45 protein-coding genes and 3 pseudogenes are annotated in these 48868 nt (G+C 40.8%); 41 read left to right on the top strand and 7 right to left on the bottom strand.

Going from position 1 to position 48868, the window contains the following annotated elements; genetic code table 11:
* Positions 1-99: 99 nt before the first annotated feature.
* Positions 100-1551 carry an IS4 family transposase gene (locus EXN75_RS10835; RefSeq protein ID WP_134843798.1) on the bottom strand — a complete coding sequence of 484 codons (1452 nt, stop codon included), beginning with the start codon at positions 1549-1551 and terminating at the stop codon, positions 100-102.
* A 117-nt stretch (positions 1552-1668) separates the two neighbouring features.
* Between EXN75_RS10835 and EXN75_RS10830 the strand changes: the two are divergent.
* The 6 genes and pseudogenes from EXN75_RS10830 to EXN75_RS17720 all read left to right on the top strand — a co-directional run.
* Positions 1669-2784 (top strand): annotated as a pseudogene (locus tag EXN75_RS10830) (alpha-L-fucosidase); the annotation flags it as partial.
* A gap of 42 nt (positions 2785-2826) precedes the next feature.
* Positions 2827-2955: a hypothetical protein gene (locus EXN75_RS18510; protein ID WP_255415320.1), complete on the top strand. Its 129-nt coding sequence runs from the start codon at positions 2827-2829 to the stop codon at positions 2953-2955.
* 190 nt (positions 2956-3145) lie between these two features.
* The gene (locus EXN75_RS10825) at positions 3146-3625 is read left to right on the top strand and encodes a helix-turn-helix domain-containing protein (protein ID WP_118117224.1); all 480 of its coding nucleotides are present in this window, start codon (positions 3146-3148) and stop codon (positions 3623-3625) included.
* Positions 3622-3965: pseudogene (locus EXN75_RS10820) on the top strand (DUF3990 domain-containing protein). The gene EXN75_RS10825 and the pseudogene EXN75_RS10820 overlap by 4 nt, the downstream one beginning before the upstream one ends.
* A 150-nt stretch (positions 3966-4115) precedes the next feature.
* Positions 4116-4319, top strand: coding sequence for a hypothetical protein (locus tag EXN75_RS10810; RefSeq protein WP_118117227.1), 204 nt, complete (start codon positions 4116-4118; stop codon positions 4317-4319).
* 84 nt (positions 4320-4403) lie between these two features.
* Positions 4404-4694, top strand: coding sequence for a hypothetical protein (locus tag EXN75_RS17720; RefSeq protein WP_167639499.1), 291 nt, complete (start codon positions 4404-4406; stop codon positions 4692-4694).
* Positions 4695-4855: 161 nt separating this feature from the next.
* On the opposite strand, the gene EXN75_RS10805 is transcribed toward EXN75_RS17720, so the two are convergent.
* Complete coding sequence (locus EXN75_RS10805) at positions 4856-5989, bottom strand: AAA family ATPase (protein ID WP_134843825.1); 1134 nt, start codon at positions 5987-5989, stop codon at positions 4856-4858.
* Between the two features lie 523 nt (positions 5990-6512).
* Between EXN75_RS10805 and EXN75_RS10800 the strand changes: the two genes are divergently transcribed.
* The 5 genes from EXN75_RS10800 to nhaD all read left to right on the top strand — a co-directional run bounded on the left by EXN75_RS10800 (position 6513) and on the right by nhaD (position 15791).
* Positions 6513-9704 (top strand): SusC/RagA family TonB-linked outer membrane protein, encoded by a 3192-nt coding sequence (locus tag EXN75_RS10800; RefSeq protein ID WP_134843824.1) that lies wholly within the window; start codon positions 6513-6515, stop codon positions 9702-9704.
* Positions 9705-9725: 21 nt separating this feature from the next.
* Positions 9726-11462, top strand: a complete 1737-nt coding sequence (locus EXN75_RS10795) for a RagB/SusD family nutrient uptake outer membrane protein (protein WP_134843823.1) — start codon at positions 9726-9728, stop codon at positions 11460-11462.
* 38 nt (positions 11463-11500) lie between these two features.
* Positions 11501-12400, top strand: coding sequence for a hypothetical protein (locus EXN75_RS10790; RefSeq protein ID WP_134843822.1), 900 nt, complete (start codon positions 11501-11503; stop codon positions 12398-12400).
* Between the two features lie 96 nt (positions 12401-12496).
* The gene (locus EXN75_RS10785) at positions 12497-14227 is read left to right on the top strand and encodes a C10 family peptidase (RefSeq protein WP_134843821.1); all 1731 of its coding nucleotides are present in this window, start codon (positions 12497-12499) and stop codon (positions 14225-14227) included.
* A gap of 193 nt (positions 14228-14420) precedes the next feature.
* Positions 14421-15791 carry a sodium:proton antiporter NhaD gene (nhaD, locus tag EXN75_RS10780; protein ID WP_134843820.1) on the top strand — a complete coding sequence of 457 codons (1371 nt, stop codon included), beginning with the start codon at positions 14421-14423 and terminating at the stop codon, positions 15789-15791.
* A 588-nt stretch (positions 15792-16379) separates the two neighbouring features.
* Here the strand turns inward: nhaD and EXN75_RS17715 are convergent.
* The gene (locus EXN75_RS17715; RefSeq protein ID WP_167639498.1) at positions 16380-16547 is read right to left on the bottom strand and encodes a hypothetical protein; all 168 of its coding nucleotides are present in this window, start codon (positions 16545-16547) and stop codon (positions 16380-16382) included.
* 1109 nt (positions 16548-17656) lie between these two features.
* On the opposite strand from EXN75_RS17715, the gene EXN75_RS10775 reads away from it, so the two are divergent.
* The 28 genes and pseudogenes from EXN75_RS10775 to EXN75_RS10645 all read left to right on the top strand — a co-directional run bounded on the left by EXN75_RS10775 (position 17657) and on the right by EXN75_RS10645 (position 41594).
* The gene (locus EXN75_RS10775) at positions 17657-19051 is read left to right on the top strand and encodes a hypothetical protein (protein ID WP_134843819.1); all 1395 of its coding nucleotides are present in this window, start codon (positions 17657-17659) and stop codon (positions 19049-19051) included.
* Positions 19052-19183: 132 nt separating this feature from the next.
* Positions 19184-19756 (top strand): TerD family protein, encoded by a 573-nt coding sequence (locus EXN75_RS10770; protein ID WP_089543821.1) that lies wholly within the window; start codon positions 19184-19186, stop codon positions 19754-19756.
* A gap of 6 nt (positions 19757-19762) precedes the next feature.
* The gene (locus tag EXN75_RS10765; protein ID WP_134843818.1) at positions 19763-20443 is read left to right on the top strand and encodes a TerD family protein; all 681 of its coding nucleotides are present in this window, start codon (positions 19763-19765) and stop codon (positions 20441-20443) included.
* 2 nt (positions 20444-20445) lie between these two features.
* On the top strand, positions 20446-21087 hold the full coding sequence (locus EXN75_RS10760; protein ID WP_134843817.1) for a stress protein: 642 nt from the start codon (positions 20446-20448) through the stop codon (positions 21085-21087).
* Positions 21088-21106: 19 nt separating this feature from the next.
* Positions 21107-21772 carry a TerD family protein gene (locus tag EXN75_RS10755; protein ID WP_089543856.1) on the top strand — a complete coding sequence of 222 codons (666 nt, stop codon included), beginning with the start codon at positions 21107-21109 and terminating at the stop codon, positions 21770-21772.
* Between the two features lie 12 nt (positions 21773-21784).
* A complete protein-coding gene (locus EXN75_RS10750) occupies positions 21785-22423 on the top strand; it encodes a vWA domain-containing protein (RefSeq protein ID WP_089543818.1) in 639 nt (212 codons plus the stop codon).
* Positions 22424-22486: 63 nt separating this feature from the next.
* Positions 22487-23125 (top strand): vWA domain-containing protein, encoded by a 639-nt coding sequence (locus tag EXN75_RS10745; RefSeq protein ID WP_134843816.1) that lies wholly within the window; start codon positions 22487-22489, stop codon positions 23123-23125.
* 6 nt (positions 23126-23131) lie between these two features.
* Positions 23132-23797, top strand: coding sequence for an AIM24 family protein (locus EXN75_RS10740; RefSeq protein WP_134843815.1), 666 nt, complete (start codon positions 23132-23134; stop codon positions 23795-23797).
* 13 nt (positions 23798-23810) lie between these two features.
* Positions 23811-24863 (top strand): TerY-C metal binding domain-containing protein, encoded by a 1053-nt coding sequence (locus EXN75_RS10735; protein WP_134843814.1) that lies wholly within the window; start codon positions 23811-23813, stop codon positions 24861-24863.
* Positions 24864-24867: 4 nt separating this feature from the next.
* Positions 24868-26304: a PP2C family serine/threonine-protein phosphatase gene (locus tag EXN75_RS10730; RefSeq protein WP_134843813.1), complete on the top strand. Its 1437-nt coding sequence runs from the start codon at positions 24868-24870 to the stop codon at positions 26302-26304.
* An 11-nt stretch (positions 26305-26315) separates the two neighbouring features.
* Entirely contained in the window at positions 26316-27791 is a 1476-nt protein-coding gene (locus EXN75_RS10725) for a helix-hairpin-helix domain-containing protein (RefSeq protein WP_089543813.1), read from the top strand.
* A gap of 4 nt (positions 27792-27795) precedes the next feature.
* Positions 27796-28239 carry a hypothetical protein gene (locus EXN75_RS10720; protein WP_134843812.1) on the top strand — a complete coding sequence of 148 codons (444 nt, stop codon included), beginning with the start codon at positions 27796-27798 and terminating at the stop codon, positions 28237-28239.
* 6 nt (positions 28240-28245) lie between these two features.
* Entirely contained in the window at positions 28246-29277 is a 1032-nt protein-coding gene (locus EXN75_RS10715) for a PrsW family glutamic-type intramembrane protease (RefSeq protein ID WP_118191583.1), read from the top strand.
* 144 nt (positions 29278-29421) lie between these two features.
* The gene (locus EXN75_RS10710; RefSeq protein ID WP_117662003.1) at positions 29422-30048 is read left to right on the top strand and encodes a hypothetical protein; all 627 of its coding nucleotides are present in this window, start codon (positions 29422-29424) and stop codon (positions 30046-30048) included.
* Between the two features lie 30 nt (positions 30049-30078).
* Entirely contained in the window at positions 30079-31047 is a 969-nt protein-coding gene (locus EXN75_RS10705) for a DUF4407 domain-containing protein (RefSeq protein ID WP_117662004.1), read from the top strand.
* 188 nt (positions 31048-31235) lie between these two features.
* Positions 31236-31592, top strand: coding sequence for a hypothetical protein (locus EXN75_RS10700; RefSeq protein ID WP_187349088.1), 357 nt, complete (start codon positions 31236-31238; stop codon positions 31590-31592).
* A gap of 52 nt (positions 31593-31644) precedes the next feature.
* Positions 31645-32436 carry a hypothetical protein gene (locus EXN75_RS10695; protein WP_134843811.1) on the top strand — a complete coding sequence of 264 codons (792 nt, stop codon included), beginning with the start codon at positions 31645-31647 and terminating at the stop codon, positions 32434-32436.
* A 12-nt stretch (positions 32437-32448) separates the two neighbouring features.
* Positions 32449-33156, top strand: coding sequence for a hypothetical protein (locus EXN75_RS10690; protein ID WP_134843810.1), 708 nt, complete (start codon positions 32449-32451; stop codon positions 33154-33156).
* A gap of 103 nt (positions 33157-33259) precedes the next feature.
* Positions 33260-33424, top strand: a pseudogene (locus tag EXN75_RS10685) (cation-transporting P-type ATPase); the annotation flags it as partial.
* 149 nt (positions 33425-33573) lie between these two features.
* Positions 33574-34716 carry a DUF2569 family protein gene (locus EXN75_RS10680; RefSeq protein WP_134843808.1) on the top strand — a complete coding sequence of 381 codons (1143 nt, stop codon included), beginning with the start codon at positions 33574-33576 and terminating at the stop codon, positions 34714-34716.
* A gap of 29 nt (positions 34717-34745) precedes the next feature.
* Complete coding sequence (locus EXN75_RS10675; RefSeq protein ID WP_167639502.1) at positions 34746-36785, top strand: tetratricopeptide repeat protein; 2040 nt, start codon at positions 34746-34748, stop codon at positions 36783-36785.
* 13 nt (positions 36786-36798) lie between these two features.
* Positions 36799-39648 carry a cation-translocating P-type ATPase gene (locus EXN75_RS10670; protein ID WP_134843806.1) on the top strand — a complete coding sequence of 950 codons (2850 nt, stop codon included), beginning with the start codon at positions 36799-36801 and terminating at the stop codon, positions 39646-39648.
* Between the two features lie 80 nt (positions 39649-39728).
* Positions 39729-39893 carry a hypothetical protein gene (locus tag EXN75_RS17710; RefSeq protein WP_167639501.1) on the top strand — a complete coding sequence of 55 codons (165 nt, stop codon included), beginning with the start codon at positions 39729-39731 and terminating at the stop codon, positions 39891-39893.
* A 1-nt stretch (position 39894) separates the two neighbouring features.
* A complete protein-coding gene (locus EXN75_RS10665; RefSeq protein ID WP_134843805.1) occupies positions 39895-40443 on the top strand; it encodes a phosphatidylglycerophosphatase A family protein in 549 nt (182 codons plus the stop codon).
* Entirely contained in the window at positions 40424-40708 is a 285-nt protein-coding gene (locus EXN75_RS10660; RefSeq protein ID WP_187349087.1) for an ADP-ribosylglycohydrolase family protein, read from the top strand. Before EXN75_RS10665 ends, EXN75_RS10660 begins: the two co-directional genes overlap by 20 nt.
* 173 nt (positions 40709-40881) lie before the next feature.
* On the top strand, positions 40882-40983 hold the full coding sequence (locus EXN75_RS18670) for a hypothetical protein (protein ID WP_408005952.1): 102 nt from the start codon (positions 40882-40884) through the stop codon (positions 40981-40983).
* A 52-nt stretch (positions 40984-41035) separates the two neighbouring features.
* The gene (locus EXN75_RS18665) at positions 41036-41206 is read left to right on the top strand and encodes an ADP-ribosylglycohydrolase family protein (protein ID WP_134843828.1); all 171 of its coding nucleotides are present in this window, start codon (positions 41036-41038) and stop codon (positions 41204-41206) included.
* Positions 41207-41354: 148 nt separating this feature from the next.
* Positions 41355-41594 carry a hypothetical protein gene (locus EXN75_RS10645; RefSeq protein WP_134843804.1) on the top strand — a complete coding sequence of 80 codons (240 nt, stop codon included), beginning with the start codon at positions 41355-41357 and terminating at the stop codon, positions 41592-41594.
* Between the two features lie 136 nt (positions 41595-41730).
* Here the strand turns inward: EXN75_RS10645 and EXN75_RS10640 are convergent, their stop codons facing one another.
* The 3 genes from EXN75_RS10640 to EXN75_RS10630 all read right to left on the bottom strand — a co-directional run bounded on the left by EXN75_RS10640 (position 41731) and on the right by EXN75_RS10630 (position 43713).
* A complete protein-coding gene (locus tag EXN75_RS10640; protein WP_134843803.1) occupies positions 41731-42072 on the bottom strand; it encodes an ATP-binding protein in 342 nt (113 codons plus the stop codon).
* A 142-nt stretch (positions 42073-42214) separates the two neighbouring features.
* The gene (locus EXN75_RS10635; protein WP_134843802.1) at positions 42215-42709 is read right to left on the bottom strand and encodes a 3'-5' exonuclease; all 495 of its coding nucleotides are present in this window, start codon (positions 42707-42709) and stop codon (positions 42215-42217) included.
* Positions 42706-43713 (bottom strand): helix-turn-helix transcriptional regulator, encoded by a 1008-nt coding sequence (locus tag EXN75_RS10630; protein WP_134843801.1) that lies wholly within the window; start codon positions 43711-43713, stop codon positions 42706-42708. Before EXN75_RS10630 ends, EXN75_RS10635 begins: the two co-directional genes overlap by 4 nt.
* A 259-nt stretch (positions 43714-43972) precedes the next feature.
* On the opposite strand from EXN75_RS10630, the gene EXN75_RS10625 reads away from it, so the two are divergent.
* Positions 43973-45280: a carcinine hydrolase/isopenicillin-N N-acyltransferase family protein gene (locus EXN75_RS10625; protein WP_134843800.1), complete on the top strand. Its 1308-nt coding sequence runs from the start codon at positions 43973-43975 to the stop codon at positions 45278-45280.
* 81 nt (positions 45281-45361) lie between these two features.
* The gene (locus tag EXN75_RS10620; RefSeq protein ID WP_134843799.1) at positions 45362-46873 is read left to right on the top strand and encodes a hypothetical protein; all 1512 of its coding nucleotides are present in this window, start codon (positions 45362-45364) and stop codon (positions 46871-46873) included.
* Positions 46874-47304: 431 nt separating this feature from the next.
* On the opposite strand, the gene EXN75_RS10615 is transcribed toward EXN75_RS10620, so the two are convergent.
* Positions 47305-48756 (bottom strand): IS4 family transposase, encoded by a 1452-nt coding sequence (locus EXN75_RS10615; protein WP_134843798.1) that lies wholly within the window; start codon positions 48754-48756, stop codon positions 47305-47307.
* Positions 48757-48868 lie beyond the last annotated feature (112 nt).

Genomic DNA, 48868 nt, shown 5'->3' with positions numbered 1-48868 from the left:
ACTAAAGTTTCCCACCCTTGTTTATAGGGCATTTTTGAGTCCTTAATGTTCCATCAATCCCTATAAACAGGGCATTTTAACGGTTACCTAAAAAGTGTTTCATGCCACTTCTTTCCCATTTTCCCTATTTTCTAGAGCTTTAGCCATGACGAGATAAGCAGATGCAGCTTCTTCGTCGTTGATAAGAGACTCTGTCATTTCATCAACTGTCACGCCAAGATGCTCACCAAGCACCTCCAAAAGTCTCTTGATGCATGTTAGTACTCTCTTCCATAAGGTCAATGCCATGAGGTCTTCCTCCATGTCTGTGAAAAGTTCTCCCATGGTCTCATATTCAGAGAATCGTTTCTCCAAAGCCATGGTTATATATGTGAGAAAGCAGAGGGTGCAGTCGGCAATCTGCTCGTCAAAATCTCTTCCAAGGCATTTGCCTAGTCCGAGATACTGTTTACATTCTTTGTTCAAGACTTCTATGTTCCAACGGATTTGGTAAACTTCGAAAGCTTTCACAAAAGTCATAGACAAATCTGTGCTTATCAAAACGTTCCATCTTTGGTTCCTTCCATATCGAATCAGGAATATGCGTAAAGGTTGCTCCCCCAGCTTACCTTGCAAAGATATATAATGGCATTTATATTGGCGACAGTTATGAGAACGCTCTCTTTCATATAGAGCTATCAATTCCAAGGCATTGTGTAATTTGCCATGAACAAGATACTTGGCATTTCCCATTTTCGCCAATCCTACAAGATGCAAGGCTCCTTTGCCAAGCTTTCTAACTTCGCCGATGAGATATTCACAAGTAAACCAGCTGTCACAAAGAACATACTTGGCTCGCAGGCACTTATGACTCCAGGCTCTCTTTATCATATCAACGGCAACCTTCAGTTTCGATTCCGTAGACTCATTAAAGCGGATGGCGTTTGGATTCTCGGCATTACGCTGTTTGGCAAAACGCTTTTTTCGTTGCTTGGAGGTTAGTCCAAAGTCCTTCTTCTTTCCTTTTTCACAGTGCAGCGAAAGGTCTATAGGAATAGTACTCTTCCCATCAAAAAATGCACAAACCAACAGTTTGTACCCCAACACACATTTGCCTTGGACATGGTCGAATACTCTACTGATCTGTTCCATGCTGAAACCTGTCTTTTCCAAGGTGGTATCGTCCAGGATATAGCTCTCCATTCCAGTGGAGACTTCTGCATGCTCTTTGCGGATGATAGCTAGAAAGCGGAGGGACATACCAAGGAGGAGCTTACGCCAATCCATGGAAGCTCTCGTCATCATTCGATAATAGCAGTTCTTGCCAGTACTCAACAAGTCGTAATATGATTTCTTGTACATAGAGTGAATACTTTCACTTGCTATGCGAAACAGACACAAAGACAGGATTAGTTGAACGGCAGGAATACCAGCTTCTTTCTCCAATGATAGCTTGCAGAGGAGATGACCTAGACCAAAACGGGTAAAAAGCGCCATTAAATTGGTTCGCAATGAACTTTTAACACTTAATATGTTTGATAACTCAGAAAAATTGCTTAATTTTGCATTCATAACAGTTACTCTTTAAATCGTTGTTTTTTTGTTCTTTAGCGATTACAAAGATACAACTTTTTATCGAGAAACTGTTATTTTTACCCTACTATTTTGGGGTGGGAAACTTTAGAATATAATCTTCCTTTTGGAATTAGCTTCCATGCAGATCATGCCTGGACCTGGTATGAACCATCACAACGTTATGATAGAAACGGTGACAAGATGGGGGTAAGCTATGATGGTACATTGACCAAAGCTGACGGCAAGGGAAAATGGTGGGAAGGATATGATCCTCAGGATTTATATGCACAGAATCACCCTATGAGTAAAGGAAGTTGGGCAGATGGTATGATCCATCGTCAATGGGCATGGGGGAATGGTGCCGCAATTCCTTCTCAGAAATTCTGTACCAATTTTTACAATAGAACTGTTGATGCTATCAACAGGTATAATCCTGATTTGATTTACTTTGATGTAACAGCGGTACCTTTTTATCCTGTTAGTGATGCTGGTCTGAAGATTGCTGCTCATTTCTATAATCACAATATGGCTACTCATAAAGGCAAGCTGGAAGCTGTGATGTTTGGTAAGATTTTGGATGAAAATCAACGCAAGGGACTGGTTTGGGATGTAGAACGAGGTGCTCCGAATAAGATACAGGAAACTCCATGGCAATCATGTTCTTGCATTGGCGGATGGCATTACAATACATCAATCTATGAGAACAATGGCTATAAGTCGGCTGCTTCAGTAGTCAAGCTACTGGTAGATATTGTTAGCAAGAATGGAAATTTATTGCTCAGTGTTCCTCTTAAGGCAGATGGCAGCTTTGATGAGAAAGAAGAAAAGATCTTGAATGAGTTTGGTGCATGGATGGACATCAACAAAGAAGCTATCTATGAGACGCAACCTTGGAAGGTCTTTGGAGAAGGTCCTATCGCAGAGTCTGACATAAAAATTAATGCACAGGGTTTCAATGAAGGTTCTTATACCCATGCTACTTCAGAGGAAAAACGTTTCACGCAAACTTCCAAGGCTCTGTATGTAACTATGCTGGCATGGCCTTCAGAGCAAAAGGTTATCGTCAAGTCATTGGCTCTGAATAGTAATCTTTTTCCAAAAAAGATTAATAGGGTAGAGTTGTTGGGCTATGGCAAAATACCTTTTACCCGTACTGTAGAAGGACTTATCTTAACTCTTCCTTCCAAAAGGTTGAACGATATAGCTCCTGTCATCAGAATCAAGAAGTGATGATTCAAATCATATTATTGAGTTAATCTGTAATAGATATCTATGCCTGCTTTCTTCCGCATGGCATTCTCCAAGGGCTACAAACAGCTCTACTGCATCGCCTTGGGATACCCAGATGAATCGCCGGAGGCAAAGCCACGACGCCAGGACATGCTTAAGTTCATGGATTAAGATCATAAGATAAATGGAGGTTGACGTCCTAAAACAGGACGTCAACGTCTGAAGATAGATATGCATCTTTTTGAAACATATAGGCAAAATATGAAATATCTTCTTCAAGTTCTTTTTTATACAACTTTAAGTTAAAAAAAAGTTGCTTGTTTGAGAAACTTTGGCTATTTTTGCTCAAAAAAGGACAGATATGAAAAAGAAATTCGATAATACGGATAATATTCTGGGTGGCATAGTGAAAAAAGTTCGTCAGGAAAAAGGGCTATCGCAAGAGGCTCTTGGAAAATATGTGGGGTTGGGCAAAAGCAGCATCAGTAAGATTGAGAGTGGCAAGACCAATATTTCTATAGATGATGCTTCCGTCCTCCTGGAAGCTATGGGTGAGAAACTGAGTGTACATATAGACAGTCAGTATCCGTCAGCAGAGACTATGATGAAGACAACAATCTTTGTCACAGTTGCAGCTTGCTGGTTTGCAGAGGACAAGAAAATTACCAAACAGAAAGCTTTCAATTTCCTCCAAAAGAATCAAGGCATCAGATTTTTGGAGGAGAATTGGGAAATAGAGCAGACTCTGCCAAGGGAACAGATCATAGAGGATTTGACTCGTATTTGCAATAACCATATTGCAAAAGCTAAGAAAAAGGAAAGGAGGATAATGGCGTCATGAGATTGCTGCATGGAAATAATACAGAGATTCTTACTCCTGATCTCTCCAAATGCAAAGGGAAAAACGATTTTGGCAAAGGATTCTATCTCACTCCCAATTGGAAAAGAGCTTGGCAAATGGGCAAACGCAGCACTTTTCTTCATGGAGGAAAAATTACAGTCAATGCGTTCCTGTTTTATCCTAAAATAGGTGAGGAAAAAGGGCTTCAATTAAAATCTTTTAAGGATTCACAACTGAATGGGCAAAGTTCATTCTCCAGAACAGGGAAGAAAACGGATTCAAGCATGACTACGATATTGTTATTGGACCCGTAGCAGATGCTTTCATTGATCAGAAATAAAAAACTATATACGCCTATGTGGGGAAGCTTATCTTGATGAAAGCAACTTGAGTATTCTGGTTTCCAGAATATCCCAATTTGGACTTAGCTATATACAATATTGCTTTTGTACACAAAAGGCTATTAATGAACTCATTAAAGATTGAGAATATGGGAAATAAGTATAATTATGAAAATGTATTAGGTGAAATTGCTTGTTATATAGCAAAAGAATGTAACCTTACTCCAAGCGAAGCTGTAGGTGTGGTAATGAATGATGATTGCACAGACGCTGTCATTGAAGAAATTCAAAAATCAGACAAGATAGACATAGAAGCTTTGGCCTCTCGTTATTTGACAGAGGAACTTTGTTAGCAGACTGCCTTTGTGCATTTTAGGTATGTTGAACCCTATTGAATGGGGTATACCGCATTCTCTTCCATAACCCAACAAAAAAGCATGGCGCAAATCACTGCGCTATGCCCCAATAAAAAAAAACTTATAGTCAAAATAAAAATTAGCTATTCTTCTTTAGTACTTTGCAATCTGAGGATCAAAGTTGGTCCAACCGCTCATCCAGTTGGTGCTGCCATCGAAGCTAAGAACATAGGTTTTGGCACTATTCTTTCTCTGTTGAGAAGCATCGGATTCCTGCAGGAAGCAGAGAAACTCTTGCCGCCACTGCCAATGCTGCCTAGCCAAGTGAAGAAAATGAATGAAAAGAAGGAAAGGGTAAGACATGAAAGATAATGTTGTGCAGGTGAATCTCTGCCTGACCATTGGGGAAATGTGGTCTTCCAGAAATGGATGGAAGCCAATCATCTATTTTAAGGAAGAATAAGAAAGAATACGAAAAGATAATCCGAAACAGAAGCATAGGCAGCTATCTGTTTCGGATTTTTTTGCAATGATTAATTTCCTGCGCAGTTCTTCCTCAACCACATCCCGAAGAAGCGGTCGTAGATGATATAGCTGCCGTTGTACTTGTAGATGAATTCTCTATTGATCAGTGTCTTGAGAGCAAGACTCACGCTGCTGGCGGCAGGCAAGTTGTGGCGGCTGATGAAATCCTGCGAAAGAATGGAGGTGACAGCCTTATCCTGGGCAATGGCAGATAGAAGGGCTGCCTGATTGTCAGTAAGGGAATCGTAGTAATTCACGAATGCCACTTCCTGCTCGTTCACCAATTCCAGGGTTACATCATCTATTTCCGCTGTCGTTATCTCCTTTCCGTTCTGATAGAGTCGGTTCAGAATATCCTGGATATACCAGGTTTGACCATCTACCTTATTATATAAATAGGCAAAGGTGTCATGATTCATAGTCAGATTACGGGTTCCCATCCATCTGTTGGCAAAACGATGATACTCATCCAGGTTGATGAGGGGAAGATTGAGAATTTGCGAACTCTGATAGAATGGGCGCTTTGCCGACAGGAACATGTCGGTCATCATGTGCTGCTTACTGCCTGCAAAGATGAAATATACATTCGGCAAAAACTGGATGTAGGAGCGCAGCAGGGCCTCTGTGCCATCTTCAGGATATTCGGCTATCTGCTGAAACTCGTCTATGGCAATATAGATTCGTTTCTCCGATTGTTTCAGATACTCGAAGATATGTTTGAGAGAATCTTCGCTCTGGCTTGGTGAAACCGTAATCGAGAACGTAGGGATTCCCGTCATCTCATCAAACGACATCGTAGGCTTGTAGCCGGCAAAGAAAGTGGTAATCTTGCGCATGGCAGTTTGCGAGAAAGTATCAACCTTCCCGATAACCGTTTTTGCCAATAATTGGATGAATTGGCTCAGATTTCTCGTGGCATTGATGTCGAGATAGAAACAATGCGTCTCTGGCTCCTGCTTGCTGATGTTCTCAAAGACATGGTGTATGAGTCCCGTCTTTCCGATGCGTCGAGGAGAGATGAGGACGATGTTGCGCTCATTCTGCAAAGCCTTCATGATGAGATCCGTCTCTTTCTTGCGGTCGCAGAAGTATTCTGTTCCCTTATATCCGTAGATAACAAATGGGTTATTCAGCTGTTCCATAACGTTTTATATCTATTCCATGTTTTATGTTACATATTTTATGAAATGCAAAGATACGATTTTTTATGTAACTATCATCATTCTTTTCCTAATAATTTTTAAAACTTTCATTTTCCGTGTTTCAACTTTCTCATAGAGAGCATCGTCGATGAGGTATCTACGACGGTCAAATGACTGTGTTTTTAGAAGAGATTTGTAAGCTCATTTTGTGATATTTCTAAACAGAATATTGCATTTGGACGTTATTTTGTCGTGAAAAATATCTATCTGATATAAAAAACCGCAAAAATAAGAAATATTGCTTGGCTTTTTGCTGGAATTGTTATACCTTTGCATCTAAATACATATTTTATGAAATCTTTTATAAAATATTGCAGTATGACATATAAATGTAGCATATTATAAAACAGGCTAAGTGGATATATTATAACAAGGCTTATATATTATGGTATATCAGATGCTGTATATATTGATGTGTTTTAAGATTATGTGAGGATAATAAATATAAGAAGTGATAGATAATATGAGAATGAAGATTTTATTTGCTTCCCTGTTGCTGGCTGCTTCGGGGCAAGTGCTGGCACAGTCTTCCGGACAGATTGGAGGACAGGTCTTCGATGAGAATGGAGATCCCGTAGTGGGTGCCCAGATTTTGGTAAAAAGTTCTAAGACAGGAACTGTGACCGACATTGACGGTAAGTTCAGTCTGCCAAGTGTAAAACAGGGCGAGACAATCGTGATCAGTTATCTCGGTATGGACTCCCAGACCGTGAAGGCTGCTCCGGGCATGAAGGTGAACATGCACTCGCAAGACCGCCAGCTCGATGAAGTCATTGTCGTGGCTTATGGTGAGCAGAAGAAATCCTCTTTCACGGGTTCTGCAGGAGTATTGGATGCCGATAAAATAGCCGTGCGTCCTGTAAATAATGTAGCTGATGCCTTGGAAGGTCAGGTTGCTGGTGTGCAGATGTACAAGTCTTCAGGTGATCCTTCTGCCACTCCTTCTTTCTTGATTCGTGGTATCAGTTCTATCAATGCCAACCAGGAACCATTGATTATCCTGGATGGTGCACCATTCTCTGGTTCATGGAATGATATCAACCCAAACGATGTGGCTTCCATGACCGTATTGAAGGATGCTGCATCCAATGCTCTTTATGGAGCCCGTGGTGCCAATGGCGTCATCATGATTACTACTAAGAATCCGCAGAAGGGCAAAACCGTGGTTACGCTGGATGCCAAGTGGGGCAGCACGAGCCGTGCCACCCAGGATTATGATATGATTTCCGACCCAGGACAATATTATGAGTTGCAGTATGGTGCTGTCTATCGCAATAATATCGCCAATGGCATGACTCCTTATGCTGCCCATGCCGCAGCCAACAAATCTATTATCAGCAGCGATACTTCCAATGGCGGTTTGGGTTATCTCTGTTATGCAGTGCCAGACGGCCAGTATCTCATCGGTGATAATGGCAGGTTGAATCCGAATGCTACTCTTGGCAATCGTGTATATTATAAGGGTAAGGTATATACAGTCACTCCAGACAACTGGTTGGACGAGTCTATGCGTCACACCTTGCGTCAGGAATACAACGTGAGCGTGAATGGTGGTAACGATGCGGCTCAGATGTATGCTTCCTTGGGTTATCTCAACGAGCCTGGTATCGCCTACGGCTCAGGTATCAAGCGCTATACCGCCCATCTGAAGTCAACCTTGAAGGCTAACGAATGGTTGAAGGTGGGTGGCAATGTGAACTATGCACATACCAATACCGACCAGGCTGGTTCTAACTCTGGCTATAATGTCTTCTATGCAGCGAGCCGTATAGCTCCGATTTATCCTCTTTATATACGTGATGGCGAGGGCAATATCATTACCGACCAGAATGGTAAGATGTGTGACTATGGTGATGGTGCAGTCAACGGACTTGTGCGTAGCGTAGTAGCAAAGCAGATCAATTCGTTGAAGGACGACCAGTTGCAGACCAATAATTCAGTGGCTAATTCCTTCTCTTTGGCTGGTTTTGCCGACATCACTCCTACATTTGTCAAGGGATTGAAGTTGACTCTCAATGGCACGGTGAGTGATTATGAGTATCGCTATACCTCCACTTATCAGCCTTTCTATGGTTGGGGTGCAATGTCTTATCCGGAGGGACAGGTGAGCAAGAGCCATAGTCGTACGTATGCAACCAACTTCCAGCAACTCATCAATTATGCCCATAGCTTTGGCAATCACAATATGACTTTGCTCTTCGGTCATGAGAATTCTACTTCTACAGACGAGGGCGTAAGTGCTACGCGTTCTGGTATGTTCTCTTATTTCGACAACCAGGAATTGAGCGGTGCCATCAAGGTTCAGGATGGCAATTCAAACCAGTCAAAATATAATACCGAGGGCTATTTCTTCCGTGGTATGTATGATTATGACGGCAAGTATTTTGCACAGGCTTCCTATCGCTGTGATGCATCTTCCAACTTTGCTCCTGGTCATCGCTGGGGTAGTTTCTATTCCTTCGGTGGTGCTTGGATTCTCACCAAGGAGAAATGGATGGAGAGCAGCAAGGGATGGCTCGACATGCTGAAAGTGAAGGCTTCCTTCGGTCAGCAGGGTAATGATGGTATCGGCAGCAACCTCTACCGCGACCTCTATGTGGTGCGCAACAATAATGGCGAGGTGGCTGTTACTGTCAGTTCCAAGGGTAATCCTAACATCACTTGGGAGACCAATACCAATGTCAATGCAGGTGTGGAGTTCGGTATGTTCAATAATCGCCTGACTGGTAGCTTGGAATATTTCTATCGCAAGACCACCGATATGCTCTGCTATGTCTATTATCCTAAGTCATACGGCTATGATGGTATCTATGACAATGTAGGCGATATGGTAAACAAGGGTGTGGAACTTTCCCTCTCTTATGATGCCATCCGTACCAAGGACCTGGTGTGGAACATCAATCTCAATGCCACCCATTATCGCAATAAAATCGTCTCTCTGAATCCAGACAATATCAACAGTACATTGGAGGGTCATGGCGGATATGTAAGTGAATTCTACTTCTATGGTGAGGGACTTCCGATGTACACCTGGCGTATGCCAAAGTATGCAGGTGTGGCAGAGGATGGACAGTCTATGTGGTATGTGACCGACGAACAGGGTAATACTACGACCACCACCACTTATAATGATGCGACAGACTATAACTGTGGCAATCCAACTCCTGATATCTATGGTGGTTTTGGTACCAGTGTGAATTTCAAGGGATTCGACTTGGCGTTCAATTTCTCCTATTCCATCGGTGGCAAGGTGCTTGATGAGGGATACAGAAACCTGATGGGCAGCCCTACATCCACCAGTCTGGGTTACAATTTCCATAAGGATGTGCTCAAGGCATGGTCTGAGGATAATACCTCTTCCAATATACCTCGTTTCCAGTTTGGTGATGACTATTCCAACTCTACTTCCGACCGATTCCTGACCAATGGTAGCTGGTTGAGCCTGAACAACATCAACCTGGGCTATACATTCCCTAAGGTATGGTCGAGCAAGTTGGGCTTCAGCAAGATGCGTGTCTATGCCTCTGCAGATAATGTCTGTCTCTGGACCAAGCGCAAGGGTCTTGATCCTCGAACCAGTTCTGCAGGTTCTCCTGGTACAGAGAACTATTCGTTCACACGTACCATTTCGGCTGGTGTAACACTCCAATTCTAACTCTCAAACAAAAGGACGATTATGATGATGAACAAGAAAATAATGAAGATGGCTGTGATGCCATTCATGATATTGGCTGCTTCTTCCTTGATGCAGAGTTGTATAGAGGAAGAGTTTCCTACTGATTATGCGACAGGTGAGCAGATGCAAACTGCCAAGAACCCTGGCAAGATATTACTCAACGGCTTGAATGCCAAAATGGTGGAGCAGTTCTCTTATAACGGAGCACAGGTAGCATACGACTGGGGTTATCCAAGTCAGATGCTGATACGTGACATCCTGGGTGGCGATGAGCCTGTTAGCAATGTCACCAATGATTACTTGGCATGGATAGCCGACGGCACCTCGCTCAATATGTTCTCGCTCTATACCTATTCTTATTATTATGACCTGGTGAGCAATGCCAACAACATGGTGGAGAAGTTCGGTTCTGATGATTCTGACCAGAAGGCATACGCCGGTGCGGCTCGTGCCTACAGAGCATTGGCTTATCTCGACATGACCCGTATGTTTGAGTACAAGACCACGGGCTTCAGCAGTTTGGATGCTCAGGCAGAGAAAAGCAAGGTGGCTGGACTCACCGTGCCTATCGTGACAGAGAAGACAACCGCCAAGGAGTCTAAGAATAATCCTCGTGCTCCATTCTATACCATGTATCGTTTCATCCTGAACGACCTGAAGTTGGCGGAATCAGAGATGAAGGGTTTTGAACGTGCCAACAAGACACAGCCAGATGAGAGCGTGGTCTATGGACTGGAGGCTCGTCTGTGGCTGGAGATGGCTACCCGTTTTGAGAAGAATCCAGAAGACTTGGCTACCCAGCTCGCTCATGAGGAAGATGCTGATGGCTACGCTAAGTTGGGTGTGACCACCGCTGATGAGTGCTATGCCAAGGCTGCAGAATATGCACAGAAGGCGATGGCGCTCGATGGCTATGCTCCGCTGAGCAGCGACGAGTGGCACAATGAGAAGACGGGCTTCAATCTTGCTACAGGTGCCTGGATGTGGTCTGCTTCTATGCAGGACAAGGATATGTTGACCTACTATTGGTATTCATGGTTGTGCTGGATGGGTTCTGAGGCTCCTAATCTCACATGGGGTGGTATGGGCACATATCGCTGCATCGACAAGTCTCTCTATGAGAAGATGCCTGATGCCGACTGGCGCAAGACTACATGGGTGGATCCTTCTGATGTGAATGCCACAGCGGTTCCTTCTAAGTATAAATCCATCCTCAAGTCAGACCAGTGGCAGGATCTCCCAGCTTATGCCGGCATGAAGTTCCGCATGAGCTCTGGCAATCAGACCGATTACAATGTAGCGATGCTTTTCGATATACCTCTGATGCGTGTAGAGGAAATGTACTTTATCCTGGCTGAGGCTAAGGCACACACACAGAACGTGGAGGCAGGCAAGATGGTCTTGACTGATTTCATGAACACCTATCGTTATACCGATGGTTCATACCAGTGTGCTGCTACCGATATGGATGCTTTCATCCAGGAACTGATGGTGCAGAAACGCATCGAGTTCTGGGGTGAGGGACTTGTCTATTTCGACCGCAAGCGTCTCGGTATGCGCATCCAGCGTTATTATGATGGCAGCAATTATCCAGCCTCTGCCCAGCTCAATTCCAAGGAAGGCAAGGTGGCTCCATGGCTCAACTATTACATCTACGACTATGAGCGTGACCAGAATACAGCCGTGGTGCTCAATCCAGACCCAACGAATGCTGCGACCTCTCAGACGGATTATTGATTTCGGATTCATTTATAAAAGGATTTAGATTAGAAATTATGAAAAAGTTCATATATCAGATATTGATGGTGCTGGCTATAGGTGCAGGATTCACAGCCTGTGATAGCGATGACGACTACCAGCCTGGAGCGCCAACCCCTGCCAACAGTATGCAGGTGTATTTCGATGCCGACAATACTGCCGACTATGTTTGTGGTCCTGGCGAACAGCCAGAGATAGAATTGAAGGTATCTCGTGTGAATGACAGCGAGGCTGCCGAGGTGCCTATCGTCTGCAAATCGGCAAGTGAGGGACTCACCATCCCGTCATCGGTGAAGTTTGAAGCTGGTCAGAAGACGGCATCTCTCACCATCGGGGTGGGAGAAATGGAGGAGGATAAGAAGTATTCCTTCGACCTTGCCATTGATGAGGCTTACGCTGATCACTATAGCAGTCAGTTCAAGGGTACTTCCCATTTTAGCGGTTATGCACTGCAGGCTTCCTGGAAAACATACGTCAAGGATGCGGACATGACCTGGACCATCAACGGAAACCAGCAGAAGTGGACTGTGGATATCGAGCGCCTGGGTAGCACCAACCGCTATCGCATCAAGGATTTCGTAGGTTCCGGTCTGGACATGGTGTTCCTGGTAGGTGGTGTGGCATCGGGAGCAACTTCCTACAACAAGATACTGCCATATACCAATTATTACAGTTATAATGACGAAACCGTAGATGGCTATTACCTCTATGATTCCAGTAAGGGTGAATGGCCTTCATGGACGGTGGGCGACAAGACCGTGTCTTGCCTCTGCATCATGAACTCTTATATCGGTTATGGTGATTATTCCTATGTCTCCTTCAAATTGGGTTATTGTGTATTCGCTACTTATTCCACAGATTATACCGATGGAACTTCTGAAGGCTACAACTATATCGAAGTGATGTGGAATCCATAGGAGTGAAATGAGGAGTCATGAGCAATCTATAATTTCATGAACAAAATGGAATTTCATGAACAGAAGAAAATAAAATAACATTAAAATAGCAATAGAATGAAAAAGATATATAGCATATTATTCCTCCTCATTGCCGTTAGCCTGGGCTTCAGCTCATGTAGCGATGATGATGTCGTAAAGACACAGTTGGAGGCTCCCGCTATCTCATCGGATATCACGAAGGCCACCTCGCTGTCTTTCAACTGGCAGCCTGTGGCTGGTGCTACCCAGTATGCATACGAATTGTATGATGCCAATGACAACCGGGTGCTGGGAGATATGACAAGTGGTACAACCCTGATAGCCACGGGTCTGGAGCCTACCACCACCTACACCCTGAAGGTATGGGCATACGCAGCATTGACTGGCGATAAGAGTACATCACCTATCGCCACCCTTACCGCTACTACCACAGCCCAAACTCCTTTGGCTAACCCTGTACCTTCGGCAAGTTCTGCTAACGGCGGTGTAACCATCACCTGGCCTGAGGTGGAGAATGCCACCGGTTATTCTTACCACTATCAAGATGCAGACGGCAAGGAGGTGAGCGGACAGACGGAGACCAACAGTGTGCTTCTTACTGGTCTGGCTATCGGTGAATACACCATCTATATCACGGCTACAAGTTCTGACCCGGAATATGCCGATTCAGAGCCTATCGCACTGAAATTTGAGCGCACCAAGGCTGAGGTATGGCGCCATACGGGAACTTACACATCTGCAGCCCTTGGCGAGTCGTTTACCGCTACCCTCGTTCATTATGATGATGGTAGTTATACTTTGGAGAATCCGTTGGGTGAGGAAGGTTATAGCATCAACTTCACCGTTCCTGAGGGTTCTACCGAGATAACTCCTTCCACTACAGCCGACGACTATGGTTATTATTCCATCTATCTGAGCAGCAAGTATTATGTGAGCATCTATCCGTCAGGAGGCTATTCCCAGTTTACAGGCGATGAGTATGCTGGCGAGGTTTGGTTCTGTTCATATCTTTATGATTATGATGGCAATCAGATAGGTGATACTTATGGCTATGACGACTTCACCTGGAGCGATGGGGATGAGATTCCAGAGGGCTGCAAGGCGGAAGTGCCAGCCATGCTTACTACCACTTGGGGACAGTATGCGCCATTTTGGAACGATACACCAACCAAAGATGGCAAGCAGTGCCTTACGGGTTGTGTGGCTACATCCCTGGCTCAGATCTTGAATTATTACAAGTATCCAGCTCAGCTCTCTGATGGTACGGTGATCGATTGGGACAACATGCTTCCTTCTTATGAGGAAGGCAAATATACCGATGCTCAGGCTGCTGCCGTAGCTCTCCTGATGGCTCGTTGCGGCGAGGTTGTCAATATGCAGTATGGCACGGATGTGAGCACCAGTCAGGTATCTGATATTGAGAACTACGGTTTTGCAAAGAAGTTCGGCTATATCGTGAAATATTACGGTTATCGCGACTATCCTAACCAGCAGGATGCTAAGCTCTGGAAGGAAGTTATCTTCAAGGAGTTGAGTGCCGGTCGTCCAGTACTTTATGGCGGAACATCCTATAAGAATGGAGAAAATAACTATTTCTCTCATTCCTTCGTGATAGATGGTTACAACAGCAAGGGCCTCGTGCATGTGAACTATGGTTTCAATGGAGCCGGTGATGCCTGGGTGCCTATCGACAAGATGCCGCTGAAGACAGGTGGCTGGGATGAGACTTTCGATACCTATCAGACTCTGGTAGTCATCCATCGTCCTCAGGATGGTGAAATCAATTATGAGCTTCAGCCACAGTAACGTAGAATTCTTATGGTTTGGGAAGAAATCCGTAATTAAGTAAACGATTTCATACAATTATAATAAGGAATTGCGTGGTTATTGCTTTTCTTTTTGTACCTTTGCATCCGTTTGGCAAAAATACTTACCAAATCATGAAGGAAAGAAAATTCATTTTGAATATCAGTTAATATCTAATAATAAATAAAAAGTAATGGCTACACTTACAATTTCTATTATTGTCGTTTTCGTGCTCGGCTATGCGCTCATAGCTACCGAAAGCTTGACAAAGGTAAACAAAGCTGCGATTGCCCTGTTGATGTTGGTAGGTTGTTGGACCCTCTACATGGTGGATCCGATGCAGTATCTCCAGTTGATGCACCCTGATTATACAGGTGGCGCTGCAGGTATGGTAGAGAAGGTGACCGGAATCATTCAGGAACATCTGGGCGATACCGCTACTACACTTTTCTTCCTGATGGGGGCGATGACCATCGTGGAAATCGTAGACCAGAATGGCGGTTTCAACTGGGTTCGCAAGGTGATGAAGACCAAGTCTAAGCGTGCGCTCCTCTGGCGTATTGCTATTCTCACTTTCTTCCTCTCTGCCATCCTTGACAACCTGACTACCAGTATCGTGATGATCATGATTCTCCGCAAGCTCGTCACCGATCACAAGGACCGCATGGTTTATGCATCCCTTGTCATCATTGCGGCTAACTCGGGTGGTGCTTTCTCACCAATCGGCGACGTAACCACCATCATGCTCTGGAACAAGGGACTGATTACTGCTGCCGGTGTTATCGCTGAAATCTTCATCCCATCTGTAGTTTCTATGGTGATTCCTGCTCTCATCCTTCAGACCATGTTGAAGGGCGAACTCGTCATGCCTGAGGCTTCTGCCCAGCAGAATGCATCTGTGAGCGATTTCACTGAGGGTCAGCGCAAGGCTGTGTTCTGGCTCGGAGTAGGCGGTCTGATCTTTGTTCCTATCTTCAAGAGTATCACCCACTTGCCTCCATTCGTAGGAATCCTCCTGGTATTGGGCGTTCTCTGGACTGCTACCGAAATTTTCTATCGTGGTTTGCATCGCGGACAGGATGCAGAAGGAACTCAGAAGCGTGTTACCAAGTTGCTTTCTCGTGTAGATATGAGTACCATTCTCTTCTTCCTCGGTATCCTGATGGCGGTATCTTGCTTGGCTGAGATTGGCGTATTGACTGCTTTGGGTCAGGGTTTGAACGTCGTATTTGATGGCAACCACTACCTCGTAACTGGTATCATCGGTGTGCTTTCAAGTATCGTGGACAATGTGCCTCTGGTGGCTGGATGTATGGGAATGTATCCTGTGGCTGCTGCTGGCGATATGGCTGTGGATGGTGTCTTCTGGCAGTTGCTGGCCTACTGTGCCGGTGTAGGTGGTTCAATGCTGATTATCGGTAGTGCTGCTGGTGTGGTAGTAATGGGCTTGGAGAAGATTACCTTCGGCTGGTATATGAAGCATATCTCCTGGATTGCTTTTGTAGGTTACATCGCAGGTATCGTTTGCTACTGGTTCATCCGCACCTTCCTTTATGCTATCTAAGGGATAAGCATTTCCAGGTATAAATCCCACATGCTCTGAAAGGGCAGAAGCTTTCTCGCTTACGTGGAAAAGTTTTTGAAAGAAAAGTCTCATAGCCTCATTTTTCAGTTGAAAATATTGGCTTAAAGACTTGACAGATGATAAGATAAAAAGAATGAGACTTCTCGGTTCTGATGCCGGGAAGTCTCATTTATTTATGATGGAATATCTGGTTAAAGGTTATTCTTGTTGATGATTGATTTGGCAATCATTATTATGTTGCCCAAATTCGGGTTCTTAGTTTGGGCACTTGTTGCCCGCCTCGTGAGCAACGGTTGCTCGTCTCATGTTCACCGATTCCCCATCACGTGATCCCCGAGGGACCGCTTGGTGAGCATGGTAGGAACTTCTGGAGGGGCTTCTCCAGCTTTTACCTTTTCTTTTGGAATCAATAGTCATACGGATTTTTCTTAACTCTCCGTCTAAGTAAACGCCTTGAAAGGATCTTCTTTTAAGGAATCTTTGAATTTGCCAAAATCTTGTTTCATGGACTTATAGCGTTTAGCTAAGTCCTTTAACTCCTTTTCAAAATGAGGAGTTGTTTCAATATTATATCTCATCGAAAAGTTCGTCTGCGGATTTTGCTTTCAATTTACCCTTCTTTATCATTTTTACTTCACGTAGTCCTTGACAAATTCCTTCGGTTCTGTCAATTGACTGCTGAGGAATTATTTCAAACAAAATAATTGCTGAGGCTTCTGTTGTCTCTTTTAGCATTGCTCTTTAGAATATTGAGCAAATCCGTATCTATTCTTATAGAAGCGGAAGATTTTGTTTTTATTGTTGTACTCATATTACTTACATTTTAACTATATGTGTGCAAATTATTATAACTTCTAAAGTTTTTGGGATTTTTTTATTGAATTAAACTTTTGTTTTTTTTCTTTAGCTTATTCTTTTGAGATCCATGTATATGTTGCTGCATCCAAAAAGCGTAGAATCCTGCCGGCATCACTGCCTGCAGGATTCTACGCTTTCCCTATTATTCTTAATATGTCGTCTGCAAATAGAATTCTATTGAACTCTACAGAACTCTCTTGTGATTTCTTATTCAGCATTTGTTTGCTGTTCAGTCTCTGTAGCCTCCTGCTGAGTAGTCTCCTGCTGAGTAGTCTCCTCAGTAGTAGCCTGTGGCTGGATAGGAGTGCCAACTTCTGTTTAATGTTACTTACTTTCTTTCTGGATTCATTGTCGAACCCGCTAATCATAGTCACAATCAGTGTGCAAAAAAGAAGAGTGAAAATGACATGAATTGATAATCAGGTGTTTATGTTTTGTGTACCAAAAGTAGATGGCATGGAAAATGAGGAAAGTATGTGGAAACATTCCCCAAAATCTAAAGTTGCTAGCCAAGTAAGACTTCTTCTTCTCATTTGTGTCCCCTCAAACAACTTTTTTGCTGAAAATTTGGTAGATTCGATAATAATTGTTACTTTTGCGGTGTCATATCCTTACTGGAAGCTCCAACTGGGCGAAGGTGGGATGGACATATATACATAAAAGGCGTATCTGTACGCTTTGGTTTTGACGCTATTAGAACTTCGCAACTTCCAAATGTCTGTCAAGAACAAAGCAACGGGGACGCCCCTTGGGATGTATTATATATACAGCCCTTGTCGGCTCATAGCATTTGGCAATGAGTTGATAGGTGGTACTATATACTTACATCGGCGTGGGGCTTCCAGCGTTGTTCGTTTCGACAGACAGGGCAATGCGAAGGCCTTAATAGCGTGGAACGAGCAGCAGACTGGCTCCGCGCTTCTTTGTATATATACCTTAATAATAATTTGGCAGGTTGGGAGCCTCTGTCATTAAATAGGAAAGGCATGAGGCAGTCTGAACGTGCAAGTATAATGAGAATAGTTTCTGATTTGATAGAGGCTGATGGTATCATTGATGCAAGAGAGATTATCTTTCTTGATTCTTTGCGTGAGAAATATGGAATCAAGAAGGAAGATGAAGTGGCTGCAGCCTCCTATACTTTTGCTGCAGCTTTGAATGAACTTCTTTTGGCTGATGATAGTCTTAAGCATGATTTGATTGGTGATTTCAATCAAACGGCAATGTCTGACAATTATTGTGCAAGGGAAGAGGCTTTGCTGATTCTAGCTTTACGTTGTTGTATGACTATCAATATGGGAAGTTCGGTAACTGTACTTTCCATTGATACATCTGAAATAAAATTTGAAGATACTCAAATTCTTTATGTTGAAAGTGAATTTGATAAGAAAATCAATGAGCAAATCCAAAATAGTTACCGGGAAATCTGTTCGGAGATACGATTAGCGGGTTTTGATTTTGTCTATTTGCCAAAAATAGCGGAGCATTATCAAAGTATTTCTGAAACGGATTTGTATCAGATTGCTGATTTCTTATATCCTAAGGTAAGCTATGAACGACTGCAAGTTATTATTAAGCAGTTGCGTAGCTTGTCAACAGAACGTTTTTGTAAAGACCTATTGGCTGCGAAATTGAATGTGAAAGAGTTTGGACTAGTAAATCCTTCTTTCATGATAAAGATAGGGGAATCTTTTGTTAATGATAGAATGGTGTCGAATTTCTTGCTTGTAGAAATAGAGGATGATGCTCTTGGTACTATTCGTAAAATATTGGATTTGTTGGCAGAAAACTACCATAATCTAAGACTGAATTATTTGCAGGAAGAAACCGGACGTTTTATTTTCCGTGGTTTTTATAAGCAGATCTTTGATATTCTAATGCTTCGTAAGGGTGTGAAGAGTTCTGTTGTCATAGATACGTTAAAAGAGCAAATTTACTTTCCTGAGGCAGATGTCAAGTTGGAGAAAATCCACAGAAGAGAGAAGGCATTGTATGCTTTGTTTTTGTTAGAGTCTATGAGTGGAGGTATCAACTTTAATAAGCCTGTAACAGCCAAACAACTTGAAAGATATCAAAAAAGAATGACTGCTATTATGAAGAAATATCAAATCATCTATAAGAAGTTTGGCGGTGAGGCTGATAAAGCTCCTAATATCTTGGATTATGCAACTCGTGCGCCAATGATTGCATTATTGAAAAAACAGATATTGAAATTGAATGATGTTTTGTTCCATGCAGAAGACTATATAATACAGCGTAATATGTATGGTAACTATGGAGTCAGAATCTCGGCAGATTTGATGACTTATCAGGAAGGTATAGATGAGGGTATAAAACAATTAAAGGATTCTGATGAATGGCAGAGAATCTCAGCCTTGTAAGGTTGCAACTTGTTTATTAGACTTTTTACTCTTGCTAGCTTGCAACGTTTGCATATTTAATAAGGTGTGGAGAAAAATGATTAGCTTTGCACCATCAAACAGATAATAATAACAATTTAAATATTTGAGAATATGATCAATCTTGAAAAAGGACAGCGCATTAGTATGGATAAGGGGCTGTCATTAGTAGGTGTAGGACTCGGTTGGGATCCAAATGAAGGTTCTGGTTATGATTTCGACTTGGATGCTTCTGCATTCATGTTGGGTGAGAATGGTCAGATTCCACAACAGGAATTCTTTGTGTTCTATGGAAATCAGAAAGCTCCAGATGGTTCTGTGGAATCAACAGGCGATGATCTGACTGGTGGAAATAGTGATGGTGGTGATGATGAAACCCTGAATGTTGACTTGACAAAGGTTAGTCAAAATATTAAAGAGATAATCTTTACTGCAACTATTTATAAAGCTGATGAACGTCGCCAGAATTTTGGTCAAGTACGAAATTCTTATATTCGTATCTATGATGCAAAGACAAATACAGAGATAGCTCGTTATGATTTGGATGAGGACTTTTCTATAGAGACAGCTGTAGAGTTTGGTCGTCTGTATCGTCATAATGGAGAATGGAAGTTTGAGGCTATTGGTAATGGTAATAAAGGTGGTCTGCAGGCTCTCGTAAACAAATATGCTAAACAATTTGCATAATCGCTTATGGCTATTAATTTGATTAAAGGTCAACGAGTTGAAATCGAATCTGGTTTGACTCGTTTGAAGGTAGAGATGGGATGGAAGGTGAATCCAAATGCAGACCCTGCATATGATTTGGATGCATCTACTTTCCTGTTGGGTAGCAATGGGCAGATAGAAAACGAATATGATTTTGTTTTCTATGGTTCTGGTAATCAGACTCAGGCTTTAGATGATAATGGAAAACCAATCTTTGATGAAAGTGGCAAACCTGTTATGCGTCCAATATCTTTAGATAAAAGCGTCTTAGGATCTATTGATGATTTAGGTGATGATGACGATGATACTGGAGAGGGAAATGAGGAAATAGAAGTGGATTTGACAAAAACTTCGGCTAAGGTGCAAGAAATCCTTTTTACAGCAAGTATCTATTGGAGTCCATCAGATGCAAATGACCCTGTGAATGCTCCACGAATGAAGTATAATTTTGGTCAGGTCCGTAATGCATATATTCAGATAAAGAATGCAATAAATGGAGAGGTTATTTGCCGTTATGATTTGGATGAAGACTTCTCTACCGATAAAGGTGTTGAATTTGGTCGTTTATATCGTCGTGGTTCTGAATGGAAATTCCAGGCAGTAGGTGAGGCTCATAAAGATGGACTAGAACCTATTTGCAGAAAGTATGCTTCTAAATTTATGTAATTATGGCAATCATTCTAGAAAAGAGCGGTGATACTCATCGCATTAATTTGGAAAAGCCTACAGCGGGCAAGCCTTTTGCTGGTGAGATAGTTATCAATCTTGACTGGAGTAAAGGGGGATTTTTCAAAAATCTCTTTGGCAATGCCATTGATCTGGATTTAGGCTGTTATTATGAGTTGCGTAATGGTAAGAAGATGCTGATAGATGGTTTGCAATTCTCTCATGGTAGAGGAGGCGACCGTCATCATGTGACTCGACAAGGCTGCTATGATATGGTTCCTTATATATGGCATCAAGGCGATGACCGTGGAGGTGGTGCTTCTTCTGGAGAAACCATTCTTGTGAATCCTGTAGGTATCAATGAAATTAAGCGTATTATAGTTTATACCTTTATTTATGAAGGCGTAGCTAAATGGTCGGAGACGAATGCTGTTGTAAAAGTCAAAGTTCCAGGCAATCAAGATGTCATCGTGAAAATGGGGCAACAGTACAGTGACAAAAAGTTCTGTGCGATAGCCCAGCTAGATTTTGCTGGTGATAATTCTATTACAGTGAAGAAACTGGTAACATTTCATGATGGACATCGTGATTGTGACAAGCAATATGGCTGGGGATTCAATTACAGTCCCGGCAGTAAAGATTAATTTTTAAAACTTGATAATTATGGCAATAAAACTTGAAAAAGGACAACGCATCAATCTTGAAAAAGAGACTGGTGCGAAATTGACCAACTTCTGTGTTGGTTGTAACTGGGGAGCTATCATCAAGAAAACTTTCTTTGGTTTGTCTACCTCTGTTGTAGATGTAGATTTGGATCTTAGTTGTATGATGTTTGATGCTAATGGTAATGTGGTTGACCATATTTGGTCTCCTTTATATCAATTCAATGGCAAACTACCTCAAGGTAAGTTGGATTCAAATGATCGTGCTCTTCATCATACAGGTGATGACCTAACAGGTGATCAAAATGGAGATGATGGTCTTGACAATGAGATTATTACTGTTGATTTGAATCGTGTCAGCTATAATGTGAACTCTATCGTGTTCTTTTTGAACATATATAATAATAATGAATATAGTGGTGATTTCTCAGGAATTCCATATGCTTCTATTCGTATGTTTGAGGGTACACCTGAAAGACCACCTAAGCAAGTGTTTGCTCAATATAATGTAGCGACTAAGACAGAATGTGTAGGTAAGCGTGCTCTTGTAATGGGTAAGTTGTACCGACGCAATGGTGAATGGAAATTTGCAGCAATCGGTGATGCGTTTGAAGATAGAACTATCGGACAAACCATTGTTCGTGTGGCAAGAGATTATTCAAAGTAAAATGTTTATAAAATGAGAAGATTACCTGTATATCTACTCCTCGACACTTCGGGTTCTATGTATGGTGAACCTATCGAGGCAGTGAAAAATGGCGTTCAAACGCTTATCTCCACGTTGAGAAGTGATCCGTATGCGTTGGAAACAGCGTATATCAGTATTATCACTTTTAATACATCTGCACAGCAGGTTTCACCTCTTACAGAGTTGGCGGCGTTCCAACAGCCAAACATTGATGCAAGTGGTTGCACAGCATTAGGTGGTGCGTTGGAACTACTATCGCAAAAGATAGATAGTGAGATTACAAAGACCACAGCTGAGGTAAAGGGAGATTGGCGACCATTGGTTTTCATTATGACAGATGGTGAACCGACCGACTCTATTACAAAGGGACTTGAGGAATTCAAGAAGCGTAAGTGTGGTATGGTTGTAGCTTGTGCTGCTGGTCAAGGTGCTAATACCAATACGTTGAAGCAAATCACAGAAAATGTGGTTCAGCTAGATACTGCCGATAGTGCGACTATCAAGGCTTTCTTCAAATGGGTCTCAGCTTCAATCAGTACAAGTAGTAAATCTGTTGAGGATACTGCTTGCGAAGCTACAACAATGAGTGAGTTGCCACCTCCACCACCAGAGGTTAATATCGTAGTATAAATTTTATTAAGGATGGTGCTCTTTAGTAAGAGCATCATCTATAATTTAATCTTTAAACAAATTATGAGTAGAAGATTACCTGTTTATATATTGATAGATACTTCTGGTTCCATGAAAGGTGAACCTATAGAGTCTGTGAAGGTGGGACTGTCGGATATGATAGCATCTTTGCGATTGGATCCATACGCTTTGGAAACGGCTTGTATCAGTATTATAACATACGATAAGGATGTCAAGCAAATTCTTCCTTTGACCGAATTGGAGAACCTTCAATTGCCGGAGATTGTTTGTCCTGAAGCTGGACCAACTCACATGGGAGCTGCTTTGGAATTGTTGTGTCAACGATATGATGTAGAGGTGAATATGGGATCTAAAGAGCAAAAAGGTGATTGGATGCCATTATTGTTTATCTTGACAGATGGAAAACCTTCGGATTTGTTGGCATACGATAATGTGATACCAAAGGTCAAAGCACATCAGTTCACAAATATTGTGGCTTGTGCTGCTGGACCTAAGGCAAAAACTGAACCTTTGAAGAAGCTTACTGACAATGTGTTTACACTTGATACAATGGATAGTAATACATTCAAGAAGTTCTTCCAATGGGTATCAATTAATATCATAGGAGGTGGTAAGACGATGGGAGTTACAGACCAGCTAGAACTGCCTGCACCTCCAACAGAAGTAAATTTAGTGGTATAAAGTGATATGAATTGCAAGATAGTAGGATATGAGTATAAGACTCTTGAAGTGACATTGTCACCAGGAGAATCGTTTTATGCAGAGCGTGGAAGTATTGTCTATGTTGATGAGGCTTTGCAACGTGATGTGGAGTTTAATGGAAGTGGCTCTAGCAATGGTGGATTAGGTAGCCTCTTGGGAGGAGTCTTGAAATCTGCGTTGGCAGGTGAATCTATTTTGATAATCCGTTTCTATAATCCTACAAATACGGAGAGAAAAATGGTACTTTCTGGTAGTTGTTGTGCTCTCGTTCCTATTAGATTGCAAGGAGAAAACTTAATCTGTCGTCGTGGACATTATGTTGCATCCACGAATAAGATAAACTTGAACCTTAATATAAGTCTTCAAGGATTATTGGGTGGAGTAGGACTTTTCCAAAAGATAGATGGTAATGCTACTGTTTTTCTTGATTCCCTTGGTTCCCCAATAGAAAAGATTCTGGGCAATGGGGAAACGATAGAAATTGATGAAAATCATATCGTAGCTTTCAAAGGTTTCTCTCCTTCACAGATTCAGGCAGGTTGGTCTGTTGGTAATGTCTTTCGAGGAGAGGGATTGAGTTTAATGAAGGTGACAGGACCTGGTAAGGTCTATCTGAGTCCTCTACCGATGATAGTCTATAAAAATAACTAACAATAACAAAACAATGAGAAGATTACCTATATATTTCCTCGTTGACGTATCAGAGTCAATGGTAGGAGAGCCAATCCAGCAAGTGCAGGATGGTATGAGAATGATAGTTCAAGAATTGCGTACCGATCCGTATGCTCTTGAAACAGCATATATATCAGTGATAGCTTTTGCTGGTAAAGCAAAAAGTGTAACACCTTTGACGGAATTGTATAAATTCTATCCTCCAACGTTTCCTATTGGTGGAGGTACGTCTTTAGGTGCTGCTCTTAACTTTTTGATGGATGATATGGACAAGTCGTTAGTGAAGACAACCTTGGAGAAAAAAGGTGATTGGAAACCAATCATTTTCCTCTTTACAGATGGAACTCCTACAGATGATCCAACTCCAGCTTTCACTCGTTGGAATCAGAAGTATCGTCATTCAGCTAATATTGTAGCAATATCTATCGGTGATAATGCGAATACGCAGTTGCTGGGACAAATATCAGATAATGTGCTTCGTTTGAATAATACTGATGAAATTTCGTTCAAGTCATTCTTCAAATGGGTTACTGCTTCCATCAAGGCAACAAGCGTTTCTGTGACGGACATGGGTGATGATGAAGTAAAGTTGGCACCTACATCTGGTATAAATCTTGAAAAGGTAGATACTTCTAAGCCTTGTATCATAGATGAGAATTTTGTAGTGTTGGTAGGCAAATGCTCCAATACCAAGAAAACTTATCTCGTAAAATATGCAAAACGAATGGCAGAGTACAAGGACATGGATTACGGAAACCTTGGCTTATTGAAGAATGAGTTTAAGTTGGTTGGTGCTTATCCTATAGATGAAGAAACATATAATAGCTTGTCTGATGGAAGTTCTAACCAGAGTATCAATACAACAGCTTTGCGTGGTGTACCAACCTGTCCTTGTTGTGGCGCCCAATTAGGTGTAGTGGTCTGTGAATGTGGTAATATTATGTGTTCAGACGGAAATACGACAGCTTGCCCTTGGTGTGGTATGGAAGGTTCTTTGGGTGAAATTGCTGCAGGTGGAGCTGATATAACAAGAGGAAGAGGATAAAGCTATGAATGTAGAAAAGATAATAGATATAGTTTGTCAAGGGAAGAACGACGAGAAGGTGGAAGACTTCTTGAAGTTCCTTTCAGACAAATTGTGGAATCAATATAAAGAACATCTGATGGACAATATTTTAGTTGCAGAAAATAAAGTAAAGTCTTTAGCATTTTCGATACCGAATGCTAAAGAAGGAAAGGAATATTCACAGACAGTGAACGTTCCTGATGAAAATATGGTGCTTGTTGAAGTAAGCGGCATATCAGAAGAAATGCATGGCTTAACAATAACTGTGGCAGAGGATGGACATAGTTTTACTATTAGTGGTTTACCAACTTTAGAGCCATTACGTAATGGTGGTACAGCAACGGCAGAATCAACATTTGAACTGACGCTATGCTATAAATATAAAGGTATATTTTTGCCAGAAGATAGACCCGTCTTAGAACGTAAGATACCTTTTGTCATCAATCAAGACCCACGTAAATTGTGGAAGAATTTACCTGTGGATTGGGAAAATATGCCTGAACCACTTTATCAGAATGAAGATGTACAATGTGAATATGTGAAGGTTGAGGCTCTGGATGACGGTGCTCCTCAAAAGGATATTGTAGCTGCCAGCAAGCGTGGCCGTTCGCATGCCCAAGAAGCAAAACCTCGTGATGACCATTTCAAAATGGCTCATCTTGAAAATGGATGGTATATTATGGCTGTTGCTGATGGAGCTGGTTCTGCTCCCTTTTCTCGTGAAGGTTCTCGAATAGCTTGTGAAACGGCAGTCGATTATTGCAAGGAGCAATTGTTGGATAGTAAGAAATTTGAAGAAGAGATAGATACATATGACCAGTTTAAGGAAGACAGCGAAAGCGAGGCTCGTAAAATGGTTGGGGATTATATCTACAAGATTGTTGGTACGGCTGCCTTTCGTGCTCAAAAAGCAATTTATGCTGAGGCTGCTGCACATAATCAACCAACAAAGATTTATGCTACGACTTTATTGTTGACGATTTGCAAGAAGTTTAGTTATGGCTGGTTTGTTGCATCTTTTTGGGTTGGCGATGGTGCAATATGTCTCTATGACAAAGAGATGCATACCGTAAAATTACTTGGTGTACCTGATGAGGGAGAGTTTGCTGGTCAAACTCGATTTTTGACAATGCCAGAGATATTCAAGGATGCGACAGCTTTATACCAGCGTCTTCGCTTTTATATAGTTCCAGATTTTACTGCATTGTTCTTGATGACAGATGGCGTAAGTGACCCAAAGTTTGAAACAGACGCAAACTTGAATAATCCTGATAAATGGGATGCACTTTGGAATGATTTAAAGGAAAATGGGGTGGATTTGTCTGATGATAATGAAGCTGCCAAAGAACAACTTCTTAAATGGTTAGACTTCTGGTCACCAGGTAACCATGATGATAGAACTATTGCAATATTGTATTAGAAAAGTATATTATGGCAAACAAAGTAATATTAAAGGCATCTGATGGCACAACCGTTGAGTTTTATGATGAAATCAAAGCTCAAGGTGGTGTCAAGGATGTTTATTTTTCAATAGACAAGACATACGTTGTCGCTTTTTATCGAAAGACTCTTTCACCAAGTGATAAAAATCGTTTGGAAAATATTGTAGGCCCTTACCATAAACGAATATTTGAGACTGTAGAGGGTAAATATTGGAAAGACTATTTAATTATGCCAGATCGACTTGTTGAATGGAATGGAAAGATCGGTGTGGTCTTACCCTTTTATCCAAGTAAGTATTTCTTTAAAGGTGGGCCCTTTGATGGTAAGGAAAAAGAAGGTAAATGGTTTGCATCTGCAAAATTGAGAAATCGTTTTGTCCCAGCAGACCAAAAGGGTACTTGGCTTTCTGATTTACACATGTGTTTAAAACTAGCTCGTGCTGTCAGAAGGTTGCATGCTGCCGGTCTTGCTCATTCTGATTTATCGTATAAAAATGTGCTTGTAGATCCTATTTCTGGTAATTCTTGTATTATTGATGCTGATGAATTGGTTGTTCCTGGAAAATATGATGCAGGAGTTTTAGGTACACCTGATTTTATAGCACCTGAGGTTATGGAAACCAAAGGCTTGAAGATTGGCGATCCTAATAAAAAACTTCCGAGTATCGCAACAGACCGTCATGCTTTAGCTGTGCTCATATATATGTACTTGCTAAATCGTCATCCTCTGCGAGGTGGCAAAGTATGGGATATAGATCCTGCAAAAGATGAAGAGTTGTCGATGGGAGAAAAGGCTTTATTTATAGAGCATCCGACAGATAAGACAAATCGTGTAAAACCTCAAGATCTAGATAAGAGTCAGTTGCCACAAGGTGACCCTACAAAACTACCATATACAATTTGTGGTCCGTATTTGAAAAAGTTATTTGATAGAGCTTTTATAGATGGACTTCATAATCCTTCTGCTCGTCCAAGTGCTGCCGAATGGGAAGATGCTTTGGTTAAAACTTGTGATCTGGTTCAACCTTGTCAAAATCCGAAATGTGAGGCGCATTGGTATGTCTTTGACAATACTACCAAGCCAAGATGTCCTTTCTGTGGAACAGAATATAAAGGGCAATTGCCTATTCTCAATTTCTATTATGCACCTTCTCACGGAAAGTATATGTCTGAGAATTACAGATTGATGGTGTATGATAAGCAGACTTTGTATAAGTGGCATTCTAATCGTCTGGTTTCTGCAAATGAGAAAACGACAGATGAGGATAAAAAGCCTGTAGGAGACTTCCATTTCTTTAATAATCAATGGATTCTCATCAATCGCCGTTTGCCAGATATGTATGATGCGACGGATAAAAAGCCTATAGGTATTGGGGAATATGTGCCTTTGACAGATGGTAGGCAGATTTTGCTTGATAAAAGTCAAGGAGGTAGATTAATAGTTGTTCAACTTGTAAATAATTAAAATTATGGCTATAGATTTGAATAAAACAGAAGAAACAGTAGAATGTCGATTGAAGATAACTGAAGAAATGAAAGAAAATCTTCTGAAAGCAACCAAATGGATAAAATTTATAAACATAGTAGGTTGTATCTCTATGGGCTTTTTAGCCATTGTTGGTTTTATAGCTATCTTTTGGGGATTTATGGATGGCTATCGAGGAACAGGAAGTAGTATTCCTATGGGTATAATTTATATAATATTAGCTGCTATTTATTATCCTGTTTTAAAGAGAATTTTTTCTTTCATCAATCAAGCTCGTTCAGCTTGCAGGTATGATGATAACAAAGAATTAAACGATATGTTTGATAGTCTGAGATATGTTTCGAAATATTTTGGAATAATTTGTCTTGTCTTTTTGGGAATTTATGCATTTGCTATTATTGTTGCAATAATGGCTACAGTATTCTGATGATATATGAATATTTACGTAATCCGCAACAATCATCGCTTTGGTCCATACGATGAGAAAACTTTACTTTCGTATGTGAACAATGGACAGGTGCTAAAACAAGACAAGGCTATTGCTGATAGTGATAGCTTTGAACGGACAGTTGGCTTTTATTTGAAACGAGCTAACTTGAAGAGTCATGTCCAAAACAAAGGAAATGTATTAGCACAGTTGTCTGCGATAGGTTCGGAGTTAATATTCCCGAAAGCCAAGTTGTTTTCCAAGCAATTCCTTTCAGATCAGCGATTCTTAATCTTGGCTTTAGTGGGATTGTTGCCAATGATTATCATGACCATACCATTAGGAGGATTTTTCATTTTTTATGAGGTCTCATTGTACTTCTCAATAATTTGGGGCTTGTTCTTCTATGCTTGTTTCAAAACTCATCAGGTCAAGTTGAAGACAACTTTGAATGTATTCTTTTTGACTCAACTTTGTGTGTTTGTTGCATGGGATTTGTTAGGATTACCTAAAGTCAATCCTTTCTATGCTTTTACAGGTGTGCATTTTCCTTTTAATCTTCTTGGGTACGTCTTTGGAGTTGGACTTACGGAAGAATTCGGAAAGATGATACCGCTCCTTATTATATTAAGGAAGGCAAAGGAACCGTTAATACCTCAAACGATGGTGTTTTATGGCTTGATGGCAGGAATCTCTTTTGGAGTTTTTGAAGGAGTTCAATATCAGATGACGGTAAATGCTGAGCAGACGTATGATGTTTCGTTCTTCCTGAACATTGCAAGATTGACAAGCTTGCCGTTCCTTCATGCATGTTGGTGCGGTATTGCAGGTTATTTCTTGTCGTTTGCTCATCTCTATCCAAAGTATAGACGAGGATTATATGTTCTTGCAATCAGTATTCCTGCTATAGTTCATGGGTTATATGATTCCTTTGCTGATTTAGGGGCTATTTCGCTTGTTATGGTGTTCTTGGGTTTGATGCTTTTGATGATGTATTTGAAGCAAAGCGTTGATTATCAGTCGAAATTAAGGCAATAAAGAATGACTTATAACCTTGCATGCAAATGTTAGTGTCAAAGAGTGTATAGTGAGTGTAACGTTAGGGGTTCTCGGTCTTGTTGAAAGAAAAGCAATACCTTTGCACCAGAAAATAAAAATAATAACAATTAAAAAATCAAGATTATGGGTATCTTTAATATCTTTAACAAGAAAAGTGATAACGAGAGCGCAGCTACAGTTTCACTTCCAGTAGTAGAACCTTCTGAAGCAAAGGAGGTGGTTGAGAGTGTTGCACCAGTAAAGGAAGAGGCTTCAAGAGAGAATAAGCCTTTGACTGTTTCTTATGCAACAGGTTGGCCTATAGATGTTATCTATGGTTATCTTCATAAGAATTATGAGGATAAGGGCTTTGCTGATGCTATGGTCAAGAGTGACTTGGCTTTCCGTGATTTAAATATGAGTCTCATTCGTAATAAGATACTCATGGTGTTCAGAGAAATCAACCTCAACTATGATGTAATGAAGCAAGACTTGCAGGTACGTATTGACAATTGCAATGCTGCTGGTTTGTTGACCACCGTTGCTGAAATCGAAAAGACCATGTCGCTGATAAATGCTCACAAAGAAGAGTTGAGTCAACTTGAGTTAGATTTTCGTAATAATGCAAATGAGGCTTCCATTCCATTACAATCCTATGATTGTGGATTCTTGAGAGGTATTGCAACAATTGCGATGAGTGGTGCTAAAGGTACGCCGATTTCACATATGCAGAATGTGAACAATATAGCATCTAAGCAAGCTATTGCATAGTTATAGTTGAACTTTAAAAACGAATGTCTTATGAACTGGTGGATTAAATTTGGTTGCAAATTGACAGGTTGGAGTTCAAGTGTTTTGGCTCAGTGCTCTGAGGCAAGTAAAACACAGTTAAGCAAATATACCTCTGCTTTGCTCATCTTGATGATTGTATGGAGTATTACAGGCTTTTGTTTCGCTCAAAGGTATATTGGACTTCCTGTTTGGGGATGCATTTTAGTTTCATTGGTATTCATTACCATAGTGATTATGATTGAACGCCAAATTCTCTTGGCCTTGCACCCAACAAAAAAGTTAGTTGCTTTCAGGTTTGTAATAGCTATTATTATGGCAATTGTTGGCTCGACAATCTTTGACCAGACAATGTTTGGAAAAGATATAGACAAGCAGATGGCTACCACGATAGAACACCAAACACAGACTCTTACGCAGAAGAGAGTAAGTAACATCGATAGTAAGTTGCTGGCATTCCAAGAGGAAAAGGATTCCTTGGATAAGGTCAATTCGGAATTGCAAGCAGACATTAATGCTCATCCTTGGATTGTTCAAAAATCAGTGACCAACAGCCAAGATAGACTTGTTGTCAATGGAAAAATTAAGGTGGTAAACAATCCATCTGTGACAACCAACCAGGTCGCAAATCCAAAACAATCAGTAGTTTCTACTAATAATGAAAAGATAAAGCAAATTGTTTTGCAAGAGATGGATTTGAACAAGAAAAGACTGACTGTAGAGGAAGATACGAGAAAGGAATGTCAGGCAAATGTAGGATTTCTGGAGGAATTAGAGGCAATGGTGTCTATAGTGACGACTCGTAAGGTCGCAGGAGCGTTTTATCTGATTTTCTTTATGTTGTTGATGAGTTTGGAGCTTTTCGTTGTCACAAGTAAAATGGGAGACCAAGAATGTGATTATGAAATGGCAATAAAAGGAGCTGAAAAAGTAAAAATGGCTCAGTTTAATATGGCTTTTAATAGAGTGCAAGCCAAATAATATTCAAATTAATATATTTGAAATGTAATCTTGCAATCAATATATTCATTGATGATGATAATAGGGTGTAACGTTTTAGAAATTGAGCAAAATATCAAAAATGTAGATACCTTTGCATCAGAAAAATAAAGTGTAACAACAAATTAAAAGTAATAATTATGAAAAAGTTTATAGTAGCATTGGTTGCAATGATTGCAACATCAACTGTATCTTTTGGTCAGTCTTATAACTACAATAGTCGTAGAAATGCAACGTATTCTTATGGTGTGAACACTAATACGACAACAGTTAGTGGCTATACTCGTAGTAATGGAACTTATGTAAATGATTATACTCGTACTCAACGCAATAGTACCAATCACGATAACTACTCTACATATGGTAATCACAATCCATATACCGGTACAATAGGAAGTCGTGCTAGAGATTATTCTACACAGTCTTATAACTATGGCTCTGGATATACTGTTCAGACTGGTAGCCGTGGAGGACAGTATTATGTGAATAGCCGTGGCAATAAGGTTTATGTGCCCAAGAGATATTAAAAAGTTTCGGTAGTGTTGAGTAAATATAGTTCTCGGACAAAGTAATATAGATATGGCTATAAATTTAGATAAGAAAGAAAAGAAGAATAGTTGCCTAATGCCATTTTTGGTTGTTTTGGTAATTATTGCCGCTTTAGTTGCAGGTATTGGCTTGTTATGGGGAGTAACTGGTTATATATGGTTCTTGAGAATTTTAGGAGTCATATTTGCTTTTGTCGCTTTCTGTGGATTAAGTTCCGCAAGTGGAGTTGGGTGTTTGATAACTATAATATGTGGTATATTTGCTGCATTATGCTTTTGGGGAGGCAATACAATAGAAAAAAACTATGCAGAGTCTATGCCGTCTGTGAGTACTTCATCTTCCTATGGCTCTGATGTTAGTTCGCAAACTCCAACGTATGAGAACGAAGTTTCTTCACAAGTAGAGGAAGATAGTCCTTACATAGATAATCGTTTGCAAACTGGAGATAGTCCTTATAAAAATATAAGATTATCTGGTAATGAATCGACTATCGAGGTTAAGACATCGGCAGGTGATGAGAACGATGTTGTAGTTATTATTAAGCATAATGGTAAAATTGTAAGAAATGCTTACATACAGGGAGGTGACTCTTATCAATTCTCTGTACCAAACGGAACTTATCAAGTGTTCTTCTATGGAGGAAAAGGATGGAATCCAGACAAGAAAATGGCTGGTGGCTATACAGGAGGTTTTATTACTAATGAGTCCTTCTCGAAAGATAATGCCGTTACTTTGGATTACCAAGGTCTTAACTATGAGTTAATACCACAGCGTAATGGTAACTTTAATACAGAACTGAGTAGTGAAACGGAAATGTTTTAGTGTGATATAAATATGGATTATGAATCATGTCGTGATTTTCTAAAAAGATTGGCCTATGTAATATTAATATGCGTTGCCTTTCATTTTAAATTAGATAATTTTGCATTTATGATAGCATTTATTTTAGTAGTAATAGCGTTGCTCTGCTTTTCCTATTATAAGGCAAAGCAGCAAAAGGCAGATCAAGAAATGGATCGTATTATGAATGCGCCAAGTGGAACTGTGAGCGCAGAAGTTTTACCTTTAAACAATAATTATATGGAAGAAAATCATAAATTAAGTACACGAGACCTTTGTGCCGAAGTCTTGCGTAAGTTAAACTGTGATGTTCAGTTTGATGATGAAAATGAGTATAATATGCATTTCTCATATCAAGGAGAAAATTTTAGCGTGGAAACTTGGGAAGATGGTCTCATGATAACAATTTGGGATACATGGTGGGGAACTGTTGACTTGGATAACCTCGATGATGTTAGCCGTGTACGTAAAGCTATAAATACTATCAATGTTAGACAAGGTTTTACATTGATGTATTCTATAGACGAGAAGAGTCAAAAGTTTGCTGTTCATACCAAACGACAATGCTTGCTTATTCCTCAAATCCCTCAGATAGAAAACTATATGGTTGCAATGCTTACTGGCTTCTTTGATGCTCAACGTAGCTTTAAAGAGGAGTATGATAGACTGAGATTAGAAGAAGAGGCAAATGCTAAAGTTTGATTTAAACGTTCCTGGGGTAAATTGGGAAAGACAGAGATAGGCAATACGAAGAAAGTGTTATGTATTACACTTAAGCAAAAAATCAAATAAATACAATTATATTATGGAACAAAAACATCATTATACAGGCTTGACCGAAGCCCTAGTGCTCGAAAGCAGTAGTAAACATGGTGCCAATATTTTGACGCCACCAGAGAAAGAACCTCTATGGAAACAATTCCTGGAGAAGTTTGGTGCCCCTCTCATTATCATTTTGTTGATAGCAGGAGAGTAGCTAATGAGTCTTTCTCAAAATATAATGCCGTTACTTTGGATTACCAAGGTCTTAACTATGAGCTAATTTCTCTGCGTAATGGTAATTTCAATACGGAGCAAAGTAGTAAACAAGAAATGTTCTAACAATGTAATATAAAAATTATGAGTATAGATTTAGAGAAGAAAGATGGCGCAATATTGCTTAGTGATAATGTGCGCAACATGAATATAGAACTTGATGAAGAGGAAGAGATAACGAGTGAATCTTTGTTGGAAACAACAAGAATTCATGGTTGGCTTTCTTTCTTTTTGTTTTCCATCATTGTAGGTGGTTTAGTAAGTGCAATATATCCAATAATTACATTTAATATAGAGGATTATAGTGGAAGTTATGTTTTGGGAATGACAGATATAGCTAGTGGTGTTATTTTGTTTGCTCTTGCTATATATACTCTTGTGGCTTTTTGTAAAAGAAAGCCTAATGCGGTATTTTTAGGAAAAACTTATGTGGTCTTATGCTTTGCTTCAAATTTTTTGACTCTATTAAATGGTGAGTTCGATGAAAATGGTTTGGGAAGTTTTAAGCATGTGTTTCGTGGAGTGATTTGGGGAGTTGTCTGGTTTGCGTATTTGTTAAATTCAAGTCAGGTTGCAGAAGTAATACCCAATGACTTTAGGAAAATATTACGGCGGGATTATTATATCATCCCTACGATGATATTGGCTCCTATAGTATTCTTGATGTGGGGGATGCTTGACGTACATCGTGTTATTGACAATAAAAGCAAGGATTTCATGACTGAAATGAAGACCAATCTAAAAGAAGGTGAGTTTTCTGATGGTAGAGTGATATTTACAAGACCAATGGGGTTTAAATGCTCAGAGAAAGAGGAACAAGAACTTACAATTTTCAATCTTGAAAGTGAGTCTGTCGGTAACATTATAGTTTGTAGTGATTTTGATGCAGATAATTCTCTGCAAAATGTAAACTCATATTGGAATAATTGGGAAAATCAAGAGATTGCTGAATATCCAGGTTCTATGGTAGAGAATGATTCTCGTGAGATTAATGGGCATCTCTGTTTTGTAAAGGTGAAAAAATATGACGTGAACGGAAAGGAACTTTATTGGCGATTTATAATGATGTTTGACTCTGGTTCGGGAAAAGTTTGTCTTGTTTCTGCTTATGATGGAGGCACTGATGATTATCTTGGAGAATTATTAAGTTCTATCCGATTTAATCCTTACCATGAAGGAGATGATGGAGTCTACTTGGATGGTTTAATGAATTCTGTCCGTAAGTAACTGTTTTATAAAAATAAAGAATAAATATTATGAGACAATTTATCTTATCAATCTTAGTGTTGTGTTCTTCTGCAATATTTGCGGACAACATCAAACGACCTGATAGCTATAATTATAGTCGGGGTGTAGAAGCTATCAATAACAATAATGCAGAGGAAGCTCTCGATTACCTGAACAAGGAAATCAATGAACATCCTGACAATGGGTACGCCTTTGCATGGATAGCTTTGGTGAAAAATTATAACGAAGAGTTTGGTCGAGCTTTGACTGCGGCAAATGTTGCAGTCAAGAAGATTCCTGTAAAGGATAAAGAGTTTAGGGCTTTTGCTTATGCAACCAGAGCAAAAGTGTATCTGAATCTAGAAGATACGGTTCAAGCTTTAAAGGATTGTGGTTTTGCAATCAATGCGATGCCTAATGATACTCGTTATTATGAAGCTAGAGCTCAACTTTATTATGAGCTGGCGAAATATGATTTGTCAGATAGGGATTACCAAAAGATGATTTCCTTGAAGGAAGGGGATGTGATGGGATATATGGGCATAGGTAGAAATGCTAATGCCCAGAAACGTTATGGGGATGCCATCAAACAGTTTGATTATGTCGTAAAATTAGACCAAAATTATTCTTCTGCTTACTCTTTCCGTGCAGAAAGTTACATGGGACAGAAAAAATATAATGAGGCTATAGATGATGTGATAACTGCATTATATATTGATAATGATGATAAGGCTTTTTATGAATTGCAGGAATTGGCAGATTCTGCATTTGAGCAGACTATAGCAAAATTAAAAGTCCAAAATATTAAAGATGCAAATGATAATTCTTGGACTTATTATTTAGGTGTAGCTTTTGAAAAAACTGCAAGATATACTAAGGCTATAGCATATTATAAAGAGGCTTTGGAGAAGGAATCCAATATCATAACAGCTAATCGTATATCTCAATGTTATAATAAATTGGGTGATTATGATAAGGCTTTAGAGTATTGTAATCAAGCGATAGCTTTAGATTCTGTAAAAGCTAATTATTTGTATGAAAAGGCAAATATTCTAGATAATGCAGGACGTACTCAGGAAGCAATAAAGACCATGAGTGATTATATAGCAAATACCCCAGATGAGCCTGCTGGATATTATCAAAGAGGTTGGTTTAAGGATCATTCTGGTGATATTGAAGGGGCCTTGGAAGATTATACCATGGCAATTACCTTGCAGCCAAATGAGGCTTATGCGTATTTGAATAGGGGTGTTCTATATCGTTTGAAAGGTGAAAATGATAAGGCTGAGTCTGATTTCAAGCAAGTTGTTCGTTTGGATTCTATACCAGAAGAAGCTGAATGCTCTTTTTATGCTTATTATTACTTGGGACAGAAAGATAAGGCTATAGAGATTTTGAATACAATACTTGATAAAGATAAAAAGGGTAATTGTTATGATGCTGCATGTCTTTACTCTGTAATGGGAGAGAAAGAAAAAGCTCTTTCGTATCTTCGTCAGTCTTTGGAGGATGGTTATAGACGCTTTGCTCACATCAAGCGTGACCGAGATTTGAATAATATACGTAATACTGAAGAATTTAAGGTCTTACTGAAAGAGTATGAAGAAAAGCACCTGCAGGAGATAGCCGCTGATGCAGATGGGGATGATTCTGCATGCGAATTGAAAGTAGAAGAGATTCCATTTACAAAAGAGGGTGGTGTTTGCAAGGTGAAGTGTGCTATCAACGGCTTGCCTTTGCATTTCATCTTTGATACTGGTGCTACTGATGTTTCTATTTCTTCTGTTGAGGCCACGTTTATGGCAAAGAACGACTTCTTGTCTTCTTCAGATATTATCGGGAAACAGAATTATCAGACTGCTGATGGAAACATAACTGAAGGTACGGTTATCAATTTGAAAGATGTAAAACTCGGTTCTTTACATCTGAATAACATCAAGGCATCTGTTGTTCGCAATCAGGCTGCCCCTTTGCTTCTAGGACAAAGTGTTCTGAGTAAATTGGGAAAGATAGAAATAGACAATACGAAGAAAGTGTTGCGTATTACACATAAGCAAAAAATCAATTAAATACAATTATATTATGGAACAAAAACATCATTACACAGGCTTGACCGATGCCCAAGTGCTCGAAAGCCGTAGTAAACATGGTGCCAATATCTTGACACCACCAGAGAAAGAACCTCTATGGAAACAATTCCTAGAGAAGTTTGGCGACCCTCTGATTATCATTTTGCTGATAGCCGGAGTGTTGTCTATCGGCATTTCTTGCTATGAGTTTTGGGGATTGCATGAAGGTGCAGAGACTTTCTTTGAGCCAGTTGGTATTTTTGTGGCTATCTTGCTTGCCACTGGTATCGCCTTTATCTTTGAGTTAAAGGCTGATAAGCAGTTCTCGGTTCTCAACCAAGTTAATGACGACGAAATGGTAGAGGTAATCCGAAATGGAAACACAACTTCTATCAAGAAGAAAGATGTCGTTGTCGGTGATATCGTAGTATTGAATACAGGTGAGGAGATTCCTGCTGATGGAGAACTTTTAGAGGCGATTACCTTGAATGTTGATGAGTCTTCTTTGACTGGTGAGCCTATTTGCCATAAAACAATTCATGAACAGGAGTTTGATAAGGATGCAACATTCCCTTCTAACCATGTGATGCGTGGTACAAAGGTGATGGAAGGTCATGGTATTTTAAAAGTCTTGGCAGTTGGTGCCAAAACGGAAAATGGTAAAGTCTTTGAGGCTGCCCAGATAGATGATAGCGTTCGCACCCCATTAAATGAACAGTTGGATGGATTGGCAGACTTGATAACCAAGTTGAGTTATATCTTTGCAGCCCTTATCATTGTTCTCAAGCTGATGGTGTTCTTTGATTGGAGTCCTATTGTTTTGACATTGGCGGTTCCTACAGCTATATTTTTCTGGATGGTTATTAAAAAGTTTGACGACTGGAGTTGGAAAGCTGTTGTTCCATCAATCATTGGCTATTTTGTGATATTGATGGGTATGGTAGTTTATTTCCATGATACTTTGATGCCGGGTGAGCAAATAGCTAAGTTGATTACATATACGTTGGATACCTTGATGATTGCAGTAACACTTGTGGTTGTTGCGGTACCAGAAGGTTTGCCAATGGCTGTTACTCTTAGCTTGGCTTATAGTATGACTCGAATGATGAAGACCAACAACTTAGTTCGTAAAATGCATGCTTGTGAGACGATGGGTGCTACGACTGTTATCTGTACCGATAAGACTGGTACTTTGACTCAGAATCAGATGCAAGTGTATGATACTAATTTCTATGGTCTATCAGCTCAGACGTTGGGTAATGATAAGGATAGTCTGTTGATTGAGGAAGGTATCGCTGTCAATTCAACTGCTTCTTTGGATTATTCAGTTGCTGAGGCTGTAAAAGTATTGGGCAATCCTACGGAGGGCGCTTTGCTTCTTTGGCTCAAGAAGGCTGGCGTTGATTATCTGAATCTACGTGAGTCTGCTGAGGTTTTGGAGGAGTTGCCTTTCTCTACGGAGCGTAAGTATATGGCAACAATTGTTAAGTCTTCCTTGTTTGAAGGCAAGACAATTCTCTATGTCAAGGGTGCTCCTGAAATTGTAAGTGGTTTGTGCAAGAACATCGAGAACAATGTTTCTAAAACTGATATTGAGAATCAGTTGGTTGAATATCAGAACCAAGCTATGCGTACCCTCGGCTTCGCTTATCAAATAATTGATAGTAAGGCTGACGTATTCAAGGATGGTAAGATTGTGGCTGATAATTTAACCTTTATGGGTGTTGTGGCTATCAGCGACCCTGTTCGTCTGGATGTTCCTGCAGCCGTTGCAGAATGTATGAATGCCGGTATCAATGTGAAGATTGTTACTGGTGATACTCCTGGTACAGCTAAGGAAATCGGTCGCCAAATTGGTCTGTGGACAGCAAAGGATGGTGATAAGAATATTATTACTGGTCCAGAGTTTGCTGCTCTTTCTGACGAAGAGTTGGATACGAGAGTCTTAGATTTGAAGATAATCTCTCGTGCTCGTCCGATGGATAAAAAACGATTGGTTGAGGCTTTGCAAAGAAAGAACCAAGTCGTTGCTGTTACTGGTGACGGAACCAACGATGCCCCTGCTTTGAAGGCTGCTCATGTTGGCTTGTCTATGGGTGATGGTACTTCTGTAGCAAAGGAGGCATCTGATATTACCATTATCGATAACTCATTTAGTAGTATAGGTAAGGCGGTGATGTGGGGACGTTCACTCTATCAGAATATCCAACGTTTCTTGCTCTTCCAGTTGACTGTGAATGTGGCTGCTTGCTTTATCGTTCTTTTTGGCGCATTTATGGGCGAGGAAAGTCCGCTTACCGTAACTCAGATGCTTTGGGTAAACTTGATTATGGATACTTTTGCTGCAATGGCATTGGCATCTTTGCCTCCATCAGAGAGCGTGATGAAAGATAAGCCAAGAGATAGAAATGCCTTTATCCTGAATAAGGCGATGTATCAGAACATCTTGGGCGTTGGTGGATTCTTCTTTGTGTTGCTGCTTGTATTACTTTATGTCTTTGAGCATTCGGATATTACGCAGTTAACAGATTTACTCAACGTTCAGTTAGGTGCATCTGATGGTCTTACTCCTTACGAGTTGACCTTATTCTTCACCATCTTCGTGATGACTCACTTCTTCTATCTCTTCTGTGCAAGAGCATTTGAGACAGGTAAGAGTGCGCTTCATTTCAAGGGATGCAAGGGCTTGTTGATTATTGCAACTATCATTTTGGCTGGTCAGATTGCTATGGTAGAGATTCCTGGTTTGCAGAATTTCTTCAATGTAACTGGTTTGAAGTTTGAGGATTGGGTAATCATCATCGTAGGTTCTTCACTTGTGCTTTGGATTCGTGAAATCTGGAGTTTGCTAAAGAAAATCTAAAATAAAATAGAAGGAGTTGCGTTATTCTTTAAGATAGAAGGCGCAACTCTTTTTTATCAATTTCTAAAATATATAAAGATATGTCTAAGTTTAAAATACCAGGAGTGTCATTCTCCTTAAATCGGGCTTTAGGTATCACGCAAGCAAAACAAAAGTTTGCTCGTGAGACTGGTATTCCAACCTCAAAGGCTGGATTGGAAAGAAAAATTGGTAAGATGGTTCTGAAGGCATTGTTTGGAAAATAATATGAGTAATAACAATAATAAACAGTTAGGTGAAGCTCCTTGGCTTCATGTAATTATTTCCACAGGATTAGGCACTGGTTTTGTACCTAAAGCACCTGGTACAGCAGGTGCTTTCCTGGCTTTGCTCATTTGGATAGGTCTTTATTATGTCCTTTCTCCGATAGGGTTGATGGTGGCTACAATTTTATTGGTTGTTAGTTCTTTGTTGATTGGAGTTTGGACTGATAATGTGATGGAGAAATATTGGGGTGAAGACCCAAGGGCTGTCGTAATTGATGAGTTCTTTGGTACGTGGGTTGCTGCTTTAGCAGCTGTTTGTGTAGATGGTCCAGCTTATGTCTCAATATCCCTTGCAACAATAGGTTTTGTGTTGTTTCGAGTGATAGATATAACTAAACCGCTTGGTTGCAGATGGATAGACCGGAATATTCATGGTGGATGGGGCTGTATGCTTGACGATGCATTGGCTGGCTTCTATGCATTTATTGTAACATTAATAATCCGATATTTCCATCTAGTAGAAAATATTCATGGGACATATAACTTGTAAAACTGTACCTACAACTGGTATCATTGGAGCTATCGCTGGCGATTGCTTCGGGGCTGCGTATGAATTTCATCCGGTAAAGCATGGGGACTTCGATATATACAAAGAACCTCGTTTTACGGATGATACGGTTATGACCTTGGCTGTTGCGAAATGGCTGGCGAGTGTTCCTGAATCTATCATCTCATATCTTGAAGCTGATAGTTATACTTCTGCTATCCGTAATGCATTTCTTTTGGTGGTGATGCTGACACGATGGCGTGTATAGCTGGAGAAATAGCTGTTGTCGTTAAAAAAGTGGAGCTGTGTAATCGGTACAGCACTATTGCCAGATATGGATGACTTTACGATTTGTTGAATGTATAAACAATAAAATATGGAAAATGAACTATAAAAGAAAGATTCCTCGGTACCATCTTTGGGCAAGCTGTAGGAGATGCCTTGGGACTGAGCACGGAGTTTATGTCCAAGCAAGAGGTGGATCGTTTTTATCCTAATGGGATAGAGGACTATTCACAAATCGTGCAGGATAATCATCGTTGACGATGGCAAAGAGGCGACTGGACTGATGATACCGACATGATGTTGTGCATCTCTGAAGATTGTTTTATCAGGAGGAGATGCGGATACCAATGCAGCAGTAGCAGGAGCTATCCTGGGTGCTAAATTTGGAATATGCCATATTCCTGACGAATGGAGAAATGGTCTTCTCTATGCTTCTATGCTCCATAACAAGGTGCAGGAATTCTACGCAATGTATCGATAAAAACATATAAAAAGTACGAAATCTTTTGTGAGTTTCATGCTTTTTTTTATCTTTGCACCAAATAGACTGCATTCGGCAATTTTAAAGCTGACTTTCATATTGTTCGTTTGCATAATTACTAGCTAAAAGAAAGGATTCGATAATGAATGTGATGCAATTGAATACTGATATTTATAATAGCTTGGGCGTACTTTCTAATGACGAGAGCTATTTGGAAAAAGCTGCACGTTATCTTAAAAAATTGGCGCAAGCTAAAAGAGATGAGGAGAATGCAAAGGCTAAGGAAAAAGCCCTTGCTAGTATCAATCAGGCCTTTACGGAATTGAAGCTTCATCGCGAAGGAAAAATGGATTTTATTCCTGCGGAGGATTTGCTTAATGAGTTATAGGATAGAGGTTGCACCTGAGTTTGCCCGTAGATTGAAGAAATTAAGTTAGCGCTATAAGTCTATTAAGCAAGATTACGAAGATTTTTTGCATTCTCTTCAATCTAATCCTCTTCAAGGGGTAGATTTGGGTAAAGGGTTAAGAAAAATAAGAAAGAGTATTGCTTCTAAAGGTAAAGGAAAAAGTGGTGGTGAAGGGTGAGAGCTTGATTTCTGCAGTCAAGCGTCCGTAGAGTCCTCCTTTGCTTCTTGATAGATTACTGAGAATCCAGGAAGTAGCACTACCGCAAACCACAAGCATGATATTGTCCCTACCACTACACCAGCCATTTCTGAAGTTCTCGAAGGCTGGGAGAAATCTAAAACGAGGGGTATCCATCCATGGAAGTTCGTCAATGAATATGACTTGCCGTTCGCCCTTGTCTTGGCCTTGTAGCAACTGTTCAAGCAAGAAGAACGCTTCCATCCAGGACTTTGGCATCTTATAACCTTCCAATTTATATTCTGCCGCAATTATGCTTTTTAATACTTTATCGGCAAGATATAGACTATTAATTCTCTTTACGAAGTTTTTTTGGCAATATTGCCACATTTTCTTCGCAGCATACGAAATTTGTGGTTATTTATAGCAGCTCTCTTGCTATCCAGGCACAGGCTTCGGCATCTGCCAAGGCATTGTGGTGCATGGTGAGGTCGTAACCGCAATAGGCGGCTACGGTCTGGAGCTGATGGTTGGGGAGGAGAGAACCCAGCTTTCTTCGTGAGGCACGGCAGGTGCAATGGAATTCATAGCCGGGGTATTCCATCTGATACGTCTGGAATACTGCCTTCAGGCAGCCTTCGTCGAAGGAGGCATTGTGGGCTACCAGGGGCAGACCTTCTATCTTAGGTACAATCTCTGCCCAGACTTTCGGGAAGACAACCGCATTCATCGTGTCTTCAAGAGTTAACCCGTGAACCCGGGTGTTCCAATAAGAGTAATACTCCGGTTCGGGCTTGATGAGGCTGTAGTAACTGTCTGCAATCTCGCCATCCCTCACTATCACAATGCCCACCGAGCAGACGCTTGTACGCTGCTGGTTGGCCGTTTCGAAATCTATCGCAGCAAAATCTTTCATTCCCTTATCCTCTTTTCCAATACCTTCTGCAGATTATCAGAAGGATTCATCCCCAGCTTCTTTCGAATATTGCCACGCTGGGTGGTGATATTGGATTCTGTCTTATTGAGCAGGATACCGATTTCACTCAACTTCTTATTCTGCAGGATGAGATAACAGATTTCCCTCTCAGATGAACTCAATTCCGGAAAAACACGCTCCAGATTCTGCTTGCTCAATTCCCGGGTCTGAATATACTGCAATACATTATCTATCACATTCTTCTGCGATGCCTCACCCAGCAAATCCAGCAAATGCTCGGTCTGCTTCACATCATGCCGCTCCTTGGCCAATGCCACGTATGCCTTAATCTGCTTCTTGTTGATTCTCAACACCTGGAGCAGTTCCTCCTCTTCTCGCTGCAATATTTTATTGGCATTTACCAGATACTCGCCATTTCGGGCAATGCCCAGACTCAGCACACTGATAAACAGCAGTATCAACAGCATCATAAAGAAATAATTACGCAGCGATTCATTGCCCGTAACTATCACACAGACTAGATAAACTCCCAAGGCTATGCCTACCAGCCAGCGGGTAAGACGAGCCTGATAAGCTGCCAGCGAGAAAAACATGTTGCCGGCAAGAATGAGCATGTTGATGAGAATTACCATCGTATTATCTTTCAATGTAGGCACGAAGGCACTATACAGAATATCCATGCCTATGAAAACCTGGGTTGCTACTGCAAGGAAGGTTATCCCTTTCACCACCCCTATCTTACCCAAGAGATAGGCAGCGAACGAGGACACCACAACTACCAGAAAGACGATGTTAGATGCTGTAAAAAATGGATCGAAGGCTCCCGACAACCCCAGGATATTAGACAGGATGCCTAGATAAAGCATCACGGCAAAACATACCAGAAGCCACTGGCGCTGGCGATCGAGGTAATTGGATTCCCTCTTCAGCAAGGAGAATTCCAACCTGCGTAACTTGGTTCTTATTGAGTTCTTTGCTTTCATACTCCGTAGGGATATATTCATTATTGATAGATGAATTGCTTAGCATACCCTTGCATTGCTTAGCTTTGCTTGGCATTGCTTTATTATTGTGCAAAGATAATAAAAATCTGTGATTTTGACGGTTTTTGAGGTTATTTTTTCCCGTTTTCCTAAAAAATCAGTATTTTTCAGGTTATTTTTTCCCATATCGAACCTTATTTTCCATTACTTTTGCATCGAAAAATAAAATGAATCATTCATCTCTTAAATATCACTAATTATGAAAAGAAACAATACTTTCAACAGCAAGCGCATTCAGTGGCTAATGTTTGCATGCTTAACTTTCTGCTTTACCTTCTTCATGGTTATGGTGTCTTCGTGCAGCGATGATGACCCTGAAGAAGTATACAACCAGGCTCACTATCAGGACGTACCGGCCAGCCTGCTGACCGATGCCAAGAAACTGGAGATGGTAAGGTCTATCCAGGACTTGAAAGACGGAAGATTCTTCTATCTTGACTATACGGAGGATTATAAACTCCCTACCATATCAGGATTCAATCTCACCGACAACACCCATCTGATTGGTGCCGTATTGAAAACCCTCTGCGACAAGACGCCATCCTGGCTCAAGGCAAGGGTTAAGCTGGATGCAGGCTGCAGTGCCTTTGCCGTGACGACACCCGATACGGGCGATTATCTGATGGGGCGCAACTTTGATTACTCCCATGATAACGAACCGATAGCAGCTGCCCTGGTTCGTACGGCACCCAAAGGCGGACTGAAATCCATCAGTATGGTGGATGCCTACTGGATAGGTTACCGACAGGATCTCTGGCATTACATCCTATATAACAAGGCTGAGTTTGAGAAGAATAAGACGCAAGACCTATCCTATATCATGGCATTCCCATATCTCCTGATGGACGGTATGAACGAGGCTGGCTTTGCCGTTTCCGTGCTCCATCTCGACGGCAAACCGACCCAGCAGGCTAGTACGGGAAAGAAATTGACTACAACCGTTGCCTTGCGCATGATGTTGGATCATGCCAGAACTGTGGATGAAGCTCTCAAGATTCTGGACGGATATGACCTCTGGATACCGGATAACGACGGCAACTATCATTTCTACATGGCAGATGCCACGGGCCGTTATGCCATCGTAGAATTCGTGTATGACAAGGATCATCAGAGCAAGATTTACATAGACGATGAATATACGGGTGAGGATGGCAAGACTTATTTTAAATATCCTGACATTTTACCAAACACCCGCGAGGTGATAGAAAAGCGCTATGCCAGCAACTTCTATGTATCTGAAACTATGGCATGTTCTGATAAAGGTCCGAAGCTCTCGAACCACGGCAAGACCCGCTATGACATGATGGAATTCGTCATCAAGCAGAACAACAATCAGTTGTCTGAGGAAGGAGCCATGAATCTGCTCAATGGCGTGAGTCAGGCAGAAACTCCGGGCAATCCTACGAGCCATACCCAGTGGTCGGTGGTGTATAATCTTTCTCAGCGCAAGGCTACGGTCTGTGTGAATCGAGACTATAAGAATAAATTTACGTTCAACTTAAAATAGGCAGAAAATCTTGATAAGGCTGCCAGTGAATTCTTTAACCATTTAATTCTTTAAAATATGAACTATAATATAAGAATGAAAATGAAGTTTTTTGTAAAGTCCGTGTTGTGTTTGGTAATGTTGACTTCGTTATGTTGCTCATGTTCTGATGATAGCGAATCTTGGGAAGAACTTGACGCACCAATAGGAGAAGTCCTGCCAAAGACCGATCAACTTTCCGTTAAGCTCAATTTGCCAACGGCAGTGTTGGGTAACAATTTTAAGGAAGCAGGTTCTGCTCTTGTAAACCGCCTGACAAAGAACGTGTCAATAAATGACAATAGCGTGAGGGTGGTGGTTCTCGACAACGAAACCGCCTTGACCATTGATGGCGATATGTTGGAGAAAGTGAAACAGGTTTATGACAAAGGAGGCGTAATAGCCATAACTGAACCGTCGAAGGCCACAATGGAACGACTAAAAAAATATAAACTGGGAGATGCGCTTATGCACGACTATGACGACGATGATGGCAATGGGCACTTCAATGATATTTATGCTTTCAATAAGAAGGGAGGAGAAATGCATCTCGAAGATCTGAACGACTCAGATGAGGCTCAAATATCGTCAGTGGTAATCACAGAGGACGGTGATACCACAAGGACAGAGCTTGCAGAAGCCAATCTTTCCCAAGAGCACACGCCTTACACATATGGTTTATTTGCAGATGCCGTAGCCACATGGATAGAAAAACAAGCTGTTGTAAGCGAGCCCAATATCAACGGTGGCTCAAACGATATTCATTCCATGACAAAGGCGCAGACAATTACGTACATATATTACCCGACGTATCCAGGGCATGACAAGGCTAAAGGTCGCTCCGCATTGTACCAAGTAACATATACCATATATGCAGTGTACTCTTTTGATCAAAACATGGATTACTATATGGTACATCAAGAAATCCTTGGAAACAATTCGACGATGATGCTTTCTGATAAATGGAAGGAAAACAAGGGTACATGCTATGGTTTTTACTTGGGAGAGATTGACAATGACCACGAAATCTTTAAACCAAACGGTGGAAGCTTCTCACCAACTGAAGTCTTTGTGCATGATCCTAGACCTGCGACTTCTGAAGGTTCGTATAGTACAACTTCGGGATATAGTGTTGATTTTGGAGGTAATATCGGGCTTGATACTTCTGGACCAAGTGCTGGATTTAGTGCAGGAGGCTCAATATCCGAAAGCTATACAATGAATGTTTCTGATGTGACTATAACAAACAAATCCTTGGATGGTGGAAGTGGAAGAGCACGGTGGAATTATGATGTGGCGGATGCTCCGGTGACATCAAACGGGTTCAAGGCTAAGATGCATGAGGCTCCATTGGTGTCTCGTAACACAATCAACCTACACAACTGTTGGTATTGGACAGTGAAGAATCCTGCTGCATATTCTGGACAATTCAGGGTTAAAGCAGTCAACAGGGTATTTTTCGAATATTCTTGGTTGCGAAATAAGGTTTTCAGTTATTCTTGGTGTCACTATCTGAGAGGTATGCGATATACTCAGAATATCTGGCTGAAAGCACCCAACAGAACGAAGAAGTGACCTCATAGAGGTCACTTCCAAACTTTCTTTTGGTTCAACTCTGTTTCTCCCATCAGCCTCTTATGGCATTGATTCTCTTGATACCGTTGTAATCGGCAGTAGGGTCTTCATCAAGTGTAAGATCGTTCCACGGTTTTCTGGTCTATTTTTCTTCCGTCGGCAGTCATGATGTTGGCTATGCGCTTGGTGGATAGGATGTTGCCGATATTGTCTGCTCACTTTGATAAGAGACTTGTCTTTGAAAGCAATCAGCTTATTGAGATATTCCGTTCTTTCTATTCGTTTCATATCATTTCATTGTTCTTTGATTATATATTTGCTGCGAAGATACTACTAAAGTTTCCCACCCTTGTTTATAGGGCATTTTTGAGTCCTTAATGTTCCATCAATCCCTATAAACAGGGCATTTTAACGGTTACCTAAAAAGTGTTTCATGCCACTTCTTTCCCATTTTCCCTATTTTCTAGAGCTTTAGCCATGACGAGATAAGCAGATGCAGCTTCTTCGTCGTTGATAAGAGACTCTGTCATTTCATCAACTGTCACGCCAAGATGCTCACCAAGCACCTCCAAAAGTCTCTTGATGCATGTTAGTACTCTCTTCCATAAGGTCAATGCCATGAGGTCTTCCTCCATGTCTGTGAAAAGTTCTCCCATGGTCTCATATTCAGAGAATCGTTTCTCCAAAGCCATGGTTATATATGTGAGAAAGCAGAGGGTGCAGTCGGCAATCTGCTCGTCAAAATCTCTTCCAAGGCATTTGCCTAGTCCGAGATACTGTTTACATTCTTTGTTCAAGACTTCTATGTTCCAACGGATTTGGTAAACTTCGAAAGCTTTCACAAAAGTCATAGACAAATCTGTGCTTATCAAAACGTTCCATCTTTGGTTCCTTCCATATCGAATCAGGAATATGCGTAAAGGTTGCTCCCCCAGCTTACCTTGCAAAGATATATAATGGCATTTATATTGGCGACAGTTATGAGAACGCTCTCTTTCATATAGAGCTATCAATTCCAAGGCATTGTGTAATTTGCCATGAACAAGATACTTGGCATTTCCCATTTTCGCCAATCCTACAAGATGCAAGGCTCCTTTGCCAAGCTTTCTAACTTCGCCGATGAGATATTCACAAGTAAACCAGCTGTCACAAAGAACATACTTGGCTCGCAGGCACTTATGACTCCAGGCTCTCTTTATCATATCAACGGCAACCTTCAGTTTCGATTCCGTAGACTCATTAAAGCGGATGGCGTTTGGATTCTCGGCATTACGCTGTTTGGCAAAACGCTTTTTTCGTTGCTTGGAGGTTAGTCCAAAGTCCTTCTTCTTTCCTTTTTCACAGTGCAGCGAAAGGTCTATAGGAATAGTACTCTTCCCATCAAAAAATGCACAAACCAACAGTTTGTACCCCAACACACATTTGCCTTGGACATGGTCGAATACTCTACTGATCTGTTCCATGCTGAAACCTGTCTTTTCCAAGGTGGTATCGTCCAGGATATAGCTCTCCATTCCAGTGGAGACTTCTGCATGCTCTTTGCGGATGATAGCTAGAAAGCGGAGGGACATACCAAGGAGGAGCTTACGCCAATCCATGGAAGCTCTCGTCATCATTCGATAATAGCAGTTCTTGCCAGTACTCAACAAGTCGTAATATGATTTCTTGTACATAGAGTGAATACTTTCACTTGCTATGCGAAACAGACACAAAGACAGGATTAGTTGAACGGCAGGAATACCAGCTTCTTTCTCCAATGATAGCTTGCAGAGGAGATGACCTAGACCAAAACGGGTAAAAAGCGCCATTAAATTGGTTCGCAATGAACTTTTAACACTTAATATGTTTGATAACTCAGAAAAATTGCTTAATTTTGCATTCATAACAGTTACTCTTTAAATCGTTGTTTTTTTGTTCTTTAGCGATTACAAAGATACAACTTTTTATCGAGAAACTGTTATTTTTACCCTACTATTTTGGGGTGGGAAACTTTAG

It is taken from the genome of Segatella hominis (assembly GCF_004535825.1).
GTDB classification, from domain to species: Bacteria; Bacteroidota; Bacteroidia; order Bacteroidales; family Bacteroidaceae; genus Prevotella; species Prevotella hominis.
This window is presented reverse-complemented; position numbering and strand designations above follow the sequence as displayed.

Coding starts and splice junctions, on each gene's coding strand:
- EXN75_RS10620 (WP_134843799.1), top strand. CDS start 45,362: ATGAAGTTTTTTGTAAAGTCCGTGTTGTGTTTGGTAATGTTGACTTCG.
- EXN75_RS10790 (WP_134843822.1), top strand. CDS start 11,501: ATGAAAAAGTTCATATATCAGATATTGATGGTGCTGGCTATAGGTGCA.
- EXN75_RS18510 (WP_255415320.1), top strand. CDS start 2,827: ATGCCTGCTTTCTTCCGCATGGCATTCTCCAAGGGCTACAAACAGCTC.
- EXN75_RS10680 (WP_134843808.1), top strand. CDS start 33,574: ATGAGTATAGATTTAGAGAAGAAAGATGGCGCAATATTGCTTAGTGAT.
- EXN75_RS10795 (WP_134843823.1), top strand. CDS start 9,726: ATGATGATGAACAAGAAAATAATGAAGATGGCTGTGATGCCATTCATG.
- EXN75_RS10700 (WP_187349088.1), top strand. CDS start 31,236: ATGATTGCAACATCAACTGTATCTTTTGGTCAGTCTTATAACTACAAT.
- EXN75_RS10625 (WP_134843800.1), top strand. CDS start 43,973: ATGAAAAGAAACAATACTTTCAACAGCAAGCGCATTCAGTGGCTAATG.
- EXN75_RS10635 (WP_134843802.1), bottom strand. CDS start 42,709: ATGAAAGATTTTGCTGCGATAGATTTCGAAACGGCCAACCAGCAGCGT.
- EXN75_RS10725 (WP_089543813.1), top strand. CDS start 26,316: ATGGCAAACAAAGTAATATTAAAGGCATCTGATGGCACAACCGTTGAG.
- EXN75_RS10690 (WP_134843810.1), top strand. CDS start 32,449: ATGGATTATGAATCATGTCGTGATTTTCTAAAAAGATTGGCCTATGTA.
- nhaD (WP_134843820.1), top strand. CDS start 14,421: ATGGCTACACTTACAATTTCTATTATTGTCGTTTTCGTGCTCGGCTAT.
- EXN75_RS10710 (WP_117662003.1), top strand. CDS start 29,422: ATGGGTATCTTTAATATCTTTAACAAGAAAAGTGATAACGAGAGCGCA.
- EXN75_RS10735 (WP_134843814.1), top strand. CDS start 23,811: ATGAGAAGATTACCTATATATTTCCTCGTTGACGTATCAGAGTCAATG.
- EXN75_RS10715 (WP_118191583.1), top strand. CDS start 28,246: ATGAATATTTACGTAATCCGCAACAATCATCGCTTTGGTCCATACGAT.
- EXN75_RS10640 (WP_134843803.1), bottom strand. CDS start 42,072: ATGCCAAAGTCCTGGATGGAAGCGTTCTTCTTGCTTGAACAGTTGCTA.
- EXN75_RS10695 (WP_134843811.1), top strand. CDS start 31,645: ATGGCTATAAATTTAGATAAGAAAGAAAAGAAGAATAGTTGCCTAATG.
- EXN75_RS10720 (WP_134843812.1), top strand. CDS start 27,796: ATGGCTATAGATTTGAATAAAACAGAAGAAACAGTAGAATGTCGATTG.
- EXN75_RS10615 (WP_134843798.1), bottom strand. CDS start 48,756: ATGAATGCAAAATTAAGCAATTTTTCTGAGTTATCAAACATATTAAGT.
- EXN75_RS10740 (WP_134843815.1), top strand. CDS start 23,132: ATGAATTGCAAGATAGTAGGATATGAGTATAAGACTCTTGAAGTGACA.
- EXN75_RS10730 (WP_134843813.1), top strand. CDS start 24,868: ATGAATGTAGAAAAGATAATAGATATAGTTTGTCAAGGGAAGAACGAC.
- EXN75_RS10760 (WP_134843817.1), top strand. CDS start 20,446: ATGGCAATCATTCTAGAAAAGAGCGGTGATACTCATCGCATTAATTTG.
- EXN75_RS17720 (WP_167639499.1), top strand. CDS start 4,404: ATGGCGCAAATCACTGCGCTATGCCCCAATAAAAAAAAACTTATAGTC.
- EXN75_RS10745 (WP_134843816.1), top strand. CDS start 22,487: ATGAGTAGAAGATTACCTGTTTATATATTGATAGATACTTCTGGTTCC.
- EXN75_RS10835 (WP_134843798.1), bottom strand. CDS start 1,551: ATGAATGCAAAATTAAGCAATTTTTCTGAGTTATCAAACATATTAAGT.
- EXN75_RS10630 (WP_134843801.1), bottom strand. CDS start 43,713: ATGAAAGCAAAGAACTCAATAAGAACCAAGTTACGCAGGTTGGAATTC.
- EXN75_RS10675 (WP_167639502.1), top strand. CDS start 34,746: ATGAGACAATTTATCTTATCAATCTTAGTGTTGTGTTCTTCTGCAATA.
- EXN75_RS10765 (WP_134843818.1), top strand. CDS start 19,763: ATGGCTATTAATTTGATTAAAGGTCAACGAGTTGAAATCGAATCTGGT.
- EXN75_RS10670 (WP_134843806.1), top strand. CDS start 36,799: ATGGAACAAAAACATCATTACACAGGCTTGACCGATGCCCAAGTGCTC.
- EXN75_RS10750 (WP_089543818.1), top strand. CDS start 21,785: ATGAGAAGATTACCTGTATATCTACTCCTCGACACTTCGGGTTCTATG.
- EXN75_RS10660 (WP_187349087.1), top strand. CDS start 40,424: ATGGGACATATAACTTGTAAAACTGTACCTACAACTGGTATCATTGGA.
- EXN75_RS10775 (WP_134843819.1), top strand. CDS start 17,657: ATGAGGCAGTCTGAACGTGCAAGTATAATGAGAATAGTTTCTGATTTG.
- EXN75_RS10770 (WP_089543821.1), top strand. CDS start 19,184: ATGATCAATCTTGAAAAAGGACAGCGCATTAGTATGGATAAGGGGCTG.
- EXN75_RS10755 (WP_089543856.1), top strand. CDS start 21,107: ATGGCAATAAAACTTGAAAAAGGACAACGCATCAATCTTGAAAAAGAG.
- EXN75_RS17710 (WP_167639501.1), top strand. CDS start 39,729: ATGTCTAAGTTTAAAATACCAGGAGTGTCATTCTCCTTAAATCGGGCT.
- EXN75_RS10800 (WP_134843824.1), top strand. CDS start 6,513: ATGAGAATGAAGATTTTATTTGCTTCCCTGTTGCTGGCTGCTTCGGGG.
- EXN75_RS10805 (WP_134843825.1), bottom strand. CDS start 5,989: ATGGAACAGCTGAATAACCCATTTGTTATCTACGGATATAAGGGAACA.
- EXN75_RS10810 (WP_118117227.1), top strand. CDS start 4,116: ATGGGAAATAAGTATAATTATGAAAATGTATTAGGTGAAATTGCTTGT.
- EXN75_RS10665 (WP_134843805.1), top strand. CDS start 39,895: ATGAGTAATAACAATAATAAACAGTTAGGTGAAGCTCCTTGGCTTCAT.
- EXN75_RS17715 (WP_167639498.1), bottom strand. CDS start 16,547: ATGCTAAAAGAGACAACAGAAGCCTCAGCAATTATTTTGTTTGAAATA.
- EXN75_RS10705 (WP_117662004.1), top strand. CDS start 30,079: ATGAACTGGTGGATTAAATTTGGTTGCAAATTGACAGGTTGGAGTTCA.
- EXN75_RS10825 (WP_118117224.1), top strand. CDS start 3,146: ATGAAAAAGAAATTCGATAATACGGATAATATTCTGGGTGGCATAGTG.
- EXN75_RS10785 (WP_134843821.1), top strand. CDS start 12,497: ATGAAAAAGATATATAGCATATTATTCCTCCTCATTGCCGTTAGCCTG.